Raw genomic sequence first — 57,671 nt, 5'->3', positions numbered from 1 at the left:
GGATCCCCGCCGGGCAGGAGGTGGTGCTGGAGAACACTTTCTTCCGTCCCTTCGTCGCCGCGCCCGGGATGGCGCAACGCTACCGGACACTCGGCGCTGCGACGGCGTTTCACTATGTCTCCGGCAGCCCTTGGGGACTCTATCGCCCACTCGCGGAATTCATCACGGCGGCCGGCTATCCCGCGGGCTCCTTCCACATGAAGAGTGTGCGCAAGAACCTGCTCACGGCGGGCGCGTGGCAGGATATTGCGCGCCTAGCGGGCGGCGAGGCGACGCGGGTGCAGAAGCTCGCACAGATAGGCGCGATCATCGGCCAGTTCCCCGCGCGCCGCTTTATCCTCGTCGGTGACTCCGGTGAGCAGGATCCGGAGATATACCGCGCGATTCGCCAGCGATTCCCACGGCAGATCGAGGCGATCTGGATCCGCGATGTCGTCGACGACCGCGTCCTCCATCCCGAGCGTCTGGCGGGAATGGCGGTCATCGAGGGTGCGGCCTGCCGCCCTGGCTCCGATCCGGCGCAGGCGTCTGATGACCAATCGAAAGCCGGGCAGCCCGAACCGGGGCCTTTTTTGGACCCTCTGGTCGGTCTGTATTCTGATGTTCATACTCTTCTCGGGTTTTTGAAGAACCTTTTTCTAGGCAGCGGCGATATGGTCTTCGGTCAGCCAGCCCGATGCGGTGGCGGCAAGCTGGGTGCCGCTGTCAGAGGCAAAGATGATCGGGTCGCCGTCTTGCAGCCCATATATCCGGCATCGATATCGGGATCTTTTTGGTCGCTGCGCCCTATAGTGTGGGTTTGAACACCATCAACAGAACAATAGCCACCATGGCAACGAAGGCGGGGACGCCGAGCCAGAACCAGATGCGCCGGTAGCGGTGATAGATCGGGGCCAGCGGCTCGCCATGCTCGACCGCACGGTTGCTGATCTCCCGCATACGGATCTGTAGCCACACCACTGGCAGCCAACAGCCGCCAGCAAGCGTATAGAGCACTAGGGTAGTCACCACCCAGGGGGCACCCCAATCGAAGCCGAGAATGTGCAGCAGCAAGAAACCGCTCAATGGTTGGATAAGCATCGTCGGGGTGGTAAAGAGCCAATCGGCCCACACCACCAGCCGGTTGGTGATGGCGATTGCGGCGACATTGCCACTGCGATCAGCGAAGTATTTGTAGAAGGCGCTGCCCAGTCCAGTGCCGAACAGCAGGATGGAGCTGAGGATATGAATGCTCTTTAACGTTAGGTAGTCCATCACTTTCTCTCCAGTTGCAGCATTATCAAAGTAGCCACCAGCAGAGGAATGTTCTTGCTAATAGGGCCGTAGGGGTGGAGCCAGAACTCCGGCAGGGTAATGGTGATGATTAGGCTGTAGGCGAGGATAGTGGCGATCTGCAGCAGTGCCACTGCGGTGACATGGCGGCGCAACAGCAGGGCGGTGCCGAGCAGGAGGTCGAGCAGCGCCGCACCATAGAGGAAAAACGGCTGGGCGATCTCATCAATGCCCACCTCTTCTAGGAGTGCATAGCTCTTTTCCTGCGGATAGAGGAAGGCAGAAGTTATCGCAGTGAAAATCCACAGCAGCGCCAGGGAGTAGCGCAGCAGCGGGGCGAGAAAGTAGAGCCGGGCGTGCCAACGGTCGGCATCACTGGCGGGTGTCTTCTGCAACATCGCATCAAGTGATTGCGGTCGGAAGTTAAACGCCGCAATAAGCGGCGTAACATCGGCGCAGTTGCCGCGTTGCAGCATCTCCACACTCCCCCTGTCGATAGGTGTCGCGCCGAGAAAACCGCCCAGTTGCGCCAGCCTTAGTGCGAGCGGATAGGGGATGGCGAGTGGGCGTAGCTCCCCCCCATCGAGCCACTGTCGCTGTTTCGCCAGCAGCTCACGCATGGTGATGGCATGCGGGCCGACCAGCTCAATGTGTTGCCGGTTGGTTGAGTTATCTTCCACTGCCTGCACCACTGCCCGGACCAAGTCGTCGATATGGAGCGGCTGTATCCGTTGGTTCCCGTCGCCAACAAGTGGCGTGAACGGCAGTGATGCCAATGCGCGGAAAAGGGCGGTGCTCTTCGCCCCGGCACCGTAGACGATGGAGGGGCACAAGATGGTCCAGTCGATATCGAGACCAGCCAGCGCCTCATCCGCCGCCCGCTTGCTCAGGTGATATTGGCTCCGTGCCCCCGCATCGGCACCGAGGGCGGAGATTTGGATAACCTTTCTAACCCCGGCTTTTGCCGCGGCGCGAAAGAGGGCTATCGGGGTATCAGTGTGAAGGGCGGCAAAGCGCTGGCCGCAGCTCTCGCGAATGATGCCGACCGCATTGATAATCACATCGATATTTGTCAGCCGAGGCAGCCATGCCTCTTCACCAAGGTCACGGGCAAAGTCGCAGGCAATATAGTCGGCGACGACGACGGACCTCTTGGCCCCCTGGAGATTGCGCACGCAGGCCACCACCCAATGCCCCTCGCGTGTCAGGGCACGCAGCAGGTGGGAACCGATAAAGCCACCGGCACCTGTGAGGAGGATATTCATGCTTTTCCCCTTTTGTTGGAACTTTCAGTAAAAACAGAAATTTCGTAGCAGATTAAGATGTTCCTAGTGTGTGGCTGTAAGGTGTTAGTCGTTTATTTGGAAATTAGACGACTAATACACAATTTCAGCGCCACACCAGACACTTCGTTTGTATGTCGATTGGGTCACGCATGCTGGTGAAATGCTCGCTCAAAATGCTTGTCGCTGGGTAAAACGCACCCTCCGCAAGGCTGATACTCACCTGCAAGATAAGCAGTCAAGCCATTAACTGCTTTCCGTGTGTTCTGTATGTTTCGTGGCCATATCCATTACCTGCTAATTGCTGAGCAGGTTCTTGATCTTGCTCCCCAGTTTCATCAGCCTACTCAGGGTCTTGGGGTCGAGTTTCCGGATCTGCTCATACCAGCCGGTGATCTGCTCGAGAAACAGCAGCGTCTCTTGGATGCGCTCTTTTACCACTGGACTGGTCTTCTTATCCGCCTCCCCCTCCAGAACGCACTCGCGCAACAGGGTTAGGGTTGGATCGAGTTCGCGCCGCTTCCGCTCCTCGCTGATGACAAAAAAAATGTCCCAGACATCCTTTTGCGATTCGAAATAGTCGCGCCGATCGCCCATCCGGTGGATCACCTTGACCAGCCCCCACGACTGCAGCTCCTTCAGGCTGGTACTAACATTGGAGCGGGCCACCCCGAGGGTTTCGCTGATCTGCTCGGCGTTGAGCGACTTCTCGGCCAGGTAGAGCAGGGCATGAATCTGCGCCACGGTGCGGTTAACCCCCCAGCGTGAACCCATTTCACCCCAGTGGAGGATGAATTTCTCTGTGGTCGGTGTCAGCTTCATATCTTTCTTGCCTGGATTTTCTGTATAGACAGAAATTAGTGAACAATTCCCCGTCTGTCAAGGGGAGACGGAAAAGAGAGATTTGCGCTATCGCGATTCTTGGCCGATTTTCCCCGGCGGATCGGCCAAAATCCCTTGCCACTAAAGGGCTGGACGACAATTTTGGATTTCACGCGAGTGGCTACATCGTGATTTGCACTAGCTCCGTTATCTGTTCTTGCTCAGGTGTTGGGATGCTGTTCTGATCGAACCCAGCGCGTTGGCCGCGAATCTGTTGCCCATCTTTTATTTGGCCAAGACCTTGCCAACGCGCGCCGAGCTTCTCGACGGTCGTGGCACCTCTGAAGGCGGCGATCTCCGCCGAACCGATTTGTTGATATGTCATCGATCCGCCGCCACCACCACCGCCACGCTACGCAAATCTAGGCGCATTTCGCATCCGCGTCGCGGGGGTGAGATCCTGGTTGCACATCTGATGAGCCGCGACGAGTTGCGAGAGCATCACGGCCGGCATCATGCCGTCGCGCGTGATCTGCTCCCTGCGGAGACCGAGATGCGGGGCCTGTTTGAGCGAGCGGGGATGCCAAGCCTAGCGATCAGTGATCGCCCTGGGCTATATCTGGCACGCGGCGTCGCCGGCTCGGGCTTGCCGGCGTCGCGGAGTCCGCGCTGAGCTGACCAACTCGTCATTCCATCTGGTCATACGCTTTTTTGATTTTATAATATCGAGCGCTTGCAGTGGATGGTTACAATCAACGGGAGAAGATCATGAGGCGAGCCTGGACTCGGGGAGACCGACGTCATGCGTAGGCGTAAGTTGCTGCGCGCGGCCGCGCTCGGTTCGTTGTGGCCTGCAATACCGCTTGCGGCCAGTGCCGGTTCTAGGCCCGATGCGACGGCTGCCGTGGCTTCGTCATCGACGAAGCAGCCGTTACCGAAAATGGTCGCGCTGGGTCCGGGCGCTTTACGTCTGCTGGTCTATCTGAACGCGACCGACGGGCTCTGCGCAATCGAGGCGATGGAGCAGCGCGGCCCGAACGGTCGTCCCTATACCTTCATGCTCGGTGATCTGAACGAGCAGCTGCCGGTGATCGGCCCAGGCGGTGTCGGGCGCCTTCCAGATCTCGAACGGCTGTTAATGGTCGAGCCAGACCTGGCGGTGGCCGTCACCCTCGACGAGCAGCAGGTGCGGATGCTTGAGCAGCGCGCCGGCATCCCGGTGCTGCTGCTCAGCTACGGCGATATCGGCGAGCTCCAACTGCCGGTATTTGCCGAATCACTGCGCCGGTTGGCGGAACCGCTCGGGCGCCAAGACCGTGCCGAGACGCTGCTCGGCGCCATCGATACCTCGCTTGCCGAACTGTCGGCACCTGTGGTTGGCGTCGAGCCGGTCAGCGCCTACATTGGCGGCATCAGCCTCAAGGGGCAGCAAGGGCTCGCCAGCACTCAGGCTGGCCATCTGCCGATGCGCTGGGCGGGTGCCGACAACCTGGCCGATCGCATCGCCGAGTCCGGTCATCGCTTTATTGATCCGGAGCAGCTACTGGCTTGGAATCCGCCAGTCCTGTTCATCGACGGTGGCGGCCTGCCCGCGGTGCTGAAGGAGGTCGCGGTCAATCCAGGGCTGTTCGCCGCACTTGACGCGGTGCAACGCGGACAGGTCTTCGCGACCTTGCCGTTCAACTCCTACAACACCAACGTTGAGCATGCGTTGATTAACGCCTGGTTCATCGCCTCAAGGCTCTATCCGGAGCAGTTCCCGGAGTTTGATCCCATCGCCAAGGCCGACGCGATCTACCGAGATTTCTACGGCAAGCCGATGTATGCGCGTCTGCGCGCGGAGGGGCAGGTGGGGCAGCCTGGGTTCGCGCGTGTTGATCTCCTGGCTGGCGAGGTTTACCCGCTGCCGACTGATGACGGCTGATATCCCGCCTGAGGGTCGGGGCGCCCCCATCCAATGTTACCTGCGCCTGCTCCGCCAACGCTTGCTACTCGGGCTGATGATGGTCATTGCGCTCGCGGTGCTGCTGCTGATTGCGCTTGGCAGTGGCTCCTACCAGCTCGGTCCTGGCGCAGTCGCGGCGGCGTTGTTCGCCGGGCCCTCGCCGGCGGATCGCGAACAGCTGGTTGCCGCACAGGTCATCTGGGGGTTGCGGCTTCCGCGGGTGATCGCGGCGCTGCTGGCCGGCGCCTCCTTGGGCCTGGCTGGCGCGGTGCTGCAGGGGCTACTGCGCAATCCGCTGGCATCGCCTTTCACACTCGGCATCTCGCAAGGCGCAGCCCTCGGGGCGACCTGTGCCATCGTGCTCTTCGATGCCGGTGCCTTGCATGCGGTGGGCACCGAGGCCATGACCCTGCAAGCGCCGATGAGCGTGGTCGGCTTGGCGCTGACTGGTGGCCTCGGCGCGGCATCGCTGATCCTACTCATTGGCACACTCCGCGGCCTGACGCCCGAGGCGGTGGTCTTGGCCGGCATTGCGCTCGGCGCCTTCGCCAGCGCCGCGACGATGATCGTTCAGTACTTTGCCTCCGACAGCCAGGCCGCGGCGACCCTATTCTGGACCTTCGGCGATCTCGGCCGTGCCGGCTGGTCCGAGGTCGCCTGGCTAGCGGCTGCGCTGGTCGCGATCGCGCCCTGGCCGTTGCGGGCGGCCTGGCGCTATAACGCGCTCGCTTGGGGTGATGATCTCGCCAGCGGGCTCGGCGTCTCGGTCGCCAGACAGCGGTTGATCGGCACCGCTGCGGCCGCCGCACTGGCGGCGATCACCACCGCCTTTCTGGGTGTGATCGGTTTCATCGGGCTGATCGCGCCGCATGCGATCCGCCTGCTGATCGGCGGCGATCAGCGCTTTCTGCTGCCATTCTCCGCCCTCGCCGGCGCGCTCATCCTGCTCGGCGCCGATACCTTGGCACGGGTGTTGATCGCGCCAGTCATGTTGCCGGTCGGAGCGGTGACCGCACTACTCGGCGCACCGCTGTTGCTGGTGTTGCTGCTGCGCCAGCGGCGCTGACCGCGATGCTCGAGATCGATCGGGTATCCTTCGCCTATCCAGGCTCCGCCGCTGTAAACGGCAGTGCGCGTGCGCTGCTGCTGGATCAGTTGAGCCTGTCATCGGCGCCAGGTGAACTGCTGGCCGTGCTGGGGCCGAATGGCGCCGGCAAGTCGACCCTGCTCAAACTGATCGCCGGGCTCTTGCCTTGCAAGCAAGGACGGATTCGCGTCGATGCCACCGATTTGGACTCGCTGAGCCGGCGCGAACGCGCGCGGCGGATCGCCTATCTGCCGCAGATCACCGAGACCGCGCAGGTGACGGTGTTCGAAGCGGTGCTGCTCGGCCGTCTGCCGCATCTCGGTCTACAGCCGAGCGAACGCGACCTTGAGGTCGTCGATGCGATGATTTGCGATCTCGGGCTGGCACCGCTGAGCGCCCGGCGAGTTGGTCGGCTCAGCGGCGGTGAACTGCAGAAGGTCGTGATCGCGCGCGCGCTGGTTCAGGAGCCAAGACTGCTGCTGCTCGATGAGCCGGTGAACCATCTCGATCTGCGCAACCAGATCGCCGTGCTGCGGAGCATCCAACAACTCGCCCGGGAACGCGCACTCATTACCTTGGTCGTGTTGCATGACTTGAACCTCGCACTGCGCTTCGCCGACCGCTTCTTGTTACTGGGCCCGGCGGCGGTGAGCAGCGGCCAGATGGATGCGCTCGGTTCGGCGGATATCCGCGCGGCCTATGGCATCGAGGTGATCAGGGGCCAGGTTGGCGGGCATGCGGTCATGGTGCCTTGCGCGGATTAGCCTGATACCACTGCTCGGCTGCTGTCGCCACCGCTGATGGACCTCTCCGTCGCCCCGCCCGCCTTCACCCCGCCAGCAGGCGCTGAAATTCTCGCCGCACCACCCCGTAGCACTCGCACACCCGGGCTTCCAGTCCCGGCCGATCGAGGACAGTGATGCACCCCCGGCTGTAGCGAATTAGCCCGGCGCTCTGCAAGTGCCCTGCCGCTTCGGTCACGCCCTCGCGACGCACGCCGAGCATGTTGGCGATCAATTCCTGGGTCATGCGCAGTTCGTTCGCGGGGAGGCGATCAAGGCTAAGCAGCAACCAGCGGCAAAGCTGCTTGTCGACGCTATGATGCCTGTTGCACACCGCAGTCTGGGCCGTCTGGGTCAGCAGCGCCATGGTGTAGCGCAGCAGGAGGGGTCGCAGACTGCCGCCGCGTTCGAACTCGCGTTTCACCACTGAACCCTCCAGCCGGTAAGCATAACCCGCACTCTGCACCACCCCGCGATTGGGCACGGTTTCCCCGCCCATGAAGGCGGCGAGACCGACAATGCCCTCATTGCCGACGACTGCGATTTCAGCGGAAGCACCATTCTCCATTACGTAGAGCTGGGAGACGATGGCATCAGTGGGGAAATAGACGTGGCTCAACCCTTCACCCGACTCGTACAGGGACATGCCGAGCGGCAGCGGCACTAATTCCAGCTGGGCAGCCAAGCGCTTGAAGTCCTCTTGGGGAAGGGCATCGAGCAAATGATTCTGCTTCGGGCAGACGTGCCTGGGTGCGGTGGCCATCATGAGTCGACTCCTGATTCTGAGAATCCGCCGCACAAGCGGAAACAACCTTTCACAACTCATGTATCGCACAAGCAAGTCACCGACAGACATCCGGGTGACTCCTTTCGCAAGTATCAGGGAAACACCCAAGCCTCTATCAGGCAGGTCACCTTTATCATCACTCTGTGCGCCAGCGAACAGAAGATAAGCGTGGCGGGATATATTCTTTTCTCCGTTCGCAAAACCATCTGACGGGAGAAAGTCCATGCCTCTGATTACACTGATCGTCACCCTTGCTGTCGTTGGCCTGATTCTATGGGCCATTAACACCTATCTACCCATGGATGGAAAAATCAAGAAAATCTTGAATGTGGTTGTTGTCATTATCGTGATTCTCTGGCTGCTGCAAGTCTTTGGACTCCTCCCTTCAATGTCGGGGATGCGAATTGGTTAGTCAATCGGCACAGATCAACCTGCAAATGACAAAGAGACTCAGCATGAATGCAATCAAGATAGCCGCAATTGCTTTAATCATTGTCGGCGGATTGGGCCTGACCTTTGGCGGTTTTAGTTACATTGGAGACTCCAGCCAGGCCAACCTGGGGGCTATTGAGCTAACAATGAATGAACGCCATTGGTTCAGCATCCCGGTATGGGCGGGCGTGGCGGCGATTGCCGTTGGTGCCTTGCTACTCGCTGTGCCAAAAAGTGGCTAGCTCCTGTACTGTCGTTCTTAGTGCCCCATCGCAGCCTTGAGGAACAAGCATGCCGCCATCACCATTCTGCGCAAGCTGTTACAAAACGGCACAAGGGTGACATCCAACAAAGGCTTCATCCGTTAATCAAAGTGATACACGAAGAGGGAATAGAAATGGCCATTTTCAATCGCGCAATGATCAAACGGATGGGGCTTCTAGTGGGCTTTTTCCTGCTCATGCCAATCGGAGTCCAGCCGATGTGTGGGGATCCGCCGCGAGTGATCCTCGCAGGCGACATGGGACATGTGGCCGAGCCCGAGTCAAGCTGGGCCATACGTCCAGCCGAAGGGGCGAATCCGGCAATGCAGCAGCCAGATACGCAAGCAGAGATGGGCGCCCGCGTGCCGGCAATGGACACCATGCACTCGGAAGTCAAAACCGATAACGGGATTCGCTACGTCTCGGGTGGCATCGGCGACAATGAGCGCAATGAACTCAATACCATGGGCGGTGCCTTTAACCTGCATTTAATGTTCGCAACCAAAGGCAGCGGCAAGTACCTCTCGGCGGTACAGGTGAGAGTCTTAGATACCACCAATAGTCCAGTTCTAACGGCAGTATCAAACGGCCCATGGCTCTTCGCGCAATTGCCGCCAGGCCAGTACAAGGTGGAAGTCACGCCCACTGGCAACAGAGGCCACAACGAAACTCAGAGTAAAACGGTTAACCTCGACAATATCGGCCGATCTCAAATGGATTTTTATTGGGACGATGAAGCGCCCACTCAAGATGAATAACCACTAACCATCAACCCAGGAGACCGCGCACATGAATACACTGAATCAAGCGATGCGCGAGGTCTCCTTGATGCTGCAAAAGTGGAGGCGTCCCACCGGCCTTACCGATCCAGACATCAGCGAGGAGCCGCCGCTGCGCGGAGAATTGTTCAGCGCAGCGCAGATGGAACAGCATGGCAAGGTGCTGGCTGGGGTGCATCGGCTAATGCCAGGCCATCCGCCCGATCTGTTGCTAAGGCGCCTGACCGAGAATGGCACCGTGCTGGTGGAAGTCTGTCGATTGTTGATGGTGGCGGTTACCGAAAACCGCCGCATCGCACCGGCTGGCGAATGGCTGCTCGATAACTTCTATCTGATCGAGGAACAGATTCGCACGGCCAAGCGGCATTTACCCAAGGGCTATAGTCGCGAGTTGCCGCGTCTGCGGCGGGGTCCCTCGGCGGGCCGACCCAGGGTCTATGATCTGGCGCTGGAGGTCATCGCGCACGGTGATGGGCGCGTGGACTCAGAAAATCTCAGCCGCTTCATTGCTGCCTATCAGAGCGTCACCGTGCTGCGCTTAGGCGAGCTGTGGGCCATTCCCATCATGCTGCGCCTTGCGTTGATCGAGAATCTGCGTCGGGTCGCGGCAAGGGTCGCCGTCAGTCGCACCGATCAGAACCTGGCCGATGGCTGGGCCGATCGGATGCTGGCGATGGCCGGCACAGACCCGAAGAATCTGATCCTGGTAATCGCCGACATGGCGCGCTCGAACCCACCCATGTCCGGCGCGTTCGTCGCTGAGCTGGCGCGCCGGTTGCAAGGGCGCAGCGCTTCGCTGGCACTGCCGCTGACATGGATCGAGCAGCAGCTCGGTGAATCCCAGTTGACGATAGAACAACTGGTGCGCGCGGAGAACCAGCAGCAGGCCGCCGATCAGGTCTCCATTGGCAACAGCATCGGCAGTCTGCGCTCCCTCGGGGCGATGGACTGGCCCGAGCTGGTCGAGACCATGAGCCTGGTGGAGCGGACCCTGCGCGAGGATCCCGTCGGCATATACGGGCGGATGGATTTCACCACGCGAGATCGCTACCGGCATGTGGTGGAGCGAATCGCCAAGCGCGGGCGGCTGTCCGAGACCGAGGTGGCACGCGCGGCCATTGATCTGGCGCAGACCGGGGCGACCTCGGTTGCAGCGAGCAACGCCGCAAGCACTCCGGCCCAAGGCTCGTCGGATGCGTGCGCCGCGCATGTTGGCGACTACCTGATCGGTCGCGGATTGCCCCAACTCGAAGAGCGTGCAGGATTGCGTCGCTCGGGTTTGGCATCACTGCGCAAACCAGAAGGCGGCGCTGCCCTGGCGCTCTATCTGGCCGGCATCCTGTTGCTGACAACCGGCTTTTCTTGGGGGTTACTGACCCAGGCCGAGGGGGCGCCGAACTGGCTGCTGCCCATATTGGCAGCGCTGGCCGTGCTCGGCACCAGTCAACTGGCGGTGGCGCTGATGAACTGGCTGGGGAGTCTGCTCGCCACCCCCTACCCGCTTCCGCGTCTGGACTTCTCGGTGAGCATCCCACCGGACGCGCGCACCCTGGTGGTAACGCCGACCCTGCTCAGCAGCAAGCAAGAGGTCGAGGCCCTGCTCGATGCGCTGGAGGTGCGTTTTCTGGCCAATCGGGGTATCCATTTGCATTTCGGTCTGCTCACCGATCTGCGCGATGCGCCGAGCGAGACTCTCCCGGGTGATCAGGCGCTAATTGACCAGGCGGCGCGCGGCATCGCGGCGCTCAATGCCAAATATCCGTGCACCAACGGCGATCACTTTTTACTCTTCCATCGCCCACGGCGCTGGAACCCGCGCGCCGGGGTCTGGATGGGCTACGAGCGCAAGCGCGGCAAACTGATGGATCTGAACGCCTTGCTGCGTGACGACAATGATGCCGGGCTGCGCGCCACCCCGGTCGATCAACCAGCCGACGACGGACAGGCCCCAGCATTGGACGCGCGTTTCTCGCTGATCGTCGGCGACCGGCTCATCCTGCCAAACATCCGCTATGTCATCACCCTGGACACCGACACCCAGCTCCCGCGCGATGCCGCTCGGGAACTGGTTGCGGCCATGGAACACCCGCTCAATCAGCCGCGCTTCGACCCCGCACTGGGCCGTGTCGCCGAAGGCTACGGCATCCTTCAGCCGCGCGTGGCCGTGAGTCTGCCCGGCGCCAATCGCTCGCGCTTTGCACGCCTGCATGGGCAGGATGCCGGCATTGATCCCTACACCCAGGCGGTGTCGGATCTGTACCAGGATTGGTTTCAAGAAGGCTCCTTCATCGGCAAGGGGATCTACCATGTCGATGCCTTTGAGGACGCGCTCGATGATCACTTCCCCGAGAATCGCATCCTCAGTCACGACCTACTCGAAGGCTGCTACGCCCGCTCCGGTCTTCTGTCCGATGTGCAACTCTACGAGGACTATCCAGCCTGCTACAGCGCTGATGTGAGCCGCCGCCACCGTTGGATTCGCGGCGACTGGCAGATTGCCCAGTGGTTGCTGCCGCGCGTGCCAGGTCGTAACGGCAACCTGCGCGTCAACCCAATCTCCGCCCTATCGCGCTGGAAGCTGGCCGACAACCTGCGCCGCAGTCTGGTGCCGGCGGCACTGACCGCGCTGCTGGTGCTGGGGCTGGTACTGCTGGATCAGCCTGGCATCTGGACTCTGGCGGTGCTGAGTATCCTGCTCATTCCGGCACTGCTGACCGCCATGCTGAGCGCGCTGCGCAAGCCTGGTGATCTGCGCTGGTCCGCGCATCTGGCCGCTGCGGTGCGCGCCGTCGGCCAGCGTTTGACGCAGGCGCTCTTTAACCTGGCCTGTCTGCCCTACGAGGCCTACTTCAGTCTGGATGCCGTGATCCGCACCCTATGGCGACTGGGCATCAGCCGGCGTGGTCTGCTCGAATGGACCTCATCGGGGGACTTGGATAGCACCGGCAAAGCGTTGGGTACCCATTATCGCACCATGTGGATCGCCCCGGCCCTGGCATTGTTCACCGGGGCCGTGCTGGCGTGGCGGGCGCCCATGCTCGGACTGGCCGTCGCACCTCTCCTGCTGGCCTGGCTGGTCGCACCCCTGCTTGCCTGGTGGATGAGCCGCCCGCTTGCGCACCACGCGGCGCATCTAAGCGCCGAGCAGATCGGATTCCTGCACAAGAACACGCGCAAGACCTGGGCCTTCTTCGAGACCTTTGTCGGCGCGGACGACCACTGGCTGCCGCCTGACAATGTGCAGGAGCACCCGCTGGCAGTGGTGGCGCATCGCACCTCGCCGACCAACATGGGGGTGTCGCTGTTGGCAAATCTGGCTGCTTATGACTTCGGCTACCTGCCCGCAGGCGAACTCATCGCGCGCACCGGTGAGGCACTGCGCACCATGGCCGCGCTGCCGCGCCATCACGGCCATTTCTTCAACTGGTACGACACCCAATCCCTGGAGCCGCTCGAACCCCGCTACATCTCATCAGTCGATAGCGGCAACCTGGCCGGTCATCTCTCGACCTTGCAACCGGGGCTGCTGGCGCTGATTGACGCCCCCATCCTGAATCCGCGCTGGCTGGAAGGCATCCAGGATACCTGGCAGGTGCTGACGGATGCCGTTGCGGAGGCTCCCGGATTCAGCCTTGGACGCACACTGCCGAGCGAGCTTCGTCCCTTCCAGGACAGGCTGAAGGCCGCCACTCTGGCGCCACCGACTGGGCTGAGTGAGGCATGCAGCTGTCTTGATCAGCTGACAACGCAGGCGCAAGCGGCTGCGCTGGAAACGAATGCGAAGGCAGAGGATGCGGTGACGGTTTGGACGCAAGCTTTGGCGCGGCATTGCCGTGGGTTGCTGGATGACTTGGTATTGTTGGCGCCTTGGTGCTTCAAAGACGATCAGGACAACAAAGACGACAACGACAAGAGCTCGCAGAGCGACGACCTGGCCATCACGCTGCGCCAATTGGCCGAGCTTGAGCTGAATACAGAGGAATCCGCTCAGCTGGCCAGCCAGCGCATCAGTGACATTGAGCAACTGGCCTATACCACGAGCGAGCTGTCCCGCCTCGACTACGACTTTCTGTTTGACGAAGCGCAGTCCCTGCTGTCCATCGGCTACCGGGTCGCCGAGCGCCGCCGCGACGAGAGCTACTACGACCTGCTCGCCTCCGAGGCGCGGCTGGGTTGTTTCGTCGCCATCGCCCAGGGCCAGTTGCCGCAGGAGAGCTGGTTTGCCCTTGGCCGTCTGCTCACCCGCGCCTCCGGCAGCACCACGCTCTTGTCCTGGAGCGGCTCAATGTTCGAGTACCTGATGCCGCTGCTGGTGATGCCGAGCTACGCTAACACCCTGCTCGACCAGACCTATCACACCGCCGTCGCGCGCCAGATCGCCTATGGCCGGGAGCGTGGCGTGCCCTGGGGCGTGTCGGAATCCGGCTATAACGGCGTCGATGCCCAGCTCAATTATCAGTACCGCGCCTTTGGCGTCCCTGGGCTGGGGCTCAAGCGCTGGCTGGCTGAAGATCTGGTCATCGCGCCCTACGCCTCGGCACTCGCGCTCATGGTGGCACCCGAGGCCGCCTGCCAGAATCTCCAGCGGCTCGCAGCCGCTGGGCTGTCAGGGCCGTTCGGCTTCTATGAGGCCATCGACTACACGCCATCGCGGCTGCCGCGTGGCCAGGCGAGCGCCGTGGTGCGCTCCTTCATGGCCCATCATCAGGGTATGACCTTGCTGTCTCTGGCCGCGCTGCTGCTTGATCAGCCAATGCAGCGCCGCTTTGCCGCTGTGCCGTCCTTCCAGGCCACCGCGCTGCTGCTACAAGAGCGCATCCCCAAGACCACGGCCTTCTATTCCGACACCCATGGCGAGATCACCAGCGAACGCGCCAGCGACGGCACACTGGAGTCACCAATCCGCGTCCTCACCAGCCCCAACACCCCGCATCCCGAGGTGCAGTTGCTATCGAACGGGCGTTACCACGTCATGGTGACCAACGCCGGCGGTGGCTACAGCCGCTGGCAGGATCTGGCCGTCACCCGCTGGCGCGAGGACAGCACGCGCGACAACTGGGGCAGCTTCTGCTATCTGCGCGATCTCGACAGCGGCGCACTCTGGTCGAGCGCCTACCAGCCGACTCTGACCACACCGGATCGCTTCGAGGCGATCTTCTCCGAGGGCCGTGCCGAGTTCCGCCGCCACGATCACGAGATCGAGACCTACACCGAGATCGTCGTCTCCCCGGAGGACGATCTCGAACTGCGCCGGCTGCGCCTGACCAACCACTCGCGCAATCGCCGGGTGATCGAGGTCACCAGCTACAGCGAGGTGGTACTCGCCCCGCCCGCGGCCGATGCCCTGCATCCGGCCTTCAGCAATCTGTTCATGCAGACCGAGATCCTCCCTTCCGGCTCGGCGATTCTCTGCCACCGCCGGCCACGCTCGCAGCAAGAGACCTCGCCCTGGCTGTTCCATGCGCTGGTGGTGCGCGGCAGCTTGGCATCTGAGGTGGCGAGCGATGCCGCGCTGGCGCCATCCGCCGAGACCGACCGTATGCGCTTTCTCGGACGGGATCGCAGCCTGGCGGCTCCGCTGGCCATGGATCAATCCGGCGCTCTGTCCGGCAGCGCCGGCTCGGTGCTCGATCCCATGGTTGCCATCCGCCAGTGCATCGTCCTGGAGGCCGAGCAGACCGCCACCCTGGACCTGATCTGCGGCATCGGCGAGACCCGCGAGCAGGCGGTAGGACTGGTGGAAAAATACCAGGACGGGCGCCTGGCCAATCGCGTTTTCGATCTGGCCTGGACGCACAGCCAGGTTGTACTGCGCCAACTCAATGCGACCCCGGCCGACGCCCAGCTTTATGGCAGGCTGGCCAGCTCCATCCTCTATACCAACGCCGCATTGCGCGCCGCGCCCGGCGTACTGGCGCAGAACCGCCGGGGACAGTCTGGCCTCTGGAGTCACGCGGTCTCTGGTGATGTGCCCATTGTGCTCTGCCAGATTGCCGACCAGGCCAATATCGCCCTAGTGCATCAACTGGTGCAGGCGCATGCGTACTGGCGACTGAAGGGACTGACTGTCGATCTGGTGATCTGGAACGAGGATCACGCCGGCTATCGCCAGCAACTCCAGGAGCAGATTCTTGGGCTGATCGCCGCCGGGGTCGAGGCGCATGTGGTCGATCATCCCGGCGGCATATTTATCCGCCCGGCCGATCAGATCTCGGACGAGGATCGGGTACTGTTCCAGACTGTGGCGCGCGCCATTTTGAGCGATGAGCGCGGCACCCTGGCCGAGCAGCTCAACCGCCGCGACCCGCGGCAGAATCGCACGCCAGCCTTCAAGCCCACCGGCAGCCGCGCGCGCGACTGGTCACAGCCGGCTCCCCCCCTCCCAGCGCTCCGGTTCGACAACGGCACCGGCGGCTTTTCAGCGCACGGGCGGGAATACGTCATCACCACCGAGCCCGGCGGTCAGACCACGCCGGCGCCCTGGGTGAATGTGCTGGCCAATGAACATTTTGGCACCGTGGTCTCCGCCAGTGGCGGCGCCTACACTTGGAGCGACAACGCCCATGAGTTTCGACTCACCCCCTGGCATAACGACCCGGTCAGCGATGTCCACGGCGAGGCTTTCTATCTGCGCGATGAAGCGAGCGGCCAGGTGTGGTCGCCAACCCCCCTGCCCGCCAGCGGCACCACGCCTTATGTCAGTCGGCACGGCTTTGGCTACAGCGTCTTCGAGCATCGCGAGGCCGGCATTGACTCAGAACTCTGGGTCTATGTCGCCCTGGATGCACCAGTAAAATACATGGTGCTCAAGCTGCACAATGGCTCCAAGCATCCGCGTCGGCTGTCCGCGACCGGTTATGTCGAATGGGTGCTTGGCGACCTGCGGCCCAAGTCGGCGCTGCATCTGGTCACCGAGGTCGACCCGAATAGCGGTGCGCTCTTCGCCCGCAATCCCTACAACAGCGAGTTTGCTGGTCGACTGGCCTTCTTCGATGTTGACGACCCAAACCGCAGCCTAAGCGGTGACCGCACCGAGTTCCTCGGGCGAAACGGCACCCTGAGCCAGCCCGCCGCACTCACTAGGACGCGACTCTCCGGTCGGGTCGGCCCGGCACTCGATGCCTGTGGCGCACTGCAAACGCATTTCGACCTCGGCCCTGGACAAGACCACGAGATCGTCTTCCGGCTCGGCGTGGTCGGCCGGCGCGACGCCGATGATGCCACCCTGCTGGCGCAACCTCAGCGCGGCTCAACCGCCGCCCGCGCAGCGCTGGCGGCAGTGCAAGCCGATTGGACGCACCGGCTCGGCGCGGTGCAGGTCGAGACGCCCGACCCGGCGCTTGACCTACTCGCCAACGGTTGGCTGCTTTACCAGACGCTGGCCTGCCGGTTCTGGGCGCGCAGCGGCGATTATCAGTCGGGCGGTGCCTTCGGTTTCCGCGACCAATTACAGGACAGCATGGCGCTCATCCATGCCGAGCCTAAGCTGGTGCGCGACCATCTGCTGCGCTGTGCGGGGCGTCAGTTCCGCGAAGGCGATGTCCAGCACTGGTGGCATCCGCCCTCAGGTCGCGGCGTACGCACGCGCTGCTCGGACGACTACCTGTGGTTACCGTTGGCAACCTGCCGCTATGTTCGCACCACCGGCGACACCAGCGTGCTCGACGAGACCGTCTCCTTCCTCGATGGCCGCCTGGTCAGCGGCGAAGACGATGGTTACTACGACCTGCCCGGCCAGAGCGACGAGTCGGCCAGCCTCTATGACCATTGCGTGCGCGCCATTCTCCACGGCCTGCGCATGGGCGAGCATGGCCTGCCGCTGATCGGCTCGGGCGACTGGAACGATGGCATGAATCTGGTCGGCATTAAAGGTCGCGGCGAGAGCATCTGGCTCGGCTTCTTCCTGCATCAGGTGCTGACAGAGTTCGCCGAGCTGGCACGGGCGCGCGACGATGCAACCTTGGTCGAGCGCTGTGAGTCTGAGTCACAGTGCCTGTGCGAAAACCTTGAGCTGCATGGCTGGGATGGCAGTTGGTACCGGCGCGCCTACTTTGATGATGGCACCCCGCTCGGCTCTGCGACCAGTACCGAGTGCCGCATCGACTCCATCGCCCAGAGCTGGTCAGTGCTGTCCGGGGTTGCCGATCCCGAGCGCGCACGCCAGGCCATGGCGGCGCTGGATCAGCACTTGGTACGCCGCGATGCCGGACTGATCCAACTGCTCGATCCGCCCTTCGATCAGTCACCACTCGAACCCGGCTACATCAAGGGCTATGTCCCCGGTGTGCGCGAGAACGGCGGGCAATACACCCATGCCGCCATCTGGGCCACCATGGCCTTCGCTCGCTTGGGCGACCGGGCGCGCGCCTGGGAGCTGTTCGACATGATCAATCCAATCCTGCACGGGCGCACCGCCGAGGACATCGCCACCTACAAGGTCGAGCCCTATGTGATTGCCGCCGATGTCTATGGCGTCGCGCCCCATATCGGGCGCGGCGGCTGGACCTGGTACACCGGCTCAGCCGGCTGGATGTATCGCCTCATCCTCGAATCCCTACTCGGACTGCACCTGGAGGGAAACACCCTGCGCATCACGCCCTGCCTGCCGGCGGACTGGAATGGCTTCAAGCTCAGCTACCGCTATCGCGAGACCACCTATCAGATTGAGGTCAAGCAAGTCCGTGCCTTGGAGGGGGCTGCGAATGGAGTGACGCAGCAGTTAAGGCTGGATGGCGTTGAGCTGGAAGAGTCAGTGATTCGGCTGATTGATGATCGACAGAAGCATCGTGTTCAGATGACTGTGTTTGGAAAAACCATGATTCGCAACAATGACTGACCCACAGTTGCAGAGGAAAACTTGCCACAGTGACGGCGACACATTCCGTCGCAACCAAACTGGGCTGGTCATTTGAAGGGATTCACCACCGTCAAACGATTATTAATCACCTGACCGTCCTGTAAGTCTTCCGAGTATAAGGTAGTACAACGGGACTCGAGCGCGGCCGCGATGATTAGGCTGTCATAATGTGAAAAGCCATACCGATCTCCTATCTCAAGTGCAGACAACAGAGTGGACGGTGATAAAGGATGGAGCTGGCTCTCGTGCAGCCAGCGCTTTAGCACATCGCTGATCACCCGGACATCGAACCCGAGCTTGCGCCTCATGACATTCGCAGCTTCGTTGAGCACCTGCAAGGATAGGGTTGGGTGACAGGTCAAGATGGAAAGCGCTTGGCGGCGTTTCGCCTGATCTTCGCTCATGCTGTATAACGCGACATTGGTGTCGATGAATTTAGCGCTCATTGGCCTCATCCCGCTTGAACTTGAAATTCTTTGGGATTCGTGGGTAGTGCGAAAAGAAGGCCTCCAACTCGATCAGGCGTGCCGCTTGGTCACCCGACTCGAAGGATACGGGGTGACGGGTGCGAAGATACCCAATGAAATCGAGGACTTCCTCGCCAAGGTGCTCGGGTAGTGTTTTCGCTTCCTCTTGGATCAGATCCGCGATGCTCGCCATGGGGTGCTCTCCTGATCGTAACTCCAAAATCCCAAGGTTAGCCCAATTTTGGTCGGTGGGCTAACTATCTTGGATACCAAGCGCACCTGTAATTTCCTATGGCCAGCCGGAGGTTCTTTGAGGCAGCCTTGCTGGCATATTCGATGAGGAGCGCCAAGCCCATCATCCCGGAGAGGTGGTGTATAATGAACGCAGATCGGTGCAGTGCCGGTCCTCAAAGTACCCTGTCTCCAAGCTCCAGCCATCATGGCCCACCGTTCCTCTTTTCCAAGAAGAGGAGCAGTGTTGATCCAAGTCTCCGACTTCCTAGCATCAAGCACGGCGCTAGCCGAAAACCGCCCAAGAATGCTCTAAGGAAGGAAGAAGGAGAACATTACTCGTATCCGTGCCCTCTGGCAGGAAGCAGATCGAGAAGCTGAACCGCCGAGGACATCGCCACCTACAAGGTCGAGCCCTATGTGATTGCCGCCGATGTCTATGGCGTCGCGCCCCATATCGGGCGCGGCGGCTGGACCTGGTACACCGGCTCAGCCGGCTGGATGTATCGCCTCATCCTCAAATCCCTACTCGGACTGCACCTGGAGGGAAACACCCTGCGCATCACGCCCTGCCTGCCGGCGGACTGGAATGGCTTCAAGCTCAGCTACCGCTATCGCGAGACGCTCTACACAATCGAGGTCAACCAGGCATCCGAGGCGAATAGCGCACCACAGGTGACCCTGGACGGAGTCCCGCAAGACGGCTTGACCATCCCCTTGAGCGACGACCGCCGGTCTCATGCAGTCGAGGTCAGTCTTGTGCGAACCGGGTTTTGAGAACAAGGCTTCGATTCCCCTGAAGCATCCGTTTTATCCTCTGCGGCAGCCAGGACCATGCGCATTCGGGTGACCTGGCCTTTGCCCTGCCTGCGCTTACCGATCACCGAAACGACGACTGCAACCTGCGCAGGACGGTGCCAACGCTTGGTTTTAACTTTGAGTGGTGAGACACTGTCGCTATCAAAACTCGGCCAAGCAGTCTCCGAGCAATAGCCAGAGCGCCATGGCGCCGAGGTCGCTCGGACCTTGATTCATCGCAACAGGGTGGCGCTTGGCCCTATTGAAGCAACGCATTGGCCCCTGAACGCTTGCCCCCGACCTGCATGCAAACCCTGGCATGTCCCGATTGTGATCTGCTACAAAGCGTCCCGGATCTCCCGCCTGGGGGCAAGGCAAGCTGTGGGCGCTGCGGCCATGTGCTGGCAACCGGCACCGCCGACCCGATCAGCCGACCGCTGGCGCTGACTATCGCCGCTCTGCTGTTGTTGATCATTGCCAATTTCGACCCGCTGATGGGGCTGTCTGCTGTGGGTCGCCACGCGAGCACGACCATCATCGGCGGCGCCTATCAGATGTGGATTGAGGGCGAGCAGGCGACGGCGGTCATCGTCGGCTTCTGCGCGGTGGTCGCGCCGGCGGGCTATATCCTGTTCATGCTAATGGTGCTGCTTGGCGCCGGGCGGACGCCGGTGCCGGGCTGGGTTGGGGAAATGCTGCGCTGGGCCGAGCGCATGCGGCCCTGGTCCATGGTCGAGGTCATGATGCTCGGCATCCTGGTGGCCTTGATTAAGATCGCAGCCCTGGCGAAGGTGGAGCCCGGCTTCGGTATGTTTGCCGTAGGTGTTCTGATGCTGCTGATCCCCGCCATCGAGGTAAGTTTCGATCCCCATGCGATCTGGCAGCGGGTCGCTTGGGTCAAGCCGAAAACATCACCCCCCATCGCCGGGGACTCGGCGCCCGAGGCGTCTTCCTAATGGCCGCCGCGCTGACCGCCGCGCAAGCCGGTCTGATCGGCTGCGAGCACTGCGGTTTGCTGGTGCGGGCCGCAAGTGCCGACGAGCCGGGCCATTGCCCGCGTTGCGGCAGCGCGCTTGAGTCGCGTCGGCGGCAGTCCATTGAGCGCACCTGGGCGCTGGTGATCGCAGCGGCAATCTGCTATATCCCCGCCAACTTGCTGCCGGTGCTCGGAACCACCACGCTCGGTTCCACCGAGTACGACACCATCATGGGCGGCGTGGTTTTCCTCTACACTTCCGGCTCTTGGCCGCTGGCGCTGATCGTGCTGATCGCGAGCGTGATGGTGCCCCTCGGCAAGCTGATCGCGCTCGGTTATTTGCTCATCTCCGTGCAGCGGCGCTCGTCGAGCAGCAATCGAGAGCGGACCCGACTCTACCGCATGGTCGAATTTATCGGACGCTGGTCGATGCTGGATGTCTTCGTCGACACCTTCACCGTTGCCCTGGTGCAGCTCTCGCCGCTGATGGCGGTGCGCCCCGGTGCCGGAGTCATGTTCTTCGCCGCCGTGGTCGTGCTGACCATGATCGCGGCCACCACCTTCGACCCCCGCCTGATCTGGGACGCGGGCGGCGAACAGGAGTCCTGAATTGGCTGACGCTCTCGACAGCAGCACCCTGCCCCAAGCGACACTGACACCTCCCAGACGTTCGCGGGTCTCCGCCATCTGGCTGATTCCGTTGCTCGCCGCCGCGGTCGCCATCGGCATCGCAGTCAACCGTATCCTGAATGAAGGCCCGACCATCTCCATCCTGTTTCAATCCGCCGAGGGTGTCGAGGCCGGCAAGACCATCATCAAATACAAGGATGTCAAGATCGGCCAGGTGACGGCGGTGGAGCTGCACCAGAACTACTCCATGGTCAGGGTCACCGCAAAAATAGACAAGCACGCCGAGGGGCTGATGGTCGAGGACGCCAAGTTCTGGGTGGTGCAGCCGCAAGTCACCCTGAGCGGCGTCTCCGGGCTGAGTACGCTCTTGTCCGGCAACTACATCGGCTTCGAGATGGGCAAGTCCTCGAAGCCTCAGCGCCATTTCACCGGCCTGAAGGTGGCGCCCGTCATCCCCATCGACCAGCCAGGCCGCGAGTTTGAGCTGTCCGCCTCCGACCTGGGCTCGGTCAGCGTCGGCTCGCCGCTGTATTTTCGTCGCCTTCAGGTCGGTCAGGTCATGGCCTACCAACTCGACCCAGACGGCAACTCCGTCTCGATCCGCGTCTTCGTTAATACCCCCTTCGATCACTTTGTCAGCCCGGAGACGCGCTTCTGGAACGCCAGCGGCCTTGATGTCTCATTGGGCGAGAGCGGTTTGGATGTGCGCACCCAGTCGCTGGTGTCGCTGCTCGTCGGCGGCATTGCCTTTGAGACGCCAAGCTCCGCCGTCGAGTCCGCGCCCGCTGCGGCCGATACCACCTTCGTGCTCTATGGTGATCGCGCCACCGCAATGAAGCAGCCGGAAACCATCTCGCGTCATTACGTGCTTTACTTCGCGGAATCATTGCGCGGGTTGACTGTGGGAGCCCCGGTGACCCTGTTCGGACTTCCGGCGGGCGAGGTCACCGACGTGGGCATCGATATCGATTCGGCGACAACCAAGCTGCGGGGCCGGGTGGAGATTGTCGCCTATCCGGAGCGCATCGTGTCTGATATACATACAGTGCAATCGGCCAGTGCGCAGGCTATGGTGCAGAGCCCCGAGCAAAGCCATGCGTTCTTTCAGCGCTTGGTGATGGACCGGGGACTGCGCGCCCAACTGCGCAGCGGCAGCCTGCTGACTGGTCAGTTGTTAGTGGCTTTCGACTTCTTTCCCGACGCGCCCGAGGCGGAAGTCGACTGGAGTCCGAAGATGCCTGTCATCCCGACCGTCCCGAGTACGCTGACAAACCTGGAAGACAAGGTTTCAAGCATTCTCGCGAAGGTGGACAAAATCCCCTTTGAAACCATCGGGACCGAACTCGCACAGACCTTGCTCACCTTGAACCAAGCGATCGAGGGCATCGACAAGGCCGTAAACAATATCGACGCGGACGTCACCCCGGAGCTAAAGTTAGCGATCGCCGCGTTCCGCCGTGCGATGGTGACTGCCAACAAGGTGATCAAGAACACTGACGAGACCTTGCTTGGCCAGGATGCCCCCGGACAGCTCGAACTGCGCGACGCCTTGCAGGAGGTGAGTCGTGCGGCGCGCTCGTTGCGCGTGCTCACCGACTATCTCGAACGGAATCCGTCATCCCTGATTCGCGGCAAAGATGGAGAGAAACCCTGATGGCTCGACAGATCGCCCCGGTTATTTGCATTCTGGTCATCGGCACTGCTGCGGCCGTGCTAGCCGGCTGCGCTTCGCCAACAGCGCGCTTCTACACCCTCAGCGCAACAACTAGCACTGTCGCGCCCGCCTCCAGTCTGTCGCTCTCCGTCGGTCCGGTGAGCGTGCCGGCGGCGGTCGACCGCCCGCAGATGGTCGTCACCCTGGGTCCGAATCAGGTGAGCCTGCAGGAATTCGACCGCTGGGCCTCGCCGCTGAAGGACGAGATCTCGCGCACCGTTGCAGAAAATCTGGTTGCCCTCTTACGAACCCCACATGTCACACAATTTCCAGGGTCGTCGAGCGCTGAAGCAGATTATCGTGTCTCGATCGAGGTCCAGCGGTTCGATTCCACGCCTGGCGAAGCCGCCACACTGGATGCGGTCTGGACCCTGCGTCGCATCAAGGACGGCCAGTCAAAGACCGGGCGGACCAGCACGCGGGAGCCTGTTAACCAACCGGGCTACGACGAACTCGCCGCCGCCCACAGTCGCGCGCTGGCGCGGCTGAGCCAGGACATCGCAGACGCGGTACAAGCACCCACCACCAAATAAATATCCCACCCATTCTTGCCCGACTTCTCTCTCTCGGCACTTTTGTTCTTGGTCGACGCCATCGCTTATCGAGACCCGTTTGAAGTGAGTTTTGGATGCTGGGTCGGGCAGCGATCGCAGAAGTTGGCGTGAAATGGTAAGACCGAGACGTTCAAGCCATTTATGCTCTCGGAAGCAAGCTTATCCACACGGGTGATTGCAAAAAATTCCCATCGCCGCAGCAAGCCGAATCGACAAGCATCAAAGGCTCGACGCGGTTTCATCATTCCACCAGCTAACTCATTGCGAAGCCATGCCCATGCCCGCCCCCCTATATCGGACGCTAACCTCCCTGGCAGTTTTTGGTTTATTGGCGTCCTCGATCACCGCCACTGCAGCCGATGCGGTCGATCCCTTCGACGGTGACTGGCACTTCACCCTGACGCCCTATCTCTGGCTGCCTAACCTGAACGGCACCCTCAACGGAAAGGCGCCGGGAGCCAATCTCAACCTCTCCGATTTCAACATCAAAACCGAGATCGGTCCAAACGACTATCTGCAAAACCTCAAGTTCGGCGCCATGGCCACCGGCGAGGTGCGCAAGGGCGAGTGGTCGGCCTTCACCGACATCATTTATATCGATTTCGGCAGGCAGAACTCGCGCGCACGCGACATCACGGGGCCGGATGGCCTGCCTCTGACCAACATCAGCGTGAAGGCCAACACCAGCCTTTCAGCAACCCTCTGGACTCTGGGGGGTGCCCGCACTCTGATCCACAATTCCAATGGGAACCTGGATCTGTTGGCCGGCTTTCGTTATGCAGGGATCGAATCCGAACTAAAGTTCGACACTCTGAGCACAAGGGGCCTGCTTGACACCAGCCGAGACAAACCGCGCGCTTTGACCGAGTGGGACGGCATTATCGGGGTCAAGGGCCAGATTCGTTTCGGCGACGGACACTGGACCATGCCCTACTACCTGGATGTCGGCACCGGCTCATCGAACTGGACCTGGCAAGCGCTGGTCGGCCTGGGCTATGCCTTCGACTGGGGGGAGGTCAATCTTTCCATCCGCAGTCTCTCCTACGATTTCAACGACAAGCGTGACGCGGATCTGCGCATGACCGGTCCTGCTTTGGGAGTGACCTTCCGCTGGTAGACACAGGATTTCGATCCCGATGTCACCCCCCCGGATTTCGGTGCCGACTGACAGATTCGCGCGCAAGTCCAGTTCATGTTTCCCAAGTAGGATTTGACATTAAGCCCTGATATCAACAGGCGCGCCCTAGGGTGGAAAGGAGCGCGGGATTTCATGGATACAAAACACTGAAGTGAAAGCTAACCGAAGGTTCGATCTCCTGCCCCAAGAAGCTGGTAGCTTTGGCGAAAGACGTGTATAACCGATTAGCACATTATTTTCCAGGGCAACGACCCCGCCTGAAGATGGGAGCTGTCGCTGCCTCTATCCTTGTCCCGCCCCACAGGCGGGATTTCTCGCGGAGGTACTGATGAGTAAATTGGCGACCACAGCTCTGGCATTGGCAATGAGTATCAGCGCTGGGACGGCGCTGGCCGAGACCGAGCAAACGACAGTCGAGTCCGTCAAGGCGCTGTGGGAACAGCAGCACAAGGCACTTGACGCGCACGATATCGATGGTGTCATGGCCACCTATGCAGACAGCGACGACATCATGCTCATGGGCACCGGTCCCGGCGAGCATTGGGTCGGCCCTGCCGAGGTCAAAGACGCTTATGAACACTTCGTGGCAGGATTCGACGCCAACACCATGGCGGTCAAGTGCAGCGACGGTGCCGGCAGCGCGCAGGACGATGTAACCTGGCTTACCGGTGTGTGCAGTTTTACCGATAAAAAGGCAGATCAGTCACGCGAATTCGTGACCAACATCTCCGCCGTCCTGGTTAAGCAGGACGATGCCTGGCGCTTCCACAGCATGCATTTTTCGCAGTTGATCGGCTGCGAGGAACCCGCGTCACAGGCTGCACCAAAATAGAGGACATTTCCCATGACAGACCAGCATGAATTTGACGCCGTTGCGCGCGATGCCGACGCCAACCCTCACACTGAGCTTTCCGAAGAGCAGCAGCTCCAGAGCCGTCGAGGCTTTCTTCTGGGCCTCGGCAAGTGGTCCAGCGCTGTGATTGTCGGCGCTGTGGCTGGTGGCACGCTAATGCCTGAGCAGTCCGCACAGGCCGCAGCCTGGATCAACCGCCGCGGTGGTGGTGTTGTCCGCGGAGGCGGCTGGATCGATGGGCGCGGCGGCTCTGGCGGCGGCAGTTGGGCCAACCGTCGGGGCGGCGGCTATGGCGGCAGCTGGGTCAACAGACGCTAAGCGGCGCCGTCAATCCTGGTTGAGCCTGCCGACCAACCCGGCCGGCGGGTTCGGCCACGGTTCTTTCGATGACCTCCCTCCTCTACCAGATCCCGCTCGCGCAGCTGGAGGCGTTTCGCGGTCGTGATCTGATCGTGCGCAGTGCGCTCCCAAACCACTTGGTCGCCCAAGTGCGCGATGAAGATTTCGCCAACCTCGCCTACATTCAGTTGTGCGAGCTGCCGGGTGACATCGACGCCCTGATGCACTGGGCCGAAGCCATCCCAATCGATCTGCCGATGAGGCATCCAGCGCGAGACTTCACCAGCCTCTACCGCTATGCCAAGCTACTCAACAACCATCCGGTGCGGGTGTCGCTGCCCGTCGAGGCCGGTTTCGAGAATGCCGTCAAACTGGCCTCGTCACTACACTTCCAGATCAGACTTCTGCTCGGGCAACCGCAACCAGCACGCATCGACGCGCTGGCGCACTTGCTGGAAGACTATCTGCACAGGCCCAGGGTGACACAGCCAATCGAGCCTTTCCATAGCCTGCTGCTCGGCTTCTGCCATGCTCAGCCCGTCAGCCTGTGGGCGATTCAGGAAGAAGACCCGAAGCTCATCCGCCACATCGACGACCAAGGCCAGGAGCACCTACCCGGTCGGCTAGCCGAGACCAATGCCGAAACCGGTGCTGAGACCGACCAAGGCCTGATCTTCGAGGACTTTGTCGCGACTTGGAGCAACCGGTTATTGGCTGAAAATGCCGAGTGCGCCGACTGCCCGTTCTTGTCCGCCTGCCAAGGCTATTTCAAATGGCCAGAGCGCGACTACGACTGCACGGGCGTCAAGGCCCTGTTCGACACCCTCAAGCAAGCGGGAGACGAACTCCGGCAGGACCTCGCTGCCGCATCTCCGGGCGCAGGAGCCGGCCCGTGATCAACGGCAATCATTTTTCACTGATCCTGCTGTCGACCAACCAATGCAACGCCGCTTGCGACTACTGCTTTGAGCACCTCACCGACGATCGCCTGAGTCTCGAACGCCTCCAGCTGATCGTCAACAAGGTGCTGGATCACATGGACAGCCACCAGATCGGCGCGCTCAGCATCCACTGGCAGGGCGGCGAAGCCATGTTGCTGCCTCCAAGCTGGTATGAAAAGGCATTCGCCTTGATCGGCGAGGCCGCCGCAACGCGCGACAAGCACGTCGAGCATGGTTTGCAGACAAACATGCTGGCCTACAGCTCGGACTGGAACGACATCATCACCGCGATGTTCGGCAACAGTCTCAGCACCTCGTTGGACTACCCGAACCGGCATCGCAAGCAGCCCGGACGCGATCCCCAACACTACGATGACCTCTGGTGCCGCAAAGTCCGCATGGCGCGGGACGCCGGCATTGATGTGAAGGCGATTTCCTTGATCAACCAAGGCACGCTGGAGATGGGTGCGGAGTCCTTCTACACCCAACTCGTCGATAGGCTCGGTATCACCGACTTTCAGATCAACACCCCATTTCCCGGCGGTGAAGCAAATGCCGTCAAGCAGCAGTTGTCCCCGGATGTGAACCTTGATGTAAATGCATTAGCCCGATTCCACTGCGAGCTGGCCGATCTCTGGCTGGAGCGCGGTTATCGCGACGGCGTACGCATCGGCCCCTTTGATCAACTGCTCGACTACTTCAGCCATCGCGATGCCTGCCTGCCCTGCATCTGGGGGCCAAATTGCGCCGACAATTTCATCGCCATCGACGCCCGCGGCCATGTCGCCCAGTGCGACTGCTGGGTAACCAGCTATCCGGAGTATCGATTCGGCAACATCCTCGAGTGCGACAGCCTGTCCGACCTGCTCCGCCACAGCCCGGCCCGCGAGGATTTCAACGCGCGCCCGGTAAAGCTGATGCAAGGGGATTGTCTCCAGTGCGACTATCTATCCATGTGTCACGGCGGCTGCCCGGTGCGCACCTACAGCATGCACCAGAGCCTGTTTGAGAAAGATCCCTATTGTGAACTCTACAAATCCCTGTTCCAGCACATGGAGCATCGCGCAACGCAACTGGCAGGCGCCATCAACTGATCACCCGCCCAACTGAACGTCTCAGTCCGTTGGCGGCACCTTCTTCGCCCGCATCTCCGGGTCCTTCGGTGGCGGTCCGCTAATCGTCGAGAGCCCCGACCGCCTGCAACGCCTCTCGCGTGAGCCCTTGGCGTAGCGGCAGATCGGCTTCGTGTTCAGCCATGATGTTGGTCGCAAAAAACCATTGATCAGTCTGGGTCTCGACATAGCCGACATACCAACCGACTTTCGATGTGACGCGCGTTGCCCACCCTGTCTTGGCCCGAATCGAATACTCTGGCGTCTTCTCTTCCAGCATGATGGCTCGCAGCGTCTCGTAGGATGATGCGCTGAAAGGCAGCGAACGCTGATACAGCTTTTTAAGAAACGCAACCTGCTCTATCGCGCTGATGGTGAGCGCCCCGTCGAGCCAAAAGGTGGTTTCAGAAAATGGCTCACTCAGCTCGCCGTAATCAAGCGCTTGCAGATAAGCGCGATAAGGCTCCGCACCGACCTGACTCGCGAGTTGCTGATAACACCAGACACAGGAGACCTTAAAGGCACTCTCCAGCGTCTGATCATGATTCCAAGCGGAAATCTCGTGAACTCGCCCATCCCATTTGAACACTGCATCCTTGCCGGAAATGCCCTGCTCTTCGAGGGAGATCAGCGTATTCGGTATCTTGAATGTCGACGCCGGCGAGAACCTTTGGCGTGCTCGGGATTCGTTATAGATAAAGGTCTGCTCGCCGCTCAGCGATGAAATCACCGTCGTTCCTTCGACGCCGCCGCGGGCAAAGACCTCGGCGAGCGCCGCGTCATCCGCCATCAGTTGGCCTGCAAAAAGGACGAAAAGCGCACAAACCAAACACTTGCTCATGACTTCAAACGCACTCAGCAGGGCAAGCGCATAGACCCGAACCACTCGGTGTCTATGCGTCGCCTTGTGGGAATTGGACTTTTCGGCCAGCGTGCCCGGGCGGTTAATCAGTTAATCCGGGATTTGCAGGGTCTGACCGGCAGCGATCGTGTCACCGCTGAGTTCGTTGACCGCTTCCAGGGCAGCGACTGTTGTCCCGAATCGACGCGCAATTTCGTACAGATCATCGCCGGCTGCGACGGTATAGACCCCGGTCTCAGGGTTGAAATAGCCAGTCGCATGCAGCGGTGGGATATAAATCACTGTGCCAACCGTGATCTCGTCGGTCTCCATTCCGTTAGTTACCAGGATTTGCTCCACGGTCAGGTCATAGTTTCCAGCGACAGTCTGGATGTCCTCTCCCTCAGTCAGGGTATAGGCGACAACGCTGTCGGTGGCGGCGTGGGCAGTGCCGAAGATGAGGACTGCGGACAGTGCGAGCTTTTTCGTGTTCATTGTATTTATCTCTTTCCAAATGGTTCTAATTACTGGCCTGACCCCGGCGAATCTTGGAGTGGCTTCTTAGGGCTGACCCGGACGTTAATCGGCACGATGCGATTGCGCTTGGATGTTGCCAGGTTTGATCGCCTCGGTCTGACCACTTTGCGCCAAATGGCGGAGCTTCAGGCTGGGCAATCATTATAATCTCGGGGCGTCATACCCGTCAGCCGTATAAACTGCCGTGAAACCCATTCGTTTGATTCCGGTCTGGCGGTTAAGATGCCCCTAAGAGGGGAATGATTGCGTCCGCAGCATCCTGACCATCCGTTCACCAATCCGAGACCACAGAGCAAGCGTCCGCATGTCCAAGACTAAATCATCTGATTTCCAGAGGGAAAAATCGTCAGAAGGACAGGGGTTTGCTGTCAAGTTGGTCCAGCAGTTGGTGATCCCGACCTTCGTTCTCGACGCCGAGTGCAATGTCATCGTCTGGAACGAGGCGTGCGAACGCCTGACGGGCATGGCCGCTGAGGAAGTCCTGGGCACGCGGGAACATTGGCGCGCCTTCTACGGCGAGCCGCGCCCCTGTCTGGTCGACCTGATCGTCCAGGAACGTGCCGGTGAAATCGGTCATTTCTATGACAGCCATGAGGCCCGTCCGGGTCAGGCATTCGCCGCCCATGCCGAGAACTGGTGCGTCATGCCGCTGCTTGGCAGCGAACTCTACCTGTCGATCGACGCCGGGCTGATTCGGGACGAGACGGGCCGGGTCATTGGCGCCGTTGAAACCCTGCGCGACATGACCGAAAGCAAGCTCGCAGATCGAAAACTCCGGTTAGTTGCCAGCGTCTTTGAGCATTCGCAGGAAGGAATTGTCATCACGGATCCCAAGGCCAGCATTCTCGATGTCAACGCCTCCTTTACCAGGGTGACGGGCTACTCGCGCGAGGAAGCGCTGGGACAGACGCCCGCCCTGCTCAAATCGGGTCTGCAAGAGGCGTCCTTTTATCAGGATCTGTGGAGTCGACTACATGAAACCGGTCAGTGGCAGGGGGAGATATGGAACCGCAAGAAATCCGGTGAAGTCTATCCGGAAATTCTCCATATCAACGCGGTCACGAACAGGGCTCGCGAGGTCACGCACTATGTCGGCATGTTCATCGACATCACAGACCTTAAAAATACGCAGCAGCGCCTGGAGGCGCTAGCCCATTACGATGCCTTGACCGATCTGCCCAACCGGGTGCTCCTAGCCGAGCGTCTCCATCAGACACTATCCAACGCCAAGCGCTTCGAGCGGCTGGTCGCTATCTGCTTTCTCGATCTCGACGGTTTCAAGCTCGTCAATGACCGGCACGGCCATGAGATCGGCGACCGGCTCCTGATCGAGATCGCCAATCGCCTGCGGGGGACCCTGCGCGGCGGCGATACGGTCGCGCGCCTAGGGGGCGACGAATTCGTGCTCCTGCTTGCCGAACTCGATAATGCCGAAGAGGTAGAGATGATCCTCCAGCGGGTCTTCGATGCCGTGGCCAAGCCCTTCCGGACCAACGGCATCGACCTGGGTGTCTCGGCCAGCATTGGCGTCACCCTGTATCCATTCGACGATTCCGACCCGGACACTCTGCTGCGACATGCCGACCAAGCCATGTATCTCGCCAAGCAGCAGGGCCGTAATCGCTATCATCTGTTCGATCAGGACGCGGCCAGGGAGCTTCGCGATCAGCACCGTGAGCTTGATCGCATCCGCGAAGCCCTGCAGCACGGCGAATTCCGGCTTTATTATCAACCCAAGGTGAATATGCGCACCGGTGAGGTCGTGGGCATGGAGGCCCTGATCCGCTGGCAGCACCCCGAGCGGGGGCTCCTAGGGCCGATGGAGTTTTTGCCGCTCGTGGAGAAATCCCAGATGATCGTGGATATCGGCGAGTGGGTCTTGCATGAGGCGTTGGGACAGATGGAACAGTGGGCGCTCAACGGCCACCCGATGGCCGTCAGTGTCAATATCGCCGCGCGTCAATTTCAGCACATCGATTTTGTGGCGCGTCTGCGGGCGATCCTGGACGAGCACCCGGATGTGCCCGCGCATCTGCTGGAACTCGAAATCCTCGAAAGCACCGCTCTGGAGGATGTCGACATGATGCGCGAAGTGATGGCCGCCTGTCAGGCCATGGGCGTCACCTTCGCGCTTGACGATTTCGGCACCGGCTATTCGTCACTCAGTTATCTCAAACAGTTGCCAGCCGAAACACTGAAGATCGATCAGTCGTTCGTCCGCGACATGCTCGACGATCAGGAAGATCTGGCCATTATTGAAGGCGTCATCGGGCTAGCCAGTGCCTTCAATAAGCGGGTGATCGCCGAGGGTGTTGAGACGGCGGAACACGGGGTGCTCCTGATGCACTTTGGTTGCGATTGCGCCCAGGGTTATGGGATCAGTTACCCCATGCCGGCAGCCGAGGTGGCGGGCTGGACGCGAGCCTTCACACCGGACTGGAAATGGGATCACTTGGCCCGGAATGAATGGGACGGCATCGATATGCCGCTCCTGCTGGCCCAGTATGAACATATCAAATGGGTCCAGCGGGTCATCGGTTCAGCCAAGGGCGCAGACATTGACATGTCACGAGAAGAGCTTGAGAACCCTGGCCTTTGCCGTTTTGGTGTCTGGTACGCGGGAGAGGGAAAAAAGCGCTACGGTCACTTACCCGAATACCAGGAGATCGACGCCATCCACCGGCGTATTCATGAGGTCGGCACCGAAATCATTCGCCTGAGCGACGGCGGCGAGTCCGAGTCTCTGAGTGGGGCGTGCGATGAATTGCTGGCACTCAAGGGCCAGATTCTTGATCGACTCAGCCGCTTGCAGCAGATGGTGGCGACGGTCTTGTCTGCTGCGCAAGTCACGCACGATCTCAACAAATGACTTCTTATCACCTGCTCTCGCTCCCGGTTTTCCTTGCTTGCTGGCTCGCCAACACAGCCGATCAAAGGCAGCGACGACCTGGTCCAGGACATTGAGGAGACCAAGGCACTCATCGGCGCTCAGAGTTTGCTGGTCATGGAGAAGACCTGTCTGGGTCCGGCCAACTATGGCCTGGATAGCGTCTGGATTGAGCTGCACGCCTACACCAAGAGCAGCAACATCAATGAAATGGTCCCGGCCTTGCATGCGCAACCTGAAGGAGCTCGGCCTCGGCTTCTCGCTCGATGACTTCGGGACCGACTACTCCTCGCTGTCCTATCTCAAGCGGCTGCCGCTCGATCAGGTGAAGATCGACCAATCGTTTGTGCGCGACCTCGCGCACGATCAAAACGACGCCGCCATCGTGCGCGCGGTACTGGCCATGAGTCAGTCGCTGGGACTGAATGTGATTGCGGAAGGCGTCGAAACCCTGGAACAACGCGCCTTTTTGCTCAACCACGGCTGCGAGCATTTCCAGGGCTACCTCTTCGGCCGCCCTGCGCCGATCGAGGAGTTTCCGCTAACTGATCAGAACAACGGGAGAAATCGGGATCATCGAGCCTGATCCTGAGGGGTCCTCTCGCTCAGCAGGCGACGATGCCACCGCCAAGCAACCCGATACCCTAGAGCGGCTCGCACGGGATAAGGCGGGCATCAATATCAATCCAGAGCCCCGGCTCTATTTCACAATCGGGGCCGTCCACGCCACCCGCCGGACATGCTGCGGTTGTAAAAAACGGCCAATCCCCCGGTGAAAAGGCCGAGAAGGATGTAGAACGGCTTGATCACGATGCCGCCGGCGGTCACATCAGGCAACACAAAGTCAGTTGCGTCCCCGAGCAGCAAACGCGCAACGCTGATGGCGCTGGCAGAGGCGCCCAAGGCGACCACAGCGATTCTGGGATCGAAGCGTCCGACCAATTCCTCGAGCACGAAGATCGCCCCGGCCAGTGGCGCATTGAACGCGGTTGCCAAGCCGGCACCGCCCGCACCGGCCATCAATACCCGGCAATCAGCCTGGGTGCGCCGGAAGGTCTGTCCAACCCAATGCGCCAGGCTGACCGCCATCTGAACGCTCGGGCCTTCTCGCCCAAGAGCCAGGCCGGACCCGATTGCAAGCACGCCGCCGACGAATTTGATCGGGACAAGGAGCAACGGCGCAGGCGTGAGCCCGCCCTTGAGTACGCCCTCGATATGCGGGATCCCGCTGCCCGCTGCGGTCGGCACAAGCCGTCGCACCAGAAATGCCGCAATACAGGTGGCTGACGCAGCCCCTCCGACAATGGCCGCGAACCCGAGCCACGAGTGCCCATGGGCCCATCCGATCAGCGCGTTCCGTTCCGCATCTGCCCATTGCAATGACAGCCGAAACAGGCCGCCAATCAGCCCCGCACCAAGGCCGATCAGACTTGCCAGCACAGCCAGCACAAGTAGGTTGCCCTCGTCGGTATCCCGCTTAGCCACTTTCATTTTGAACTCGCTCAAACTTACCGACCCCCTTACCCGACCCGGCTCCTCTCGTGGATCCGGGAATTCGGGAAATGACGTTCGAATAGTGCCGTATCACCAGGAGTTACGACTAACCATTTCGCGCCAAGCGGACAGCTTGGGGCGCGTGCATCTGGAACTCCGGGAGTTGCCATCAATCGTGAAGCATGTTTCACAATTCGAATGCTCCAGGTAGGTGCTGTTATCGCTTACTCTATCTCACCCAGATTTATCCGAATAATCTTTGCCCCCTATACCGGATTGCCCCCACCGCCGCCATGTCAGAATTGGCGCAAATCACGCCACCCGCTGGGCGCTCTCCTCATGCCAAAAGCACAGGTTCCGATCTCCTTTACATCGACTGATCCGCCGTTGGTGCGGGAAGGATCGCTGCGCATGGCGCCCATGCTGCCCGTCCCGAGCCTGCTCACCGGATTTGGCTTGGATCCAGCGCCGATTCTCATTGAGGCGGGATTCGACCCGGTCTGGTTCGATGATCCTGAGCATCGGGTTCCGTTCGCCGCCATCGGCCGATTGCTGGCTCTCTGCGCCGAACGCAGCGCTTGCCCATGGTTTGGGCACCTGCTCGGGGAACAGGTCGACCTCGAGGTGCTTGGGCTGATCGCAGTGGGCCGGAGACCTGGTCGCACACCTGCGCCGCGTGCTGCGGCAAGTCTTGATTCTGGGCGCCGCGCCTGGCGACACCTCCCTGGCTCATGTCGCACGCTTGTTCGCGCTGCACCGGCGCACGCTGAATCGACGGCTAAAAGCGCATGGCACGAGCTTCAAGATCTTGATCGAGGAAGCCCGTTACGATGTTGCCCGACAGTTACTGCGCGACACCAGCCTGCCCATCGCCGACATCGCCGCGTCACTCGACTACGCCGACGCCTCCGCCTTCACGCGCGCCTTCAAGCGCTGGTCGGGCGTCTCGCCGGGCGCCTGGCGCGCATCCTTGCCGTTGCGATAATTTTGCATCGCAGCGGGCGGCTTGTCGCAAAATGACAAGGCGCGACGGGATGGAACCGGCACAATCGCCGGTTCAAGCCCACCCTATAGAGGAGCGTTCGAGATGCAAATCGCGTTTTTCAAACGGCCACCAGCTAACTGGCGGCATCGTTTTGTTTTATTGTTGGCATCGCTTAGCCTTGCCTCCGGCGCGGGCCAGGCCGCCAACACTGGGGCGGACGGTCCAGCGCCCCAGATCACCGGCACCCTGGGTTCACCCAGCGCGACCACCACTATCTCGGGTAACCAATTGCCCGCGCCCCAGCCTGCCTTTGGCGGAGTGATCAAGGACGACGCGCTGCAATCCAAGCAATGGTGGGCACCGCGCATCGTGCCGCCCAAGGATGCGCCGAACATCCTGCTCATCCTGACCGACGACGCCGGCTTCGGCGTGCCCAGCACCTTCGGCGGCGTCATCCCAACGCCGTCGATGGACCGGATCGCCGAGAACGGACTGCGCTACAACCGTATTTTCTCCACATCGCTTTGCTCACCGACCCGCGCCGCGCTCATCACCGGGCGCAACCACCACTCGGTCGGCTTCGGCGTCATCGCCGAGCAGGCAACCGGATTCCCCGGTTACAACAGCGTCATCGGCGCCGACAACGCGACCATCGGGCGCATCCTGCGCGACAACGGCTATGCGACGTCGTGGTTCGGCAAGGATCACAACACGCCAACCTACGAGGCCAGCCAGGCCGGGCCGTTCAACCAGTGGCCGACCGGCATGGGCTTCGACTACTTCTACGGCTTCGTCGGCGGCGATGCCAACCAATGGGGGCCGAATCTCTTCCGCAACACCACGCAGATCTATCCCTGGATTGGTCACGAGGGCACCCTGAAGATGGATCGGTCCGATCCGAAGGCGGCGATCTGGCCAGTCACCGGCGAAGAGCCAAGCTGGAACCTGATCACCGCGATGGCCGACGACGCCATCGCCTGGATGGACCGGATTCACCAGACCGACCCCACACAGCCGATCTTCCTCCACTACTGCCCCGGCGCCTCGCACGCGCCGCACCATCCGACCAAAGAGTGGGTGGACAAGATCAGCGCGATGCACCTCTTCGACGACGGTTACGAGAAGCTCCGCGAACGGATCTTCGAGAATCAAAAGAAACTCGGCGTGATTCCGCCGGATCAGGAACTGACCCCCTGGCCGAAGGACATCCTGACGCCCTGGGACGAGCTCTCGGACGATGCGAAGAAGCTCTTTATCCGCCAGGCCGAGGTGTTTGCCGCCTTCGTCGCCTACAGCGACCATGAAATTGGACGCGTGATCCAGCATTTCGAGGACCTCGGCAGACTCGACAACACGCTCGTCATCTACCAGAACGGCGACAACGGCACCAGCGCCGAGGGCGGGCCGGAAGGCACCTTCAGCGAGGTCGCGTTCTTCAATGGCGTCAAGCCGCCGGTGGACGTGCAGATGAAGTTCTTCGAGGCATGGGGCACCGAACTTGCCTACAACCACATGTCGGCCGGCTGGTCCTGGGCCTTCGACACGCCGTTCGACTGGTTCAAGCAGAACGCCTCGCGACTCGGCGGCATCAATCAGAACATGGTCATCACCTGGCCGGCGCGCATCAAAGACAAAGGCGCACTGCGCGAGCAGTTCATGCATGTCATCGATCACGTGCCGACCATCCTGGAAGTCACCGGCATCGCGGCCCCCGAGGTCGTGGATGGCATCAAGCAGAGACCCATCGAAGGCACCAGCTACGCCTACACCTTCGACGCCGAAAATGCCAAGGCACCGTCCCGTCATACCACCCAGTATTTCGAGATGATGGGCCAGTGGGCGATCTACCATGACGGCTGGCTCTTGAGCACCAAGGTGGACCGCGCGCCCTGGGATGCCTTTTCCTCAGCCAATCCTGATCCGCTGAACAACCAGGTGTTCCAGCTCTACGACCTAACCACCAGCTGGAACCAGTCCGAAGACATCGCCGCACAGCATCCGGAGAAGGTGGAGGAGATGCGCAAGATGTTCGTTGCGGAAGCCAAGAAGTACCAAGTCTTCCCGCTGGATGCCTCGGTCGGTGCCCGCGTGGCGGCCCCGCGTCCGAGCCTCACCGCCGGTCGCAACGAGTATGTCTACACCTCACCGATGACCGGCTTGCCGCAGGGTGACGCGCCCTATCTGCTCAATACCTCCTACAGCATCACCGCGGACATTGCCGTTCCCGAGGGTGGAGCTGAGGGCATGATCGTGACCTCGGGCGGGCGTTTCGCTGGATTCGGCTTCTACCTGCTCGAAGGCAAGCCGGTCTTCCTATGGAACCTGCTTGATCTGGAGCGCATCAAGTGGGAAGGACCGGAGGCCCTCGCGGCCGGCGAGCACAGCATCGAGTTTGCCTTCTCCTACGACGGCCTCGGCGCGGAAACCATGGCCTTCAACAACTTCAGCGGCATCGGACGCTCGGGCACTGGCACGCTGAAGGTCGATGGCAAGGAAGTCCAGACCATCAAGATGGAGAAGGGTGCGGCTCTTTTGGAACGACGCCAAGCGCCGCAGAATCCAGCGGTTGCGGGCGACGTTTCCGGTCGATGGTGATGGCGCAAGTGAGACATCATGCCGCCACGGGCAAGTCCAGCGGGATCGGTGGTCCTGGATAGTGGCGTCGGTGCTCAGCGTCGAAGTGAAACGCAAGATAGGCCGGCAAGTCCCCACTGATCTTTAGTGAGCGCAGTTTCAGGATCGCCTCGGCGCGGGCCAGCCCCCAACGCGCCCCGGTGAGATCCATGCGATCTTTGACGAGATGGCGACAGGCGCCTTCGATCACACCAGTGGCGATTGGCAGCCCCAGCGCAAGCGCTTGGTCGTATTCGAGGCGCTCGCGGTTGTTGTCGATATAGTCGGCCGCCTTATCGATGGGTTTGCGCGCCGTCTCGCCGAGTTGCTTGCGCGTTGCCGCGCGGCGCAGTCCCACGGCCACGTCGTGGGCGCGACCTTCGAGGATGGCCATGGCGCGCTCCATCACCCACTGCTCGCGCTCCGCGGGGGTCTCGGGAAAGAGCGCATGCGCGGCTTTCCACAGATATTCCAGCACATGGATGAAGTCCTGGATCACCACCACCTCGACCTTGTAGCGCTCGGCCGCGGCTGTGACTTGGCGCAGCAGATCTTCCTGACCGTCACAGAGCACCACCCAGCGGCGGTGCTGATCCGGGTCGCGGCGCATGGCCTCCTCAAACGCCTGCTCGATGACGGTGCGCTGATCGGCCTCCACGCGTGCCCAGGTGCGTTTGTTCTGGACTTCGGGACGTTTGCCCGCGGGGGCTTGTTTGGGATCAAGGATCTGCTCTGGGGTGCGTGGGTAGGGCTCGACCTCATAGACCGAGGCGACGGTGGCCATGCGTTTGCGCTGCTTTTTCTCCCCAGGACTCAGCCGGGTCTGTTGCTTGTGCGCTTGGCGCTCGCGCGCCTTGCGGGTGGCCTCGCGCAAATCGCTGGGGCGCATCACGATGCCCTTGCCGTCAGCACTGATGATCAGGAGGCGTTCGCTCGCTTCATTCGGCTCCTGGGGGACAAAGGGTTGGGCGTAGAAGGCGTCGAAGTCCTGGCTCAGATGCACGGCCACCTCCTCGGCTTGGCGCTTGGCCAGCGTCCCGCCGCCGGCTTGTTCGAGTGCCGCAAGCGCGGCGTCGAAGGAGTTGTTCACGACCTCACCGGCCAGCACCTCGCACAGGCCATGGGAATACCTGCCCGGGGGCAGATTCAGCTCAGCATCCAAGGGGAAGACGCTCTGGAGTCCCCGCGCACCGTAGCCCCGGCGCGTGACGGTCACTTCCCCAAAGCGGGTCTCCAGAAGTCGGGTACAGCCGGCGCGATGATGGGTCCGGGGATAACCATCGGCGCCAATCACGGACGCATACCGCGGTTCCTCTCGCGCTCTTTGTTCCAGGTGCGACTGGACCATCTCACACAGCAGCTTCATGCCGCCCTGTTGCACCAGCGCTTCGATTTCCCCGTGCGTGGCATGTTGGGCTTGCTCCCCGCTCAGCGTCTCAAGCAGTTGGACGAACTGCGCGATCGCCCCCTCGTAGCAATCGAGGCTTGGCAAAGAAATCGTGTAGCATGGCATCGACAGGGTCTCCTCAGGGTCCGTGACAAAAGTTTCGTCCCTTCAGTTTCGCACCCGAGTGGAGGCCCTGTCTTCCCTGTCCTCAGGTTTCTAGCTGGTTAAGCTGTTGTTTTCTAGTCGCTGAGCGTCGTTCTAAAGGAGCCGCACCCGATGGAGAAGACCATCCCGATCATCCTGCAATGGGACGAGAGCTTCGACATCGGCTCTGACACCATCACGGGCGTCAACGACGCGGACTACCTGCCGCCCTTCCCTCTCACCGCGGAGTTGGACAAGCTGACGATCAAGGTTGATCGGCCGGTGCTTTCGCCGGAGGAGATCAAGAAGCTGGAGGAAGGTTTGAAGCAGGTGGAAGCCGGTCGCGAATAAGCGACTAGCGAAACCGATCGTGGAACGCGCGGGCCACTCCTGGAAGGGAGCGGCCCGCGTTTGCGTTTGCGTTTGCGTTTGACCTATCTGGTCAATCTGGCTGGTCAATCTGGCTGGTCAATCTGGCTGGGACGAGATCGCAACCCGACTGTGTCGCCCGTCGGCTTTCTATCTGCAGGATCATTGTGGAAGAAAGAGGCATTAGGAAACGCCTTCTGTGAGCCCTGTCGATACTCGAACTGCCCCCTCCTCCTTGGCGGAGCTGGTCCAGGTCTGTCAGCACGCTGGTGTTGCCATCACCCTTGGTCTTCGCCATGTCGCATCAGGTATTCCGTGGCCCAGTAGCGTCCAGCCTCAATCAACTGCTCCGCCTTGTAGAATTCGTGGGTTTGGCACACGTTGTAGGGGATGTCGATCAGGATGTCCGGCGGATAGGAGGCCAGCCGATAGCGGGAAATGGCAGCCTGCATGGTATCGAACATGCCCATCAGAACATCCGTTAGAGGCAGAGGACGCTCTTCGCCAGGCTTGGCCGCTTGCTCCATCCCCAGCTTACCTTGGACAGTATCGATAAAGTTTTCGATGCGTGAGCGATACGCTTGAATAGACCCAGCGCGCGGAGGCAGCGGATTCGGCCCCAAGGGTTGCGAGACCTCCCGTCCGGCCAGGCTCACGGCAATGGTCAAATCCGTGACATCGTCGGTGGATGGAGCCACCGGTAACGGGTTCAGCAGCCCGCCATCAACCAGGGCGCGACCATTGGTGAGCTTGGGTGTAAAAATCCCCGGAATCGCAATCGAGGCGCGAATCGCGTCGAACAGGTCGCCGGAGTTAAGCCAGACTTCCTTCTTGCTAACCACGTCGGTAGCCACGGCCGTAAAGGGCAACGGCAGGTCTTCGATGTTGGTGTCACCGATCAGGGCGCGCAATTCGTTCATGATGAGGTCGCCCTTCATCATGCCAGAGCGGTTAGTCAAGGAGATGTCGAGGAAGCGCAGCACGTCCCATTCAGACAGCGTCGTCACCCAGGACTCAAAATCGGCAAGCCGGCCCGCCGCATAAATACCGCCGATCAAAGACCCCATCGAACAACCGACGATGGATGCAATCTGGTAACCATGCTCCTCCAATTCCCGAATGACACCTATGTGCGTCAGCCCACGTGCACCGCCGCTTCCCAAGATCAAAGAGACTGTTTTCTTCATTGACATGTCACTGCTCGCTCTTGTCTGATTTTACCCCGCCAGACCGACCAAAATCCTCCGCTACTACTGGGCTGGCTGGCGATTTCGGATTTCACGCGGGTGGCGACATCGTGACTTGCAGGAGCTCCAATATCTGTTCTTGCTCGGGTGTTGGGGTACTATTCTGATCGAACTCGACACCGTTGACTGCCACGCGCACCGAGCTTCTCAACGGTCGGGGCGCGCTTATAGGCGGCGATCTCAGCCGGGGTCTTGGTGCGACTAATAGACGTTGTAATCGGCTCCCAATAGGCGCACGAAAGAGATTGCTGATTCGCGTTTTGCTGTCATAGCTCTCGCCCTTCCGCGTGGGCTAGGCTTCGGGGACAACCCACCGGTCGGTGCGTGGCTGTGCGATGACGAAGTGTCATGCTGCGCGCTATTGCCGAATTGTCACAGCGGCGCTTACGGCGTTCTTCTCATGCGGCGGAGGGTTGACGACGTTTAGTGCGTTCTTCGTAGAGAAGATGACTCCTTGACCAAGGATCAGGGCATGCTGGCGATCCGCGAGAACTTTGAAAAACAGTCGACGCGGGTCCAGCTTCCTCCAGGAGCGCGCCGACGTGCACAGGCGCGTCCTCAGACGTTTGCGCCGGGAAAGCCATTGGCCAGACGCCGATTATCAGCAAAAGACCGAATAGCGCGCGCATCGATATTCTCCTTATAACACTGTCTCGCGGGCGGGATCATAGCCAAAGAGTTGTAGACGGCAACAGGGTACTTCACCAGCCACCGGGAGCACCGATCCGCATACGGTCATGGCCATTTCACGTTTGTGGCGGACAGTCTGGGGGGGGTTAATCTTTGTCCACTTTTAGTCCGCACGAACACTCAGTCACAAGGCCCCTTAGGGAAGCTCCGCCGAAATACTATGTCAGAACTGGTTTATCAGAACCAATCCCGCTCGTAAGTCAATCTGTTCGCCCGACCTTCAATATCGAAACCGATATGAATGCGCCTCATGCCATCGTGGTAAGTCCAGACCCAGTTTCGGACAGCATGAGGAGGTCCGAGCGCACGCTCGATGTCGTCAGCATTTTGGCCAAGCGTAATCTCGCCAATGTGCTTGTTGTCGCCACGGAAATCCGCTGAAAACAAAACCTCCTCATCGCCGACGCGGTCATACACAAGAGCGCCGTCAGAGTAGATGAGTTCCGTTCTAGTAACCGGCGCCGCGAAATCCTCAATCTCCAAAGTGGTCACGTTCGTGTCGATCGGTGGGCCGTGTGCTTGCTGGGCCTCCGCCGGCGTTGTCCCTAGCGCTTCCTCGATCAAATGAAAGCTCCGCTCCAACGAATCCGAGTTTGCCGCATCAAGCGCAAAGGATATAGATGAAAAAAAGCTGAAAAATAAAACCAAAAAAAGCAGCGAATAGACTGGCATCAGAACAGGGGTTCTCATGTTCGATAAATCCTGAATAGAGATAAAAAAACGGATCACCGTATCATTTTTCGAAGCAATGTCTATCCGGTCAACTCAGGTGACCAGGATATGCCTTTCTCCTTATGCGTCTAAGCACGTTATCCAGTGTTAATTGCAAAGCGATGTCGTTATTGCCTAGCCACTCTAAAGAACGGGTTGCTCATATTCTGGCGGGAGACCGGATTGAAAGCGTTGTTCCGCTCTGGCCGATAACAATGTGCTTCGGCGTTTCATCGGTGCATGAAGCGCCATTGCAGGACTGCTGGAACGATGACCTCTGGCGCCAAGGCTGCCAATCTATACCAAGCCCTGATGGCTAGCGCTGCCGAGCATAACGCGCGGTTACCAAAGCTCGTAGGCCAAGGTGTCGCCGGCGGTTTCCCGATAAGTCCCATCGACCGCAAAGCGGTCGTTATCTTGTTCCAGACATATCCAGCCAACCCGTCGCTTCTTCCCGTAATAAAGCTCGTACTTCAAGCGCACCTCGGGCTTCGAGGAAAAAATGTTGTACAGCACCCTGTCCCGGATCATGTGGCTCGTCGTGATGGTGCCTAGATCGGCTTTGCGCTTTTCATGGCCGATGCGGAACTTTTCCAGTGGGACTTCTTCGCGATAGTCTCTTGTGAGGAGCGCATAGGCGCTGGTGTAGTCCCCCTTGGTGACATACGCGATGTAGGGCTGCACAATACTGGTGTCAATATCCGCCGTAACCAGCATTTCCGCGCCCCTGCCAAGGAACAGGAATACAACAAAACCGACGAGTACGGCGCTGCCGAGCCCAAACCATAACCATTTCATGGTGCCTCCTTCACAATGCCTTCGGGTAAACGAGCGCTGATGGTCCTGGCCACGCTGGAGAATGAATCCATGAGATCCGCAGTAACAAAGGGTTCAGCTCGTCGCTCGCTTCGCTCGGACGATCCAACCTTATTCGTGATGGCCGGCACTTCGACACGGCGGACCTGCGATACCTCAAGGATCCGCATGCCGATCGCGACCGCCGGCAACTCCCCGGTAGGAAAGCCTTGTAGCAGACCGTGGAGCGCCACGTACGGGAGATTGACGCCGGTAAGACCCGTGTAACCGATCCCGCCCGCGAAACGCGGATTGATCTCGAGCAGCCGCAGCCCGCTCTCGCCCTCACGGAACTGAACATTGAACAGCCCGCGCAGACCGAGCGCGGCGGTCATCTCGGAGACAGCCTGCTCGATGGCCGGGAGCGCGACGATCCGCTGACCATAGGCGCCGGTAGGTGCCTTTTCGCGCTGCACGAGCGCCACAAGCTTTCGGCCGTCACCGATCGCGTCGACGCTGTACTCCGGGCCATCGAGGTACTCCATCAGCAGCAGGGGCGGGAAAGACTCGGCAGCCTGGAGGAGCTGGCGCAGGCTCGGCAGGTCCATCGTGTGAAGCGCACCCTGCAGCCACAGCTCGAGGCCGCTGCGCTGCTCATCGATGACCCGGAATCCGATCCCGTTGACCCCCTCGGCCGGTTTGACGCAAAGTCTTGAGTGGAGTGTCCTCAGTGCCGCATAGGCAGGCTCGAACTCGGTCGCCACCGTGAGGCAGCGATGAGCCGGTGGTGGCACGGAGAACGCTTGCGCCCGGTCGTAAAAGCGCGCCTTGTCGCGCAGCAGCGCAAGCGTGTCGGCATCGGCAACAGCGAGCACCGGCACTCCCAGGGCGGCGAAGCGGGCCTGGTGTCGCGCGATAAGCTCGGCGGCCTTGCCTGGCCAGAACGCATCGACCCGCTGCTCGCGGCAGACGCCGAGACAGTACTCTAGATAGTCTTCGTCGCTTAGATCGGCGGGCTCCAAGGCCCATTCGTCGGCCAAATCAAAGCCGGGGAAGCTCGGGTGGGGGTGCGTGCAGAAGAGCCGATATGCACTCGCCGTGTCGCCCTGGCGAATCAGCTCGAAAAGTGCTCGGACACTGGAGAAGGTCCGGTTAAACCAGATCCGGCGCATCGCGTGCATGCCTCGACCGCGGAAGAAGCGGACGGATCGGCGGCGGCCGCGAAGCACAGGTCCAACCCCGTCCGCCACGTTCCGCTGCAGAGCGAAGCGCCCGATGACTCAGGTCGCCTCACCCTGCCAGCGCGAGAAGCCCGTCGCGTCGAGAGTCAGCCGATACAGATTGACGCCTGCCAGTATAGCGCCGCGCTCGTCGAGCCGCTAGTGCCGCAGTCAGGGCCGAAGGTTTCCGCTGCTCGCCTGCTTACCAGCGCCTAGCGTCTGATCGGATAATGATGCGATTGCATTATTGTCTGGGTTCCAGTGACTTCACGCTTCTTCCAACCAAAGGGGCGAGCCTCTTTAGTAGTAAGCCGCGATGTCGGTTTCCGCCCCGGCATCCAGTTCCGAGACGACCGTGAAGTTGCCTTCGCGCAGAACCTTGCGTGACATAATCCCGAACCACACCCCCACCTGGCTCACCCAACTGGCGGGTGTCGGTGTGAAATGGAAAAGAACGCTCGGATGCGCTCGGAGCCAGTCGTCGTTCTTCTTGGGGGAGGCGGTGGTTGTCGATACTGCCTGCGCGCGGCGTCGGCGACTGGCGCCGCGCGAGCATTGCAGTTCCAGCGCGTCGGACTTATGATCCGCGCTCCCCAAATCGCTTCTCTCGCGTATTGCGTTTCAGGTTGTTGCGTGATGCGTCTCATCAGTTTCGATCCTTATCGGACCCTCGGCATCCGTGGCGTCACCCATTTCAAGCCGGAGGAGATGTTTCGCCGACGCTTGGACATCGCCGCAGCCGACTGGGTACTCTTCCCAGAGGAATGGCAACTCAATGCGTTGACCTACGCGCTAAAGGTCCGCGTCTTTCCGAGCGTGCCCAGCTACCGTTTCGGGCAGGATAAGGTGCAGTTCACCCGCGGGCTCTGGGCATTTTGCCCAGAGCATCTGCCCGAGACGCTGATTCTGCCGGCGACGCCGCAGGCAGCCGAGCAGGCATGGGAGTCACTGGGCTTTCCGCTGGTCGTGAAAGTGCCGCGCAGTTCCATGGGGCTTGGCGTGCATCGCATCGAGACCCGCCGGGAATTGTTAGCCCTGATGCTTAAACTGGAAGTGCTCTATGCCCAGGAATTTCTCGATATCGAGCGCGATTTGCGTGTGGTTTGGGTCGGCGATCAAATTGTTTGCGCCTATTGGCGCACTGGTGGAGACGGTTTCCACTACAACCTCGCGCGCGGCGCAGAGGCAGACTTCATGGACATTCCGGACGCGCCACTGAACTTGGTCTCCCGTGTCGCACGACATTTGGGCATTGATCACGGTGGATTCGACCTAGCCGAGGTCCAAGGACATTGGTATCTCATTGAGCTCAATACCCGCTTCGGCAATGCCGTAACCAACCGGCTAGGCATCCAGCTTGGGCCCTTGATGATGAGCTATCTGAGCGGAAAAACCGATCAGCGTAACCACCCTGACCACCCGCCGGCACGGGCGGCTTGAAGGCACGCTTGGGGGACGGGGTGCGCAGCGCTTTTATTCATGGTCCCGGCTACTACCGGAAGATGAAGCCGGTTGTTTTGCCTAAGTTCTACAAACGCGATTTCAATGCGGAATTTTCCCATTACACGATAATTCGCGGCTGTATATCCCCCTGATTTCAACCCGCGCGCCCTTGAGAAACGTCACGGTGGCGCAGCATTTCCTCAAACCTCTGCTCGGAATACTCGACAATGTCTGACACCACAGCCGAAATGACCCCGGCTAACGCCCTCCTGACACTTGGCGAAAAGCAGCTTGAGCTACCACTGTTGGTCGGCAGCGAAGGCGAGCGAGCGATCGATATCCAAAGCCTGCGTGCCCGTACGGGCTGCATCACTTTCGATCCCGGCTATGGCAACACCGGAAGTTGTGAAAGTGCCATCACCTTCATCGACGGCGAGCAAGGCATTCTGCGCTACCGAGGGATACCCATCGAGCAGTTCGAAAATGGTGCCAGCTTCACTGAAGTGGCCCTGCTGCTGCTCTGCGGCGAACTGCCGTCCCAGGCGGAGTACGACCTTTTTTCCGCCGATCTGACCCGCTTTGCCAATCTCGACGAGGGCATGAAGCATCAGTTCGAAGGGTTCCCGCGCAGCGCGCCGCCGATGGCGATTCTGTCGGCGATGATCAACTCGTTGTCCTGCTTCCATCCGGAACTGCACGCGCTCGACGATGCTGAACAGGTCCGCCAGGCCGCCGCGCGGTTGATTAGCAAAGTGCGCACCATTGCCGCTTATGCGTTTCGGCACTCCCGGGGCCTGCCTTACATTTACCCGGACCAAAATCTACGTTATGTGCCAAACCTTCTCCACATGATGTTCTCCCAACCCTATCAGCAGTACGTGTGCCCACAACTGGTGCGGGAGGCGCTAAATCTCATTCTGATCCTCCACGCGGATCACGAGCAGAATTGTTCGACATCGACCGTTCGTCTGGTTGGATCGAGCGGAGCCAATCTGTTTACCTCTTGCGCTGCCGGAGTCTGCGCGCTCTGGGGGCCCTTGCATGGTGGCGCCAACGTGGAGGTACTCGACATGCTCGAGCGCATTCATCAAGGCCACATCTCGCCGGAGGAATACGTCAGGCTCGCGAAAAACAAGGACAGCAAGGTGAGATTGATGGGCTTCGGTCACCGTGTCTATAAGAATTTCGATCCCCGGGCGCGCATGCTGGGTGCCATTGCGGAACGCCTACTACCGCAGCTCGCCGGTAATGATCCACTGCTAGAGATTGCGCGACGGTTGGAGGAGATTGCTCTGTCGGACTCGTATTTTATCGAACGGAAGCTCTACCCCAATGTTGACTTCTACAGCGGCGTCCTGTTGCGGGCGATCGGCATTCCAACCAACATGTTCACCGTGGTCTTTGCCATCGGTCGGCTACCGGGCTGGATCGCTCACTGGTGGGAGCAGAACCGCACCCCTGGCAGTCGCATCGGGCGACCACGGCAAATATATACCGGCGCTCAAGAACGCGATTATCGGCCAATTGATCAGCGCATAGAGAGTAAAAGGATGACCTCATGACGGATTCGTGCGGATCAAGGAGTCTGAGTATCCGAGCTGCCTTCCATCAATGATTGCGCCAATCTGTCAATGGTGCCCCTGGTCGTGGTTTTCGATGCCGACCTCCAGCCGCCGGCTGATTTCCTTCGCCGCACGGTTCGCGAAGAGCACGCCCGTCTTCTAAGCCCCATCTTCTAAACACATTTACGCTTTGATATCATCATTATGAAAACGACAACGCACATCAGTCGGAGGGCTGCCTCTCTCGCTGCGGTTCTGGCCGCGTTTGCCGTCTATTATTCGGCATTGTCCACCGCTTGGGCTGCGCGGTTGGACAATGCCATAGACCCAAGCGGAAGCTGGCGCAATGCTCAGGGGTCGCTTGCGCTTATGCTGACCGGCGATGCCCTGTCGTTTTCCTATTCCTCGGTCTTCGGGCCTGCGGCGCATATTTGCGACGGAGCTGGTGTGGCTGGCCTGGTGGGCAATGGCCTTTACCACTTTGTCGACGATCAAGGCACCCTGGCCATCCAGGTCACTGAGGACGGGGTGCGCATGGAACAGATGGCGGGAGTTTTGTCCTTTTGCGGAGCCAACTGGCCGGGTGAGCGTTTCAGCCGGGATGGCTTTGCTGCCGCCGAGGAGTTTCGCGTCATCACAGCCGTTTCGCATTTTTATACGGTCATGCTCATGCCACCGATTTTGCGGCAAGCCTATGTCGTTCAGGGCGATGTGGTCCAAACTGTTCCGACACAGCATGGACAGGCGGGCGACTATGTTCTGGCGCGGTACATCGGCACCAAGGCAACCACGGTCGGGCTGATCAAGACATCGACCCTGCAAGCGGTCCAGCCCGCACATCAGCAATCGGGCATCCTCTTCATTCGCGGTGAATATCAGGCAATCCGCGAGGCATTGCCGCTACTGACGACCGAGCAGGCGGATATCTCTGATTTATCGACCGAGGGAGGCGAAGCCACGGCATATCGCGATGTGGATGGACGGATTCGTCTGATTGAGCTTTCGCTTTACTTCGATACTGGGATGATACGCGAGGAGTTTTACTTCAGCGAGGGCTCCTTGATTTTTGTTCTGCGGGCAAGGCATCAGTATAACGCGCCTTTTTACCTCGTTCAGGAAGAGGCCGATGCCATTGGGGTAGAAGCCTTCGACGCTGGCAAAACCAGAATCACGGAAGATCGGTTTTATTTCCAGCAGGGGAAGATGATTCGCTGGCTTGATGATCACAGGAAGGCCATGGCAGCGGAGTCACCTTCCTTTGAGGACAATGAAAAAGAACTGCAAGCAAGAGCCTCTGATCTCCTGTCCCGGTTCGATCCTAGCCAATAGTCAATCCTATCGCACTTTGAGCCTGAAATATCCGTTGTGTTGGAGGAGGCATGAAGTGGCTTGTTACCAAAACCCCCCGCTACTACAGGGCTGGCAGGCGATTTCGGATTTCACGCGGGTGGCGACATCGTGACTTGCAGGAGCTTTAATATCTGTTCTTGCTCGGGTGTTGGGGTACTATTTTGATCGAACTCGACACCGTTGACCGACACGCGCACCGAGCTTCTCAACGGTCGTGGCGCGCTTATAGGCGGCGATCTCAGCCAGGGTCTTGGTGGTGAGATCCAGCAGCCGTTCGCGCGTATGAGACTCGCGCTGCGCCGTCTGGGGGTTACGGCACAGGCAATAGGGGCGGGACGGGTCAGCGGGATCGCTGACCTCATAGAGGATCACATGGCCATTGCGCAAATGACGCTTAGCCAGGGCTTTTTGAATCGCCTTTTGACGCTGTAATAGCCGATCCATTGGAGCGCAGCAGTGCGCCTCAACCTCGGGAGTCTCAGAGATCCCAGAGAGCTCCCACAGACAGGTATTAAGATGATGGTTGCGTAACGCGAGCTTACTTCCGGCATAATGGTGTTAATTGGGAGCCTCGCCATGTATGCAAACCTCAGCCTTCTCGCACTCTTTGTCTTTGTCTACAGCGCCATTGCCGGCGGTGTGGAGCGCACGCCCGTCACCGGCCCCATGGTCTTTACCGCCTTTGGCTTGGCGCTCGGGCCCGTCGGGCTTGGCTGGCTGAATCTGGATATCGACCGGGAGGGTCTGCGCACCCTGGCGGAACTGACCCTCGCCTTGGTCCTGTTCACGGACGCGGCCAATGCCAATCTCTCGGTCCTGGGCAAGAGCTGGCACATTCCTGAGCGCCTGCTGAGCCTGGGTCTGCCGCTGACGATCCTGTTGGGATTTGCGCTCGGGGTCCTGTTGTTCCCCGACCTCGGACTGTTTGAGGTTGCGATCCTCGCGACCATGCTCGCCCCCACCGACGCGGCCCTCGGCAAGGCCGTGGTCACCAACGCTTCCGTCCCGGCGGACGTGCGTGAGGGACTCAACGTAGAGAGCGGTCTGAACGACGGTATCTGCGTGCCTATCCTGCTCGCTCTGCTGGCCTTGGCGACCGGCGTCGAAGAGTATCGGCTGGGGTTTAGCCTGGGGTATTTCGCCGAGGCGATCGGCATTGGCGTTGCTGTGGGGGTCGGGGCCACTTTAGCCGCAACCTGGCTTTTGCGGCTCTGCACCCGTCAGGGTTGGATCGCCGAGACCTGGCGGCAACTCCCCGTGGTGGCGCTCGCCTTGTCCTGCTTTGCCCTGGCCCAGCTGCTTGGCGGCAGCGGCTTCATCGCAGCCTTCTCCGGCGGCCTTTTGTTCGGCGCCTTGGCGCAGCAGGAGAAGCATAGATTTCTGCTCCCCGCCGAGGGCAGCGGCGACACCCTGGCCCTGGTCACCTGGGTGCTCTTCGGTGCCGGATTGGTGGGCCAAACGCTGGGCTACTTCAATTGGTCCGTGCTGCTCTACGCAGTGCTCAGCCTGACCCTAATCCGCATGCTTCCAGTCTATCTGTCCCTGTGGGGGCTGCCATTGCAGCCCAGAACCAAGCTTTTTATCGGCTGGTTTGGGCCGCGCGGTCTGGCCAGCATCGTGTTCGGTATCATGGTATTCAGCGCCGACTTACCCGGCGGAGGCACTTTGACCGGCACCCTGGTCTGCACCATCCTGCTGAGTATCCTGCTGCACGGCCTGAGTGCCAATCCGCTGGTTAAGGCGCTAACTCGAGCCTCGCGACCTTCGTGAGGTCTGGTTAAGGCGATTGCCGTGCTATAAGGTCAGCAGTCCTTGTTGCAGATCGACGCATCGGTCTCGCAGTCGCTGATGCAGGACGATACCGACACATCCGGCTCATCAAAGTGCCTCACGTCGCCCCGCGCGGTCGTATCCCGACAGAATTGCTTGCACGTCGCCAAGGTCGCCTCGCAAGAGGAGGCACACTCCGAGCCGGATTGCGCACCGGACAGACCCAGGGTCTGCAACTCACTCGGTCCGTCTTCTCCCCAGGCAAAGAGCGAAAGCAGGCACAGTGCGGTCAAAGCGATACATCTCATTTCGTGTTCCTCTAGGATTGGACGAAATCGATTTCGTCTGGTCAGGGCGATCAAAACCCAGATTCGCCTGTGGCCCTAGCATCCATAACCAAACCAAGCCGGATCGTCATGTTGAAGGGCTCCCGATAGGCGATGGTCGGCTCACCGACCGCTCCTCTCGAGGATCAGGCAATTTCAGAAGCGCGGGCAGGATTTTGCCCCATCGGTCGAGATCGCGACCTACCATTGCGCGCCAATTGGCGCGCAATGGTCAGACTCAGACGACGAAACCCGGCAAACTGACCCATTGGCTTACGACGACGGCTCGCTGACGAGGGCAGCGAAGCCGCGCGGCTTCGGTCACCAAGCCCTTTAAAGGGCAGAGTCTCACGGCCCAGCCGGTGGAAAGCCTGCACTTATTTTCTTTGGCGGCACTGTGAACACCCGCTATCCCTCCCCGCACTGAAGGATGGGGGTATCTCGCGGTGAAACTGATGAATGAATCGAGAAACGGCATAGGTTCCAGTGTGACCCCAACTGCAATGCAAGCTGCGATTCCAGCTGTGATTCCAGCCCTGCTGCTCGGGCTGCTGCTGTTCCCAGTGAGCTTGCCGGCAGCGGATGCGCCGGTGATGCGCGCAGAGAACCTCGGCGACACAACGCCCTTCAAACAGCCGCTCCTGCTCGCGGTTGCCAACCTCGACCAGCGTATCAGCACCACCACCGATAGCGCCGACATGGCCCGGCTGACGCATCAGCGCGCCCGGGTGTTGGAGCAACTCAACCGGGCCATCCTGTCCCAAGGCGGTCGCGGTTTTGCACCAAGGCTCCCGGCGGACGAACTGCTGCGTCTGCGCGATGCCGTCTCAAGTGCTCGGCGCAGCGGGGACAAGACCGCCGAGATGATCGCAATTCTGCGCCTCAACAGCGCGATCCTGGATCAGAGCTTCACGGATCTATTGACGACGGTGGCGCGCGACTGGATCAGATTCGCCCCAGCCGCAAACTTTGATGGTGCGTTCAACAGCTTTGAGCATCGCACCGCTTTCAATCAGGTCCCGTTCGGGCGCGCCGTGCAGCGTTTGGAAGCCGGCAAGGCGAGCACGCCCAGTAACGCTGAGCAAACACTCATCAGCGCCTATCATGACTACAGCCAGCGCGCCGAGGTCTATGACGCCGTGGCGCAGTCGCTGTTCGGTTTCGTCAAGGACGCGGCAACCAGCAACCAGTTGTTGCATTGGCTCGGCATCAGCACGCTAATCGGCACCATCGATGCGCAGCCTTGGGCCATCGACCTCAACGCCAGCATCCTGCCGGGCACCGACAACAACATTGGCCAACTCATTAGCCTTGGCCAGATTGTCGCTGCTGCTGCGTTGTTTCTGGCGTTGACCGGCGTCGGTCTGATTCTGTTGCCGATGCTGCTGCGACTTTTGCGGCGGGTATGGCCGCGACGGGCAGCGCCGCAACAGGCGCAGAGCGCGCAGCAGGCTCCGACCGAATCCGAGCGCTTTCTGCGCCTACTTGAGCAGTCGTTTCTCGGTCCGCTGCGCATCCTGCTGGTGCTGATCGCCATTGCGCAGGCGACGCGCATTCTGTTCTTGCGCGTATCCGGCGAGCGCATCATGAGCGTGATCGACAGCCTGTATGTCGTGCTGGTCGTGTGGGCGCTACTGCGCCTGATCGACAACTTCGTGATGCTGTATTCGAGCGAGTTGCTTCGCCGCTATCCGACCCTGCGCGGCGAGTTGGTCAACTTTTTGTCCAGCATGACCCGCTTCCTGGTGATCGTATTCGCCCTGCTCTACCTGCTGCAGCACTTCGGCTTCGACATCCGCGCCCTGCTGGCCTCGCTCGGCATCGGCGGTCTGGCTGTCGCCTTCGCGGCCAAGGAGACCATTGCGAACATCTTCGGCTGCATTTCCATCATTGCCGACGACATGTTCCAGCAAGGCGATTGGATCGTGACGCCAAACGGTGAGGGCACGGTGATCGATGTTGGTCTGCGTAGCACCAAGATCCGCACCTTCGACAATGCAGTGATCTTTTTGCCCAACGCTTATGTGGCCAGCATCGACGTGCGCAACTGGAATCGGCGCAAACTGGGACGGCGCATCAAGTTTACGCTCGGGCTCGAATACGGCAGTGATATGCAGCAGGTGAAGAAGACAGTCGATGACATTCGCGCCATGCTGATTGCCCATAAAGACATCGCCGATAGCAGCACCGACACCTCCAGCTATACCAAACAACAACTCGCCAAGATCGCGGACGCCATGGATGGTTACGGCATCAAGCGAACGCTGCTGGTCTATCTCGATGCCCTCGGCGACAGTTCAATTGACATCCTGATCTACTGCTTCTCCAAGACCGTCGACTGGGAAGGCTGGCTCCAGGTCAAGCAGGACGTGATCTTTCGTTGTTGCGCCATCGTCGAGGCCAATGGGCTGAGCATTGCGTTCCCGAGTGAGACGCTCTATCTGCGTAATGATAGTGGGAAGGAGTCGGATGATATTGGGACCCTCTCGGCTTTGGGCGAAAAATCGTGAGCGAGACCCTTGAGCCCGCCACAGCGCACTGCTACGCTCCTGGCCAATCACGCATCCCAATCACGCATCCAAAGAACAGAGCAACGCCATGTCGAAATCCGCTTCGCCTATTCGGGTAAAAGAAGCCCTGCTGTCAGACGGCTGACCATGCGAACACTTCCCTTTCTTCTCACCGCTACCCTCCTTTGGATGGCCTCGCTTTCGTTGGTTGGCGCTCAGGAGACCGAGAGCGCGCTGGCGGCATCGCCTGTCACCGCGGAGGCACTGGAGTCGAAGATCGCAGAGGTCGAGGCCGCGACCGACATGCCCGAGGAGGCCAAGAGCCGGCTGATCGAGCTTTACCGCAAAGCACTGAGCCATCTGCGCACAGCACAGGACAATGAGGCAGCGGCCGCCAAGTTCGAACAGATCGCCGAGCGTGCGCCGGCCGAGATTCAGGCCATCCAAGCAGCGCTGGCGCCCCCGGCAGAGACCGAGCCGCAGACCGAGCCGAAATCCGTGCCACTCGAGGGCCTGGAGGCGGATGAAAACACCCCGCTGCCCGCGCTTGAACAACTCTTGCAGAAGGAGCAGGCGAACCTGAACACGGTCGATGCGCGACGGGCAGATGCCGAGTCCCGGCTGGCGATACTCGAGGCGCGCCCGGATGTCATCGGCCAGCGCCTTGCGGATGCAACGCAAGAACGCGAGGAGGCAGCGGCGCAGCGCCAGGCACTCGACGAGGATGATGCGGGTGCGGTGTTGGTGGAGGCGCAACAGTGGGAGCTGGCGACGCGCCAGGTGGCGCTGAGCACCGAGATCACCATGCTCAACCAGGAGCTTTCGAGCCAGCCGCTGCGAACACAACTGCTGGAAGCCAAGCTCGCCAGAGATGAGGCCAGCGCCGAACAGATCGGCGAGCGCGTCGGGATGCTCGAGGAGCTGATTGACCTCAAACGTCGTCAGGCAGCGGAGCAAGCGACGGCAAAAGCCGAGCAGACGCGGCGCGAGCTTAAGGGAATGCACCCGGTGTTGGTCGAGCTGTCTGAACAAAACGCCGCCCTGTCGCGCGATGTCAGCACAATGATCGAGCAGGTCAAAGCGCAAGATGAAGCACGACAAGCACTCGAGCAGCGCCTGGAACAGCTCGGCGCCGATTACCAAGATGCCCAGGAAACCCTGGAGTCCGGGGAGGTCAACGACGATCTTGGCCGTATCCTGTTGCGCCAGCTCGATACCCTGCCCGATCCGCGCGCCTTCGCTGAAAAGGCCGATCAGCGCCAGGACGAGATCGCGAACCTCAACGTGCGCCGGTTAGAGTATCGCTCGGAGGCGCGGCGCATCGCGGACACGGATGCGACAGTTGAACGACTCGCGCAGCCGCTCCAAGCCGATGACTCGACGACGCCCAGGACGGACCAGGAACTCGCCGCGCAAATTGCGAAACTGCAAGAGCTGGTGCAACAACGTCAGGCGCAGCTCGACCAAGCCTTGGAAACGAATCGGCTCTACCTCGGCAAGCTGCGGGAGCTTGATCGAGCGGAGCAGGCGTTGCTCGCGACCGCCGCTGAGTACGACGCCTTTCTGGGTGAAAACTTGCCCTGGTTGCGCAACGCTAAACCCATCAGCCTAGAGGACATCCGCGCGCTGCCGAGCCAGCTCCGCGCCCAGTTTGTCAGCGCAGACCTCCCCGGCTTGCCGCGCCTGATCGGTCAGGAACTCGCGCTCAGTCCCGCCTTCTGGTTCGTCCTGGTCGGCGCTGTGGTCTTGCTGTGGCGACGCCGGGGCACCATCGCCACCATTAACTCGGTCGCCCCCCGACTCGGCAAACCCACGACCGACTGCATGGGTCATACCTGGCGTGTGTTGGCCTTGACCCTGCTCCTCGCGGCACCGCTGCCCTCACTGGTGGGAATGGTGGGCTGGCAGCTCCAGAGCGCGGGTGGCGGAACCGCACTGTCCCATGCCCTTGGTACATCCCTGATCTGGGTCGCCCTGCATCTGGCCATTCTGCTCAGCCTGCGCGCCATCTGCCTACCTCATGGCTTGGCGGCAGCGCATTTCCGCTGGCCAGAGCGCAATTTGAAGCTGTTGCGAACCCAGCTCAAGCTGGTCATCTGGCCGCTCGCGATCTCGGCCTTGATCGTCAAGCTCGCGATTGATCTCAATCCGACCGACTCCGGCGGCACCCTGGCCAAGCTAGGCCTGCTGTTGGGCTATGTTCCGCTGTCGCTGTTCCTGTACCGGGTGCTCCACCCCCAGCGCGGCGTGCTCGCTCACCTGCGCTCAAGCGGCGCTTACCCAACGGTCACCCGCACCTACTTGATATGGTACCCGCTGGCAGTTGGTTATCCCCTGGTATTGCTTGCTCTCTCCTGGACCGGCTATGTCTACACCGCCACGGCCTATTCTCATCTGTTTTTATTGACGCTCTGGTTCCTGCTGGCGCTGGCGCTGAGCAACGCCCTCGCGCAGCGTTGGTTGCAGGTGACCCGACGGCGCCTGGCCTACGATGCCGCCATGGAGCGCCGCCGCGCGGAGCAAGCCGAAGCGGAAGAAGAGGACGAGGGCGATGTCGGGGATCTGCAATTTGAGGAACCGGATGTCGATATCACCGCTCTGAGCGACGAGACGCACGGCCTGATCCGCATCCTCATCTTCGCCACGGCGCTCGGAGGACTCTACCTGATCTGGTTCAGCGCCCTGCCGGCGCTGCGCATCTTCGACGATGTGGTTCTGTGGCATGGGACTGTCATGGTTGATGGTACTGAGCAATCCCATCCGATCACGCTCGCGAGCCTTGGCCTGGCGTTGCTCTATGCCATCGGCACCTGGGTGCTGGCGGATCGGCTCCCGGCCCTGCTGGAGATCGTGCTCTTGCAGCGCTTCAAGATGACGGCGGCCAGTCGCTATACGGTGACCACGCTGACGACCTACGCCATCATCGCGGTGGGTGTGTTGCTGGTGCTCAGCACGATGGGCGCGCGCTGGTCGCAAGTGCAATGGCTGGCGGCGGCGCTCAGCGTCGGTATCGGTTTCGGCCTGCAAGAGATTGTCGCCAACTTTATCAGCGGCCTGATCATCCTGTTCGAGCGCCCCATCCGCGTCGGCGATGCCGTCACCGTGGGCGACACCGATGGCGTGGTGACCAAAATCAAGATCCGCGCCACCACCATCCGCAACTGGGACGGCAAGGAGTTGTTGGTACCCAACAAGGAGTTCATTACCGGGCGCCTGCTCAATTGGTCGCTGTCGGATCAGACCACGCGGTTGGTGCTGGCCATTGGCATCGCCTACGGTTCCCCTGTGCGCCAGGCCATGGATCTGTTGGCGGAAGCCGCCAGGGAGAATGCCAATGTGCTCGATGAACCGGCCCCGACCGTCATCTTCGAGACCTTCGGCGACAATTCGCTCGGTCTGCTGCTGCGCTGTTTCGTCGGTTCCATCGATCAGCGCGTCAGCACCATCAGCGCCTTGAACGTGGTCATCAACGACAAGTTCAATGCCGCCGGCATCAGTATTTCCTTCCCGCAACGCGACCTGCATATCGACACCATCAGCCCCTTGCGAGTGCAGATCGAGCAAGCGAGTCACGGTGATTTGGGCGCACAGGTCAGCAGTTGAGAGCGCTGGTTACGACATGGCCCGCAATATCCCTAGATATTCATTGGTCTGGGAAAAATCTCAGACCGCATAACTCTTATCGCTCAACCGTGTGTGGCAAGGCGTCAGTTGCAGTGGCTTGTTGGATATGATTTGGCATCTTCACCGCTTCCGCATGCAACTTCAGGCCCAGCGCTCCTATTACCTTCAGGATTGTGTCGAACCCTGGGGTTCGTTCCCCAGAAAGCGCTTTGTATAGACTTTCACGTGATACACCAGCATCGCGGGCCACTTGCGACATACCTCTCGCACGGGCAATATCACCAAGCGCCTTTGCTATAAAGGTGGCATCACCTTGTGCCTCCTCCAAACAGGCTTCCAGATATGCCGCCATTTCTTCAGGCGTACGGAGATGCTCAGCAACATCGTAGCGGGACGTAACTGTCTTTTTCATGGGTTATCCTACAGATTGCGGGCAAGGCCCAGAGCCGTCTTGATGTCTCTTGACTGGCTACTTTTATCGCCGCCAGCCAAAAGAATCACTAACTCACGTCCTTGCTGTTTGTAGTACACCCGGTAACCGGGGCCATAATTGATTCGCAACTCAGAGACACCCTCACCGACCGGCTCGGCGTCGCCCTGGTTACCTGCCGCCAAGCGCTCGACTCTCGCCAAAACTCGGCCACGCGCGCGGATATCACGCAACCCATCGAGCCACTTGGCATAGACCTCCGTTTTGCGAACCTCGATCATGCCCCAAGTGTAGCCCAGTGGCTACACAACGTCCATCCACATGTTTTTGGCGCCATCGACAGCTCCGGCTAGAGCACGGCGTTGAGTGATACGGCGTTCAGTGATTCAGTATTGCGGATCAGATGTTGCGCCTGCACGATGGGAATGCTCAGATCGCTGTCTCCGAGCTTGGATCGGGACGGGGAAGCGCCCCGCGAATTGGCGTGAAATGGTCAGACTGAGGCGCTCAAGCCTGGCAAAATCAGAGGAGCAAGCCGGTCCCAGGGGCCATTGCGAAAAGATTCAATCACTGCCGCAGCAATCAACATTTAGGACGAAACAATGAACACAAAAAGTCACATTGAAACCCCGCGCGCGACCATGCGCCAAGCTTCTTGGCTAATCTCCGCACTG

The 57,671-nt window shown here is 60.5% G+C and carries 49 protein-coding genes and 2 pseudogenes (2 of these 51 only partly in view); 32 read left to right on the top strand and 19 right to left on the bottom strand.

Features of this window, described 5'->3' with window-relative positions:
* Positions 1 to 803, top strand: the 3' portion of a protein-coding gene (locus Thiofri_RS08215; protein ID WP_223296719.1) for a phosphatidate phosphatase App1 family protein. The gene continues 544 nt to the left of window position 1, outside the view; only the last 803 of its 1,347 coding nucleotides appear in the window; the start codon falls outside the window, past its left edge; its stop codon occupies positions 801 to 803.
* Here Thiofri_RS08215 and Thiofri_RS08210 read toward each other — a convergent pair.
* The 3 genes from Thiofri_RS08210 to Thiofri_RS08200 all read right to left on the bottom strand — a co-directional run bounded on the left by Thiofri_RS08210 (position 787) and on the right by Thiofri_RS08200 (position 3,377).
* Positions 787 to 1,254 (bottom strand): DUF2269 family protein, encoded by a 468-nt coding sequence (locus tag Thiofri_RS08210; RefSeq protein WP_009148185.1) that lies wholly within the window; start codon positions 1,252 to 1,254, stop codon positions 787 to 789. The two genes, Thiofri_RS08215 and Thiofri_RS08210, sit on opposite strands and share 17 nt — an antisense overlap.
* Positions 1,254 to 2,537 (bottom strand): NAD(P)H-binding protein, encoded by a 1,284-nt coding sequence (locus tag Thiofri_RS08205; RefSeq protein ID WP_009148184.1) that lies wholly within the window; start codon positions 2,535 to 2,537, stop codon positions 1,254 to 1,256. The genes Thiofri_RS08210 and Thiofri_RS08205 overlap by 1 nt, the downstream gene beginning before the upstream one ends.
* 315 nt (positions 2,538 to 2,852) lie before the next feature.
* Complete coding sequence (locus tag Thiofri_RS08200) at positions 2,853 to 3,377, bottom strand: GbsR/MarR family transcriptional regulator (RefSeq protein WP_009148183.1); 525 nt, start codon at positions 3,375 to 3,377, stop codon at positions 2,853 to 2,855.
* Positions 3,378 to 3,651: 274 nt separating this feature from the next.
* Between Thiofri_RS08200 and Thiofri_RS08195 the strand changes: the two genes are divergently transcribed.
* The 4 genes from Thiofri_RS08195 to Thiofri_RS08180 all read left to right on the top strand — a co-directional run bounded on the left by Thiofri_RS08195 (position 3,652) and on the right by Thiofri_RS08180 (position 7,173).
* Entirely contained in the window at positions 3,652 to 4,050 is a 399-nt protein-coding gene (locus Thiofri_RS08195) for a hypothetical protein (RefSeq protein WP_143741860.1), read from the top strand.
* A 129-nt stretch (positions 4,051 to 4,179) separates the two neighbouring features.
* Positions 4,180 to 5,301: an ABC transporter substrate-binding protein gene (locus Thiofri_RS08190; RefSeq protein WP_009148181.1), complete on the top strand. Its 1,122-nt coding sequence runs from the start codon at positions 4,180 to 4,182 to the stop codon at positions 5,299 to 5,301.
* Positions 5,291 to 6,388, top strand: a complete 1,098-nt coding sequence (locus tag Thiofri_RS08185) for a FecCD family ABC transporter permease (protein WP_009148180.1) — start codon at positions 5,291 to 5,293, stop codon at positions 6,386 to 6,388. Before Thiofri_RS08190 ends, Thiofri_RS08185 begins: the two co-directional genes overlap by 11 nt.
* Positions 6,389 to 6,393: 5 nt before the next feature.
* Complete coding sequence (locus Thiofri_RS08180) at positions 6,394 to 7,173, top strand: ABC transporter ATP-binding protein (RefSeq protein ID WP_009148179.1); 780 nt, start codon at positions 6,394 to 6,396, stop codon at positions 7,171 to 7,173.
* Positions 7,174 to 7,237: 64 nt separating this feature from the next.
* Here Thiofri_RS08180 and Thiofri_RS08175 read toward each other — a convergent pair whose 3' ends face one another.
* Positions 7,238 to 7,957, bottom strand: a complete 720-nt coding sequence (locus tag Thiofri_RS08175; protein WP_009148178.1) for a Crp/Fnr family transcriptional regulator — start codon at positions 7,955 to 7,957, stop codon at positions 7,238 to 7,240.
* A 244-nt stretch (positions 7,958 to 8,201) separates the two neighbouring features.
* Here Thiofri_RS08175 and Thiofri_RS08170 point away from each other — a divergent pair, with 244 nt between their 5' ends.
* From Thiofri_RS08170 to Thiofri_RS08155, 4 genes are all read left to right on the top strand, one after another.
* Positions 8,202 to 8,390 (top strand): Thivi_2564 family membrane protein, encoded by a 189-nt coding sequence (locus tag Thiofri_RS08170; protein WP_009148177.1) that lies wholly within the window; start codon positions 8,202 to 8,204, stop codon positions 8,388 to 8,390.
* A gap of 43 nt (positions 8,391 to 8,433) precedes the next feature.
* Complete coding sequence (locus Thiofri_RS08165) at positions 8,434 to 8,652, top strand: hypothetical protein (protein ID WP_009148176.1); 219 nt, start codon at positions 8,434 to 8,436, stop codon at positions 8,650 to 8,652.
* Positions 8,653 to 8,807: 155 nt separating this feature from the next.
* Positions 8,808 to 9,431, top strand: a complete 624-nt coding sequence (locus Thiofri_RS08160; RefSeq protein ID WP_009148175.1) for a carboxypeptidase-like regulatory domain-containing protein — start codon at positions 8,808 to 8,810, stop codon at positions 9,429 to 9,431.
* A gap of 31 nt (positions 9,432 to 9,462) precedes the next feature.
* The gene (locus tag Thiofri_RS08155) at positions 9,463 to 18,288 is read left to right on the top strand and encodes a GH36-type glycosyl hydrolase domain-containing protein (protein ID WP_009148174.1); all 8,826 of its coding nucleotides are present in this window, start codon (positions 9,463 to 9,465) and stop codon (positions 18,286 to 18,288) included.
* A 68-nt stretch (positions 18,289 to 18,356) separates the two neighbouring features.
* Here Thiofri_RS08155 and Thiofri_RS08150 read toward each other — a convergent pair whose 3' ends face one another.
* Both Thiofri_RS08150 and Thiofri_RS08145 read right to left on the bottom strand, forming a co-directional pair.
* Positions 18,357 to 18,755 (bottom strand): PIN domain-containing protein, encoded by a 399-nt coding sequence (locus Thiofri_RS08150; protein ID WP_009148173.1) that lies wholly within the window; start codon positions 18,753 to 18,755, stop codon positions 18,357 to 18,359.
* Positions 18,745 to 18,969 (bottom strand): DUF2281 domain-containing protein, encoded by a 225-nt coding sequence (locus Thiofri_RS08145; protein WP_009148172.1) that lies wholly within the window; start codon positions 18,967 to 18,969, stop codon positions 18,745 to 18,747. Before Thiofri_RS08145 ends, Thiofri_RS08150 begins: the two co-directional genes overlap by 11 nt.
* A gap of 458 nt (positions 18,970 to 19,427) precedes the next feature.
* Here Thiofri_RS08145 and Thiofri_RS08140 point away from each other — a divergent pair, with 458 nt between their 5' ends.
* The 10 genes from Thiofri_RS08140 to Thiofri_RS08095 all read left to right on the top strand — a co-directional run bounded on the left by Thiofri_RS08140 (position 19,428) and on the right by Thiofri_RS08095 (position 28,044).
* Complete coding sequence (locus Thiofri_RS08140; protein ID WP_040855659.1) at positions 19,428 to 19,784, top strand: glycosyl hydrolase family 65 protein; 357 nt, start codon at positions 19,428 to 19,430, stop codon at positions 19,782 to 19,784.
* A 326-nt stretch (positions 19,785 to 20,110) separates the two neighbouring features.
* Positions 20,111 to 20,761: a paraquat-inducible protein A gene (locus Thiofri_RS08135; protein WP_009148171.1), complete on the top strand. Its 651-nt coding sequence runs from the start codon at positions 20,111 to 20,113 to the stop codon at positions 20,759 to 20,761.
* Entirely contained in the window at positions 20,761 to 21,390 is a 630-nt protein-coding gene (locus Thiofri_RS08130; RefSeq protein ID WP_009148170.1) for a paraquat-inducible protein A, read from the top strand. Before Thiofri_RS08135 ends, Thiofri_RS08130 begins: the two co-directional genes overlap by 1 nt.
* 1 nt (position 21,391) lies before the next feature.
* Entirely contained in the window at positions 21,392 to 23,065 is a 1,674-nt protein-coding gene (locus Thiofri_RS08125) for a PqiB family protein (protein ID WP_009148169.1), read from the top strand.
* Complete coding sequence (locus Thiofri_RS08120) at positions 23,065 to 23,658, top strand: PqiC family protein (protein ID WP_009148168.1); 594 nt, start codon at positions 23,065 to 23,067, stop codon at positions 23,656 to 23,658. Before Thiofri_RS08125 ends, Thiofri_RS08120 begins: the two co-directional genes overlap by 1 nt.
* Before the next feature lie 298 nt (positions 23,659 to 23,956).
* A complete protein-coding gene (locus tag Thiofri_RS08115; protein ID WP_223296718.1) occupies positions 23,957 to 24,796 on the top strand; it encodes a hypothetical protein in 840 nt (279 codons plus the stop codon).
* 349 nt (positions 24,797 to 25,145) lie between these two features.
* The gene (locus tag Thiofri_RS08110; protein WP_009148166.1) at positions 25,146 to 25,649 is read left to right on the top strand and encodes a YybH family protein; all 504 of its coding nucleotides are present in this window, start codon (positions 25,146 to 25,148) and stop codon (positions 25,647 to 25,649) included.
* Between the two features lie 12 nt (positions 25,650 to 25,661).
* Positions 25,662 to 25,988, top strand: coding sequence for a hypothetical protein (locus Thiofri_RS08105; protein ID WP_009148165.1), 327 nt, complete (start codon positions 25,662 to 25,664; stop codon positions 25,986 to 25,988).
* A gap of 68 nt (positions 25,989 to 26,056) precedes the next feature.
* On the top strand, positions 26,057 to 26,905 hold the full coding sequence (locus tag Thiofri_RS08100) for a hypothetical protein (RefSeq protein WP_009148164.1): 849 nt from the start codon (positions 26,057 to 26,059) through the stop codon (positions 26,903 to 26,905).
* Positions 26,902 to 28,044: a radical SAM/SPASM domain-containing protein gene (locus tag Thiofri_RS08095; RefSeq protein WP_009148163.1), complete on the top strand. Its 1,143-nt coding sequence runs from the start codon at positions 26,902 to 26,904 to the stop codon at positions 28,042 to 28,044. The genes Thiofri_RS08100 and Thiofri_RS08095 overlap by 4 nt, the downstream gene beginning before the upstream one ends.
* 79 nt (positions 28,045 to 28,123) lie before the next feature.
* Here the strand turns inward: Thiofri_RS08095 and blaOXA are convergent, their stop codons facing one another.
* Together blaOXA and Thiofri_RS08085 are read right to left on the bottom strand one after the other, a co-directional pair.
* Entirely contained in the window at positions 28,124 to 28,903 is a 780-nt protein-coding gene (gene blaOXA / locus Thiofri_RS08090; RefSeq protein WP_009148162.1) for a class D beta-lactamase, read from the bottom strand.
* 111 nt (positions 28,904 to 29,014) lie between these two features.
* Positions 29,015 to 29,398, bottom strand: a complete 384-nt coding sequence (locus Thiofri_RS08085) for a LysM peptidoglycan-binding domain-containing protein (RefSeq protein ID WP_009148161.1) — start codon at positions 29,396 to 29,398, stop codon at positions 29,015 to 29,017.
* Between the two features lie 346 nt (positions 29,399 to 29,744).
* Here Thiofri_RS08085 and Thiofri_RS08080 point away from each other — a divergent pair, with 346 nt between their 5' ends.
* Together Thiofri_RS08080 and Thiofri_RS08075 are read left to right on the top strand one after the other, a co-directional pair.
* Positions 29,745 to 32,309, top strand: a complete 2,565-nt coding sequence (locus Thiofri_RS08080) for an EAL domain-containing protein (protein WP_009148160.1) — start codon at positions 29,745 to 29,747, stop codon at positions 32,307 to 32,309.
* 244 nt (positions 32,310 to 32,553) lie between these two features.
* Positions 32,554 to 32,913: pseudogene (locus Thiofri_RS08075) on the top strand (EAL domain-containing protein); the annotation flags it as partial.
* A gap of 119 nt (positions 32,914 to 33,032) precedes the next feature.
* On the opposite strand, the gene Thiofri_RS08070 reads toward Thiofri_RS08075, so the two are convergent.
* Entirely contained in the window at positions 33,033 to 33,776 is a 744-nt protein-coding gene (locus tag Thiofri_RS08070; protein ID WP_223296716.1) for a chloride channel protein, read from the bottom strand.
* Between the two features lie 243 nt (positions 33,777 to 34,019).
* Between Thiofri_RS08070 and Thiofri_RS24735 the strand changes: the two are divergent.
* The 3 genes and pseudogenes from Thiofri_RS24735 to Thiofri_RS08060 all read left to right on the top strand — a co-directional run.
* Positions 34,020 to 34,406, top strand: a pseudogene (locus Thiofri_RS24735) (hypothetical protein); the annotation flags it as partial.
* A 91-nt stretch (positions 34,407 to 34,497) separates the two neighbouring features.
* Positions 34,498 to 34,806 (top strand): helix-turn-helix transcriptional regulator, encoded by a 309-nt coding sequence (locus Thiofri_RS08065; protein ID WP_009148158.1) that lies wholly within the window; start codon positions 34,498 to 34,500, stop codon positions 34,804 to 34,806.
* A gap of 102 nt (positions 34,807 to 34,908) precedes the next feature.
* Complete coding sequence (locus Thiofri_RS08060) at positions 34,909 to 37,401, top strand: arylsulfatase (protein ID WP_009148157.1); 2,493 nt, start codon at positions 34,909 to 34,911, stop codon at positions 37,399 to 37,401.
* 16 nt (positions 37,402 to 37,417) lie between these two features.
* Here Thiofri_RS08060 and Thiofri_RS08055 read toward each other — a convergent pair whose 3' ends face one another.
* A complete protein-coding gene (locus Thiofri_RS08055) occupies positions 37,418 to 38,932 on the bottom strand; it encodes an ISKra4-like element ISThio1 family transposase (RefSeq protein WP_009146704.1) in 1,515 nt (504 codons plus the stop codon).
* A gap of 150 nt (positions 38,933 to 39,082) precedes the next feature.
* Here Thiofri_RS08055 and Thiofri_RS08050 point away from each other — a divergent pair, with 150 nt between their 5' ends.
* Positions 39,083 to 39,301, top strand: a complete 219-nt coding sequence (locus Thiofri_RS08050; protein WP_040857599.1) for a hypothetical protein — start codon at positions 39,083 to 39,085, stop codon at positions 39,299 to 39,301.
* 296 nt (positions 39,302 to 39,597) lie between these two features.
* Here Thiofri_RS08050 and Thiofri_RS08045 read toward each other — a convergent pair whose 3' ends face one another.
* The 5 genes from Thiofri_RS08045 to Thiofri_RS08025 all read right to left on the bottom strand — a co-directional run bounded on the left by Thiofri_RS08045 (position 39,598) and on the right by Thiofri_RS08025 (position 44,579).
* Positions 39,598 to 40,506, bottom strand: a complete 909-nt coding sequence (locus tag Thiofri_RS08045; protein ID WP_083848582.1) for a patatin-like phospholipase family protein — start codon at positions 40,504 to 40,506, stop codon at positions 39,598 to 39,600.
* Positions 40,507 to 41,433: 927 nt separating this feature from the next.
* Complete coding sequence (locus Thiofri_RS08040; RefSeq protein WP_009151186.1) at positions 41,434 to 41,946, bottom strand: hypothetical protein; 513 nt, start codon at positions 41,944 to 41,946, stop codon at positions 41,434 to 41,436.
* Positions 41,947 to 42,309: 363 nt separating this feature from the next.
* A complete protein-coding gene (locus Thiofri_RS08035) occupies positions 42,310 to 42,765 on the bottom strand; it encodes a hypothetical protein (RefSeq protein ID WP_009151185.1) in 456 nt (151 codons plus the stop codon).
* Entirely contained in the window at positions 42,762 to 43,943 is a 1,182-nt protein-coding gene (locus Thiofri_RS08030) for an ATP-grasp domain-containing protein (RefSeq protein WP_223296835.1), read from the bottom strand. Before Thiofri_RS08030 ends, Thiofri_RS08035 begins: the two co-directional genes overlap by 4 nt.
* 339 nt (positions 43,944 to 44,282) lie before the next feature.
* Positions 44,283 to 44,579: a hypothetical protein gene (locus tag Thiofri_RS08025; RefSeq protein WP_051023982.1), complete on the bottom strand. Its 297-nt coding sequence runs from the start codon at positions 44,577 to 44,579 to the stop codon at positions 44,283 to 44,285.
* Between the two features lie 39 nt (positions 44,580 to 44,618).
* On the opposite strand from Thiofri_RS08025, the gene Thiofri_RS08020 reads away from it, so the two are divergent.
* The 3 genes from Thiofri_RS08020 (at position 44,619) to Thiofri_RS08010 (ending at position 48,316) form a co-directional block, all read left to right on the top strand.
* A complete protein-coding gene (locus Thiofri_RS08020; RefSeq protein ID WP_009151183.1) occupies positions 44,619 to 45,422 on the top strand; it encodes an ATP-grasp domain-containing protein in 804 nt (267 codons plus the stop codon).
* A gap of 230 nt (positions 45,423 to 45,652) precedes the next feature.
* A complete protein-coding gene (locus Thiofri_RS08015) occupies positions 45,653 to 46,987 on the top strand; it encodes a citrate synthase (protein ID WP_009151182.1) in 1,335 nt (444 codons plus the stop codon).
* 534 nt (positions 46,988 to 47,521) lie between these two features.
* Positions 47,522 to 48,316 (top strand): hypothetical protein, encoded by a 795-nt coding sequence (locus Thiofri_RS08010; RefSeq protein ID WP_143742034.1) that lies wholly within the window; start codon positions 47,522 to 47,524, stop codon positions 48,314 to 48,316.
* 177 nt (positions 48,317 to 48,493) lie between these two features.
* Here Thiofri_RS08010 and Thiofri_RS08005 read toward each other — a convergent pair whose 3' ends face one another.
* Positions 48,494 to 48,781: a hypothetical protein gene (locus Thiofri_RS08005; protein ID WP_009151180.1), complete on the bottom strand. Its 288-nt coding sequence runs from the start codon at positions 48,779 to 48,781 to the stop codon at positions 48,494 to 48,496.
* 132 nt (positions 48,782 to 48,913) lie between these two features.
* On the opposite strand from Thiofri_RS08005, the gene Thiofri_RS08000 reads away from it, so the two are divergent.
* Positions 48,914 to 50,107 (top strand): cation:proton antiporter, encoded by a 1,194-nt coding sequence (locus tag Thiofri_RS08000; RefSeq protein ID WP_009151179.1) that lies wholly within the window; start codon positions 48,914 to 48,916, stop codon positions 50,105 to 50,107.
* A gap of 32 nt (positions 50,108 to 50,139) precedes the next feature.
* On the opposite strand, the gene Thiofri_RS07995 is transcribed toward Thiofri_RS08000, so the two are convergent.
* Positions 50,140 to 50,415, bottom strand: coding sequence for a hypothetical protein (locus Thiofri_RS07995; RefSeq protein WP_009151178.1), 276 nt, complete (start codon positions 50,413 to 50,415; stop codon positions 50,140 to 50,142).
* Between the two features lie 473 nt (positions 50,416 to 50,888).
* Between Thiofri_RS07995 and Thiofri_RS07990 the strand changes: the two genes are divergently transcribed.
* Both Thiofri_RS07990 and Thiofri_RS07985 read left to right on the top strand, forming a co-directional pair.
* Positions 50,889 to 52,943: a mechanosensitive ion channel family protein gene (locus Thiofri_RS07990; RefSeq protein ID WP_223296834.1), complete on the top strand. Its 2,055-nt coding sequence runs from the start codon at positions 50,889 to 50,891 to the stop codon at positions 52,941 to 52,943.
* 147 nt (positions 52,944 to 53,090) lie between these two features.
* Entirely contained in the window at positions 53,091 to 56,546 is a 3,456-nt protein-coding gene (locus tag Thiofri_RS07985; RefSeq protein WP_143742033.1) for a mechanosensitive ion channel domain-containing protein, read from the top strand.
* A 76-nt stretch (positions 56,547 to 56,622) separates the two neighbouring features.
* Here the strand turns inward: Thiofri_RS07985 and Thiofri_RS07980 are convergent, their stop codons facing one another.
* Entirely contained in the window at positions 56,623 to 56,979 is a 357-nt protein-coding gene (locus tag Thiofri_RS07980; RefSeq protein WP_009151175.1) for an addiction module antidote protein, read from the bottom strand.
* An 8-nt stretch (positions 56,980 to 56,987) separates the two neighbouring features.
* Positions 56,988 to 57,278 carry a type II toxin-antitoxin system RelE/ParE family toxin gene (locus Thiofri_RS07975; RefSeq protein WP_009151174.1) on the bottom strand — a complete coding sequence of 97 codons (291 nt, stop codon included), beginning with the start codon at positions 57,276 to 57,278 and terminating at the stop codon, positions 56,988 to 56,990.
* Between the two features lie 321 nt (positions 57,279 to 57,599).
* Between Thiofri_RS07975 and Thiofri_RS07970 the strand changes: the two genes are divergently transcribed.
* Positions 57,600 to 57,671: the 5' portion of a cupin domain-containing protein gene (locus Thiofri_RS07970; protein ID WP_009151173.1), read on the top strand. Its footprint extends 300 nt past the window's final position; 72 of the gene's 372 nt are visible here — the first part of the coding sequence; it begins with the start codon at positions 57,600 to 57,602; its stop codon lies beyond the right edge, outside the window.

The sequence above is a fragment of the Thiorhodovibrio frisius genome, from assembly GCF_033954835.1.
Lineage (GTDB): Bacteria > Pseudomonadota > Gammaproteobacteria > Chromatiales > Chromatiaceae > Thiorhodovibrio > Thiorhodovibrio frisius.
This window is presented reverse-complemented; position numbering and strand designations above follow the sequence as displayed.

Excerpts from the sequence above, each read along its gene's own strand:
- Thiofri_RS08015 (WP_009151182.1), top strand. The coding sequence starts at position 45,653 with ATGTCTGACACCACAGCCGAAATGACCCCGGCTAACGCCCTCCTGACA.
- Thiofri_RS08205 (WP_009148184.1), bottom strand. The coding sequence starts at position 2,537 with ATGAATATCCTCCTCACAGGTGCCGGTGGCTTTATCGGTTCCCACCTG.
- Thiofri_RS08175 (WP_009148178.1), bottom strand. The coding sequence starts at position 7,957 with ATGATGGCCACCGCACCCAGGCACGTCTGCCCGAAGCAGAATCATTTG.
- Thiofri_RS07975 (WP_009151174.1), bottom strand. The coding sequence starts at position 57,278 with ATGATCGAGGTTCGCAAAACGGAGGTCTATGCCAAGTGGCTCGATGGG.
- Thiofri_RS08120 (WP_009148168.1), top strand. The coding sequence starts at position 23,065 with ATGGCTCGACAGATCGCCCCGGTTATTTGCATTCTGGTCATCGGCACT.
- Thiofri_RS08045 (WP_083848582.1), bottom strand. The coding sequence starts at position 40,506 with ATGAAGAAAACAGTCTCTTTGATCTTGGGAAGCGGCGGTGCACGTGGG.
- Thiofri_RS08145 (WP_009148172.1), bottom strand. The coding sequence starts at position 18,969 with ATGGCGAGCATCGCGGATCTGATCCAAGAGGAAGCGAAAACACTACCC.
- Thiofri_RS08210 (WP_009148185.1), bottom strand. The coding sequence starts at position 1,254 with ATGGACTACCTAACGTTAAAGAGCATTCATATCCTCAGCTCCATCCTG.
- Thiofri_RS08010 (WP_143742034.1), top strand. The coding sequence starts at position 47,522 with ATGGAACAGATGGCGGGAGTTTTGTCCTTTTGCGGAGCCAACTGGCCG.
- Thiofri_RS08105 (WP_009148165.1), top strand. The coding sequence starts at position 25,662 with ATGACAGACCAGCATGAATTTGACGCCGTTGCGCGCGATGCCGACGCC.
- Thiofri_RS08060 (WP_009148157.1), top strand. The coding sequence starts at position 34,909 with ATGCAAATCGCGTTTTTCAAACGGCCACCAGCTAACTGGCGGCATCGT.
- Thiofri_RS08040 (WP_009151186.1), bottom strand. The coding sequence starts at position 41,946 with ATGAGAACCCCTGTTCTGATGCCAGTCTATTCGCTGCTTTTTTTGGTT.
- Thiofri_RS08030 (WP_223296835.1), bottom strand. The coding sequence starts at position 43,943 with ATGCACGCGATGCGCCGGATCTGGTTTAACCGGACCTTCTCCAGTGTC.
- Thiofri_RS08150 (WP_009148173.1), bottom strand. The coding sequence starts at position 18,755 with ATGAGCGCTAAATTCATCGACACCAATGTCGCGTTATACAGCATGAGC.
- Thiofri_RS08170 (WP_009148177.1), top strand. The coding sequence starts at position 8,202 with ATGCCTCTGATTACACTGATCGTCACCCTTGCTGTCGTTGGCCTGATT.
- Thiofri_RS07985 (WP_143742033.1), top strand. The coding sequence starts at position 53,091 with ATGCGAACACTTCCCTTTCTTCTCACCGCTACCCTCCTTTGGATGGCC.
- Thiofri_RS08115 (WP_223296718.1), top strand. The coding sequence starts at position 23,957 with ATGCCCGCCCCCCTATATCGGACGCTAACCTCCCTGGCAGTTTTTGGT.
- Thiofri_RS08185 (WP_009148180.1), top strand. The coding sequence starts at position 5,291 with ATGACGGCTGATATCCCGCCTGAGGGTCGGGGCGCCCCCATCCAATGT.
- Thiofri_RS07990 (WP_223296834.1), top strand. The coding sequence starts at position 50,889 with ATGAATGAATCGAGAAACGGCATAGGTTCCAGTGTGACCCCAACTGCA.
- Thiofri_RS08110 (WP_009148166.1), top strand. The coding sequence starts at position 25,146 with ATGAGTAAATTGGCGACCACAGCTCTGGCATTGGCAATGAGTATCAGC.
- Thiofri_RS08020 (WP_009151183.1), top strand. The coding sequence starts at position 44,619 with ATGCGTCTCATCAGTTTCGATCCTTATCGGACCCTCGGCATCCGTGGC.
- Thiofri_RS08000 (WP_009151179.1), top strand. The coding sequence starts at position 48,914 with ATGTATGCAAACCTCAGCCTTCTCGCACTCTTTGTCTTTGTCTACAGC.
- Thiofri_RS08050 (WP_040857599.1), top strand. The coding sequence starts at position 39,083 with ATGGAGAAGACCATCCCGATCATCCTGCAATGGGACGAGAGCTTCGAC.
- Thiofri_RS08005 (WP_009151180.1), bottom strand. The coding sequence starts at position 48,781 with ATGGATCGGCTATTACAGCGTCAAAAGGCGATTCAAAAAGCCCTGGCT.
- Thiofri_RS08035 (WP_009151185.1), bottom strand. The coding sequence starts at position 42,765 with ATGAAATGGTTATGGTTTGGGCTCGGCAGCGCCGTACTCGTCGGTTTT.
- Thiofri_RS08200 (WP_009148183.1), bottom strand. The coding sequence starts at position 3,377 with ATGAAGCTGACACCGACCACAGAGAAATTCATCCTCCACTGGGGTGAA.
- Thiofri_RS08055 (WP_009146704.1), bottom strand. The coding sequence starts at position 38,932 with ATGCCATGCTACACGATTTCTTTGCCAAGCCTCGATTGCTACGAGGGG.
- Thiofri_RS08155 (WP_009148174.1), top strand. The coding sequence starts at position 9,463 with ATGAATACACTGAATCAAGCGATGCGCGAGGTCTCCTTGATGCTGCAA.
- Thiofri_RS08190 (WP_009148181.1), top strand. The coding sequence starts at position 4,180 with ATGCGTAGGCGTAAGTTGCTGCGCGCGGCCGCGCTCGGTTCGTTGTGG.
- Thiofri_RS07995 (WP_009151178.1), bottom strand. The coding sequence starts at position 50,415 with ATGAGATGTATCGCTTTGACCGCACTGTGCCTGCTTTCGCTCTTTGCC.
- Thiofri_RS08130 (WP_009148170.1), top strand. The coding sequence starts at position 20,761 with ATGGCCGCCGCGCTGACCGCCGCGCAAGCCGGTCTGATCGGCTGCGAG.
- Thiofri_RS08100 (WP_009148164.1), top strand. The coding sequence starts at position 26,057 with ATGACCTCCCTCCTCTACCAGATCCCGCTCGCGCAGCTGGAGGCGTTT.
- Thiofri_RS08085 (WP_009148161.1), bottom strand. The coding sequence starts at position 29,398 with ATGAACACGAAAAAGCTCGCACTGTCCGCAGTCCTCATCTTCGGCACT.
- Thiofri_RS08180 (WP_009148179.1), top strand. The coding sequence starts at position 6,394 with ATGCTCGAGATCGATCGGGTATCCTTCGCCTATCCAGGCTCCGCCGCT.
- Thiofri_RS07980 (WP_009151175.1), bottom strand. The coding sequence starts at position 56,979 with ATGAAAAAGACAGTTACGTCCCGCTACGATGTTGCTGAGCATCTCCGT.
- Thiofri_RS08165 (WP_009148176.1), top strand. The coding sequence starts at position 8,434 with ATGAATGCAATCAAGATAGCCGCAATTGCTTTAATCATTGTCGGCGGA.
- blaOXA (WP_009148162.1), bottom strand. The coding sequence starts at position 28,903 with ATGAGCAAGTGTTTGGTTTGTGCGCTTTTCGTCCTTTTTGCAGGCCAA.
- Thiofri_RS08160 (WP_009148175.1), top strand. The coding sequence starts at position 8,808 with ATGGCCATTTTCAATCGCGCAATGATCAAACGGATGGGGCTTCTAGTG.
- Thiofri_RS08135 (WP_009148171.1), top strand. The coding sequence starts at position 20,111 with ATGCAAACCCTGGCATGTCCCGATTGTGATCTGCTACAAAGCGTCCCG.
- Thiofri_RS08080 (WP_009148160.1), top strand. The coding sequence starts at position 29,745 with ATGTCCAAGACTAAATCATCTGATTTCCAGAGGGAAAAATCGTCAGAA.